The sequence below is a fragment of the Microbacterium aurantiacum genome, from assembly GCF_002872075.1.
GTDB classification, from domain to species: domain Bacteria; phylum Actinomycetota; class Actinomycetes; order Actinomycetales; family Microbacteriaceae; genus Microbacterium; species Microbacterium aurantiacum_A.
This window is the reverse complement of the sequence record NZ_PGGU01000004.1, coordinates 212,856-255,071: the sequence shown is the minus strand read 5'-3', so window position 1 is coordinate 255,071 and position 42,216 is coordinate 212,856. Positions and strand designations below refer to the sequence as shown.

The 42,216-nt window shown below is 69.1% G+C and carries 39 protein-coding genes, 2 tRNA genes and 1 other RNA gene (1 of these 42 cut by a window edge); 11 read left to right on the top strand and 31 right to left on the bottom strand.

From position 1 onward, the window contains the following. Positions 1-458: 458 nt before the first annotated feature. A complete protein-coding gene (locus CUR96_RS02900; protein ID WP_146008116.1) occupies positions 459-1,007 on the top strand; it encodes a hypothetical protein in 549 nt (182 codons plus the stop codon). A gap of 183 nt (positions 1,008-1,190) precedes the next feature. After that, complete coding sequence (locus tag CUR96_RS02895) at positions 1,191-1,739, top strand: type 1 glutamine amidotransferase domain-containing protein (RefSeq protein WP_102191779.1); 549 nt, start codon at positions 1,191-1,193, stop codon at positions 1,737-1,739. A gap of 25 nt (positions 1,740-1,764) precedes the next feature. Here CUR96_RS02895 and CUR96_RS02890 read toward each other — a convergent pair whose 3' ends face one another. Further along, positions 1,765-2,298: a CGNR zinc finger domain-containing protein gene (locus CUR96_RS02890; RefSeq protein WP_102191778.1), complete on the bottom strand. Its 534-nt coding sequence runs from the start codon at positions 2,296-2,298 to the stop codon at positions 1,765-1,767. A 25-nt stretch (positions 2,299-2,323) separates the two neighbouring features. Here CUR96_RS02890 and CUR96_RS02885 point away from each other — a divergent pair, with 25 nt between their 5' ends. After that, on the top strand, positions 2,324-2,533 hold the full coding sequence (locus tag CUR96_RS02885) for a hypothetical protein (RefSeq protein WP_102191777.1): 210 nt from the start codon (positions 2,324-2,326) through the stop codon (positions 2,531-2,533). Here CUR96_RS02885 and CUR96_RS02880 read toward each other — a convergent pair. From CUR96_RS02880 to CUR96_RS02825, 12 genes are all read right to left on the bottom strand, one after another. Continuing rightward, entirely contained in the window at positions 2,530-3,063 is a 534-nt protein-coding gene (locus tag CUR96_RS02880) for a DUF1697 domain-containing protein (RefSeq protein ID WP_102191776.1), read from the bottom strand. The two genes, CUR96_RS02885 and CUR96_RS02880, sit on opposite strands and share 4 nt — an antisense overlap. Further along, positions 3,060-3,641, bottom strand: coding sequence for an isochorismatase family protein (locus CUR96_RS02875; protein ID WP_102191775.1), 582 nt, complete (start codon positions 3,639-3,641; stop codon positions 3,060-3,062). Before CUR96_RS02875 ends, CUR96_RS02880 begins: the two co-directional genes overlap by 4 nt. 66 nt (positions 3,642-3,707) lie before the next feature. After that, positions 3,708-3,780 (bottom strand) — tRNA-Thr (locus CUR96_RS02870). Positions 3,781-3,849: 69 nt separating this feature from the next. Continuing rightward, positions 3,850-5,406 (bottom strand): alpha/beta hydrolase, encoded by a 1,557-nt coding sequence (locus CUR96_RS02865; protein ID WP_180968916.1) that lies wholly within the window; start codon positions 5,404-5,406, stop codon positions 3,850-3,852. Continuing rightward, positions 5,403-6,560 (bottom strand): DNA polymerase III subunit delta', encoded by a 1,158-nt coding sequence (locus tag CUR96_RS02860; protein WP_102191774.1) that lies wholly within the window; start codon positions 6,558-6,560, stop codon positions 5,403-5,405. Before CUR96_RS02860 ends, CUR96_RS02865 begins: the two co-directional genes overlap by 4 nt. Positions 6,561-6,631: 71 nt before the next feature. After that, positions 6,632-7,264 carry a dTMP kinase gene (tmk, locus tag CUR96_RS02855; protein WP_102191773.1) on the bottom strand — a complete coding sequence of 211 codons (633 nt, stop codon included), beginning with the start codon at positions 7,262-7,264 and terminating at the stop codon, positions 6,632-6,634. Continuing rightward, positions 7,261-10,092, bottom strand: a complete 2,832-nt coding sequence (gene topA, locus CUR96_RS02850; protein WP_102191772.1) for a type I DNA topoisomerase — start codon at positions 10,090-10,092, stop codon at positions 7,261-7,263. The genes tmk and topA overlap by 4 nt, the downstream gene beginning before the upstream one ends. Positions 10,093-10,169: 77 nt before the next feature. Next, entirely contained in the window at positions 10,170-10,499 is a 330-nt protein-coding gene (locus CUR96_RS02845; protein WP_102191771.1) for a helicase, read from the bottom strand. Further along, positions 10,499-10,810, bottom strand: a complete 312-nt coding sequence (locus tag CUR96_RS02840) for a TadE family type IV pilus minor pilin (protein ID WP_102191803.1) — start codon at positions 10,808-10,810, stop codon at positions 10,499-10,501. Before CUR96_RS02840 ends, CUR96_RS02845 begins: the two co-directional genes overlap by 1 nt. A 119-nt stretch (positions 10,811-10,929) precedes the next feature. After that, a complete protein-coding gene (locus CUR96_RS02835; RefSeq protein WP_102191770.1) occupies positions 10,930-11,127 on the bottom strand; it encodes a DUF4244 domain-containing protein in 198 nt (65 codons plus the stop codon). 68 nt (positions 11,128-11,195) lie between these two features. Beyond that, positions 11,196-12,089 (bottom strand): type II secretion system F family protein, encoded by an 894-nt coding sequence (locus CUR96_RS02830; protein ID WP_180968915.1) that lies wholly within the window; start codon positions 12,087-12,089, stop codon positions 11,196-11,198. Then, positions 12,083-13,099 carry a TadA family conjugal transfer-associated ATPase gene (locus tag CUR96_RS02825; protein ID WP_102191769.1) on the bottom strand — a complete coding sequence of 339 codons (1,017 nt, stop codon included), beginning with the start codon at positions 13,097-13,099 and terminating at the stop codon, positions 12,083-12,085. The genes CUR96_RS02830 and CUR96_RS02825 overlap by 7 nt, the downstream gene beginning before the upstream one ends. 397 nt (positions 13,100-13,496) lie before the next feature. On the opposite strand from CUR96_RS02825, the gene acs reads away from it, so the two are divergent. After that, positions 13,497-15,464: an acetate--CoA ligase gene (gene acs / locus CUR96_RS02820; RefSeq protein ID WP_102191768.1), complete on the top strand. Its 1,968-nt coding sequence runs from the start codon at positions 13,497-13,499 to the stop codon at positions 15,462-15,464. 93 nt (positions 15,465-15,557) lie between these two features. On the opposite strand, the gene CUR96_RS02815 is transcribed toward acs, so the two are convergent. Together CUR96_RS02815 and CUR96_RS02810 are read right to left on the bottom strand one after the other, a co-directional pair. Then, the gene (locus CUR96_RS02815) at positions 15,558-16,016 is read right to left on the bottom strand and encodes a RidA family protein (protein ID WP_102191767.1); all 459 of its coding nucleotides are present in this window, start codon (positions 16,014-16,016) and stop codon (positions 15,558-15,560) included. Continuing rightward, positions 16,013-16,237: a hypothetical protein gene (locus CUR96_RS02810; protein WP_102191766.1), complete on the bottom strand. Its 225-nt coding sequence runs from the start codon at positions 16,235-16,237 to the stop codon at positions 16,013-16,015. Before CUR96_RS02810 ends, CUR96_RS02815 begins: the two co-directional genes overlap by 4 nt. Before the next feature lie 113 nt (positions 16,238-16,350). Here CUR96_RS02810 and CUR96_RS02805 point away from each other — a divergent pair, with 113 nt between their 5' ends. The 5 genes from CUR96_RS02805 to CUR96_RS02785 all read left to right on the top strand — a co-directional run bounded on the left by CUR96_RS02805 (position 16,351) and on the right by CUR96_RS02785 (position 21,283). Beyond that, positions 16,351-18,927, top strand: coding sequence for a transglycosylase domain-containing protein (locus CUR96_RS02805; RefSeq protein WP_180968914.1), 2,577 nt, complete (start codon positions 16,351-16,353; stop codon positions 18,925-18,927). Continuing rightward, a complete protein-coding gene (locus CUR96_RS02800; protein ID WP_102191765.1) occupies positions 18,918-19,865 on the top strand; it encodes a metallophosphoesterase in 948 nt (315 codons plus the stop codon). The genes CUR96_RS02805 and CUR96_RS02800 overlap by 10 nt, the downstream gene beginning before the upstream one ends. A 29-nt stretch (positions 19,866-19,894) precedes the next feature. Next, positions 19,895-19,971, top strand: a tRNA-Pro gene (locus CUR96_RS02795). 62 nt (positions 19,972-20,033) lie between these two features. Continuing rightward, complete coding sequence (locus CUR96_RS02790; protein WP_102191764.1) at positions 20,034-20,510, top strand: VanZ family protein; 477 nt, start codon at positions 20,034-20,036, stop codon at positions 20,508-20,510. Next, entirely contained in the window at positions 20,507-21,283 is a 777-nt protein-coding gene (locus tag CUR96_RS02785) for an HAD-IIB family hydrolase (protein ID WP_102191763.1), read from the top strand. The genes CUR96_RS02790 and CUR96_RS02785 overlap by 4 nt, the downstream gene beginning before the upstream one ends. A gap of 10 nt (positions 21,284-21,293) precedes the next feature. Here CUR96_RS02785 and CUR96_RS02780 read toward each other — a convergent pair whose 3' ends face one another. The 16 genes from CUR96_RS02780 to ffs form a co-directional block, all read right to left on the bottom strand. Beyond that, on the bottom strand, positions 21,294-22,553 hold the full coding sequence (locus tag CUR96_RS02780) for an alpha-hydroxy acid oxidase (protein WP_102191762.1): 1,260 nt from the start codon (positions 22,551-22,553) through the stop codon (positions 21,294-21,296). 10 nt (positions 22,554-22,563) lie between these two features. Then, positions 22,564-23,316 (bottom strand): FadR/GntR family transcriptional regulator, encoded by a 753-nt coding sequence (locus CUR96_RS02775; protein ID WP_102191761.1) that lies wholly within the window; start codon positions 23,314-23,316, stop codon positions 22,564-22,566. A 90-nt stretch (positions 23,317-23,406) separates the two neighbouring features. Beyond that, on the bottom strand, positions 23,407-24,048 hold the full coding sequence (locus CUR96_RS02770) for a thymidine kinase (RefSeq protein ID WP_102191760.1): 642 nt from the start codon (positions 24,046-24,048) through the stop codon (positions 23,407-23,409). A gap of 7 nt (positions 24,049-24,055) precedes the next feature. Continuing rightward, on the bottom strand, positions 24,056-25,528 hold the full coding sequence (locus tag CUR96_RS02765) for a malate:quinone oxidoreductase (protein ID WP_102191759.1): 1,473 nt from the start codon (positions 25,526-25,528) through the stop codon (positions 24,056-24,058). A 50-nt stretch (positions 25,529-25,578) separates the two neighbouring features. Then, on the bottom strand, positions 25,579-26,655 hold the full coding sequence (locus tag CUR96_RS02760) for an aspartate-semialdehyde dehydrogenase (protein ID WP_102191758.1): 1,077 nt from the start codon (positions 26,653-26,655) through the stop codon (positions 25,579-25,581). Positions 26,656-26,801: 146 nt separating this feature from the next. Continuing rightward, the gene (locus CUR96_RS02755) at positions 26,802-28,091 is read right to left on the bottom strand and encodes an aspartate kinase (RefSeq protein ID WP_102191800.1); all 1,290 of its coding nucleotides are present in this window, start codon (positions 28,089-28,091) and stop codon (positions 26,802-26,804) included. Between the two features lie 106 nt (positions 28,092-28,197). Beyond that, positions 28,198-29,121, bottom strand: coding sequence for a DMT family transporter (locus CUR96_RS02750; protein WP_102191757.1), 924 nt, complete (start codon positions 29,119-29,121; stop codon positions 28,198-28,200). A gap of 46 nt (positions 29,122-29,167) precedes the next feature. After that, positions 29,168-29,761 carry a recombination mediator RecR gene (recR, locus tag CUR96_RS02745; RefSeq protein ID WP_102191756.1) on the bottom strand — a complete coding sequence of 198 codons (594 nt, stop codon included), beginning with the start codon at positions 29,759-29,761 and terminating at the stop codon, positions 29,168-29,170. Next, positions 29,761-32,133: a DNA polymerase III subunit gamma and tau gene (locus tag CUR96_RS02740; protein WP_102191755.1), complete on the bottom strand. Its 2,373-nt coding sequence runs from the start codon at positions 32,131-32,133 to the stop codon at positions 29,761-29,763. Before CUR96_RS02740 ends, recR begins: the two co-directional genes overlap by 1 nt. Before the next feature lie 68 nt (positions 32,134-32,201). Beyond that, the gene (locus CUR96_RS02735) at positions 32,202-34,682 is read right to left on the bottom strand and encodes a glycoside hydrolase family 65 protein (RefSeq protein ID WP_102191754.1); all 2,481 of its coding nucleotides are present in this window, start codon (positions 34,680-34,682) and stop codon (positions 32,202-32,204) included. Continuing rightward, the gene (locus CUR96_RS02730; protein ID WP_102191753.1) at positions 34,679-35,425 is read right to left on the bottom strand and encodes an HAD family hydrolase; all 747 of its coding nucleotides are present in this window, start codon (positions 35,423-35,425) and stop codon (positions 34,679-34,681) included. The genes CUR96_RS02735 and CUR96_RS02730 overlap by 4 nt, the downstream gene beginning before the upstream one ends. Before the next feature lie 134 nt (positions 35,426-35,559). After that, a complete protein-coding gene (locus tag CUR96_RS02725) occupies positions 35,560-36,783 on the bottom strand; it encodes an acetate/propionate family kinase (RefSeq protein ID WP_102191752.1) in 1,224 nt (407 codons plus the stop codon). After that, entirely contained in the window at positions 36,780-38,897 is a 2,118-nt protein-coding gene (pta, locus tag CUR96_RS02720) for a phosphate acetyltransferase (protein ID WP_102191751.1), read from the bottom strand. The genes CUR96_RS02725 and pta overlap by 4 nt, the downstream gene beginning before the upstream one ends. Before the next feature lie 9 nt (positions 38,898-38,906). Beyond that, positions 38,907-39,470, bottom strand: coding sequence for a hypothetical protein (locus CUR96_RS02715; RefSeq protein ID WP_102191750.1), 564 nt, complete (start codon positions 39,468-39,470; stop codon positions 38,907-38,909). Positions 39,471-39,601: 131 nt separating this feature from the next. Further along, positions 39,602-40,198 (bottom strand): rhomboid family intramembrane serine protease, encoded by a 597-nt coding sequence (locus CUR96_RS02710; protein ID WP_245861061.1) that lies wholly within the window; start codon positions 40,196-40,198, stop codon positions 39,602-39,604. A 42-nt stretch (positions 40,199-40,240) separates the two neighbouring features. Next, an RNA gene (gene ffs, locus CUR96_RS02705) (signal recognition particle sRNA small type) lies at positions 40,241-40,337 on the bottom strand. Between the two features lie 113 nt (positions 40,338-40,450). Here ffs and CUR96_RS02700 point away from each other — a divergent pair. Both CUR96_RS02700 and CUR96_RS02695 read left to right on the top strand, forming a co-directional pair. Next, positions 40,451-41,440, top strand: coding sequence for an AAA family ATPase (locus CUR96_RS02700; protein WP_102191749.1), 990 nt, complete (start codon positions 40,451-40,453; stop codon positions 41,438-41,440). A gap of 11 nt (positions 41,441-41,451) precedes the next feature. Next, a protein-coding gene (locus CUR96_RS02695) for a DUF58 domain-containing protein (RefSeq protein WP_102191748.1) crosses the window boundary here: on the top strand, positions 41,452-42,216 show its 5' portion. The gene runs 426 nt beyond the window's last position; only the first 765 of its 1,191 coding nucleotides appear in the window; its start codon is at positions 41,452-41,454; the stop codon falls past the right edge of the window.

Sequence of the window (42,216 nt, the reverse complement as noted above, 5' to 3'; positions counted from 1 at the left end):
GACGACATGTGTCGTCGGCGGCCACGTCTGTGGGCCCTGGATGAAGTGCACCCGCTACCGAGACTGGACGATCAATCGGGCGCACTAGACTGGAACCACACGGGCCTCTAGCTCAGTTGGCAGAGCATCGGACTTCAACAAAATAGGAGCGCCTCGGGGGAAACTCCGGGGATGACACCACTCAAAGTCGGGGAACCCTTACTGGGCAACCAGTTGGCAATCCCGAGCCAAGCCGGACGCGAGTTCGGAAGGTGTAGAGACTGGACGGGTGGCACCTACAGCGAAAGCCATGGTGAAGGGACAGTCCAGACCACGAACGTCCAGCGGGCGGCGGCGAAAGCCGAAGTGGCAAGTTAATCCGCGGGTCGAGGGTTCGAGCCCCTCGGGGCCCACCGTGTTATCCGGATCGAGTACGGGTGCGATTTCGCACCCTGCACTCCCTGTCTCACCCTCCCTGAATGTCGGAGCACGACGATATCGTCGCCGCAACGGCATCGGGGAGAGACATGAGCGATGAACGTCCGACAGCGGTATCGACCGGCGCGCTGAAGCAGTGCGGCACATGCCGGCAGTTCAAGGCCCTGACCGATTTCAATCGGAAGTCTGGGCGCGCAGACGGCCGCCAAGAGGTCTGCCGAGACTGCAATCGGGAGTCCTCACGGCGCTACTACCAACGCAATCGCGAGCATCACATCGCGGTGATCCGCGCACGCACCGTCGCACAGAGAGCCGAGAGTCTCGCCTACATCGCCGAGTATCTGATCGACCACCCGTGCGTGGACTGCGGCGCATCGGACCTCAGAGTTTTGGATTTCGACCACACGCCGGGCACGGACAAGCGAGACGGCGTCATGCAGCTCGTGCGCAACGGTTTCAGCATCCCCTGCATCGCAGAGGAGATCGAGAAATGCGATGTCCGCTGCCGCAATTGCCATGCGATCGTGACGTACGAGCGCATGGGGAGCAACTGGCGTTCCCTGGCGATGACCGAACGGAACTCAGAGTAGCGACATCCCGCGACGCCGAGCGAATCCCAGCGCCGGCCTCCTCAGCCAGGCCCGCGCCCGGTGCTGCCGTGCCGCGTTATCACCTCGCCTTCACCCTGGCCACCCCCTGCACAAGTGCTCGAGCGCGGCCGACCATCGAAGAGTCCCTGAACCGGGACGCCACTCCGACGGAAAGGACGAACAGTGACGAACACGACGGACTCGAAGATCGCCTTCCTGGCGACGGACGGCTACGAGGACAGCGAGCTCACCAGTCCCTGGGATGCCCTCACCGGGGCCGGAGCGACCGCGATCATGGTGTCGCCGGCCGAAGGCGAGATCACCGGCAAGAACGGGCACGTGCAGACTGTGGATCTCCCGGTCGCCGGAGCATCCGCCGACGACTTCGACGCGCTCGTGCTCCCCGGCGGCGTGGTGAACGCGGACCATCTGCGGATGGATGCCGATTCGGTGGCGTTCACGCGCGGTTTCTTCGAGCAGCAGAAGCCTGTGGGCGTCATCTGCCACGGCGCCTGGATACTCATCGAGGCGGGTGTCGTCGACGGACGCACGCTGACCAGCTATCCGAGCCTCGCCACGGATCTCCGCAACGCCGGCGCCGCCTGGGTGGACCAGGAGGTGGTGGTCGATCAGGGCCTCGTGTCGAGCAGGACTCCCGACGACCTCCCCGCGTTCAACGCGAAGGTCCTCGAGGAGGTCGAGGAGGGGCGGCACGCGGCACAGCGCGCATGACCTGCCCTCCGCAGCGGTTCGGCGGCTAAGCTCCGATCCTCGCCCGGTGCCTGCGCACGGCTGCGCGGTTGGCGCAGCGCACCGAGCAGTACCGCTGCCGGCCGTTCCGGGTCACATCGACGACCACGTGGGTGCACGGCTCCGCCGCACAGCGTCCGAGCCGGCTCATCCCCCGCGTTGACACATGCAGCGCCGTGCCGACCGAGATGACCGCACGCAGCATGGCCGGAAGCACTGCGGGTTGCTCCGGGGTGCCGTCGCGGTAATGCAGGTGCCATCCCTCGTCGTCGTGGTCGGTGAGGCGCGGATACGCTGCGGTCGCGGCCATCACGGCGTTCAGCAACTCGGCGCGCTCCGACTCCGAATCCGCGTCGACGACTCCCAGCCATTCGTCGATGACCTCGCGCGTGCGCGCATGATCGCCCGGGGTCTCACGGAATGCGATCGTGACGCCGAACTCCCGGGCTCGCGCCTCGATCCCGGCACGGTCGGACGGCCAGTCATCGGCGAGGGACGCAGCCAGCAGTACCGCATATTCTCCGTAAGGGTTGAGATGCATAAGGCCATTACATCACGCTGGAGTCATGGCTGATCTCGACACTCGACCGGTACCGGTCGCACACCCCGGGAAACAACGGCACGAGCATGCCTGGCTCACCGAATCCCGGCATTCGACGTCCGAGGGCGTGCTGCTGTACGTGCGGTGCTCGAGCTGCGGCATCCGTCGTGTCGATCTGCAGGCGCACCCTCAGGCGCCGCCGAACGCGATCAGCCACGAGATCGAGCGGACCTAGGCGGTCAGTTCGGCCAGCTTGCGGGTCGTGCGCAGATTGCGCGCGGTGCCCGCGACACCCAGCACTCGATCGAGCACCGCCTTCGTCAGCCTGCTCGAGTGGACCCCGCCCTCGGCGTAGTTGATCCAGAGATCGTGGCCGACCAGGGCGACCTCCTCCCCCGGCACCAGCCGCTCGCGGAGCGCCTCCAGCGCGCCCGGCGCCGGCCGGCCCTCGAGGAACATCGCATGCAGCAGCTTCTCCACCGGATCCGCGAACGGCTGGGCGGCAAGAGACGCCACCAGCGCATCGTGCGTGCGCAGGATCACCGGGGTGTCGACGCCGAACTCTTCTGCGATCAGCGTCCGCACCCGTGCGCAGGCCGCCGCAGCATCTGGCGGATGCTCGCAGATGATGTTCCCGCTCGCGATGTACGTGGATGCGTTCTCGACGATCTCCGACGTCATGAGCGCCTCACGCAGGCGCGCCATCGGGACGAGATTCCTGCCGCTGACGTTGACCGCCCGCAGCAGCAGCACACTGCGAGTCACGCGTCGGCGCTCTCCACCAGTTCGGCGCCCGCGTGTGCGAGTTCTGCCAGCGCCGCCTCGCTCGACTCCGGTCCGACGCCGGCGATGAGGTCGGTGAGGATGCGCACGCGCAGTCCATGTGCGATCGCGTCGAGCGCGGACGCGCGCACGCAGTGATCCGTCGCGATGCCGACGATGTCGGCGCCCAGCACGCCGCCGGCCGTGAGCACCGCCCCGACCGTCAGGCCATCTTCGGTGACGCCCTCGAACATCGAGTAGGCGGGCACGCCCTGCCCCTTGCGCACGTGGTGCGTCACCGCATCCGTCACGAACAGAGGGTCGTACTCGGCCCCGGCCGTTCCTGCGACGCAGTGCACCGGCCAGGTGTCCGTGTAGTCCGGAGCCTCCGAGAAATGGCCGCCGTTGTCGCCCGCAGCGTCGTGCCAGTCCCTCGAGGCGATGATGGCGTCGTACTCACCCGCATGCTCCGCGAGGAACGCGGTGATGCCGGACGCCACGGCATCGCCGCCTGTGACGGCGAGCGCGCCGTCCTCTGTGAAATCGTTCTGCACATCGACGATGAGGAGTGCTCTGCTCATACTCCGAGGGTACGCCGCCGGGAAGGGAAAGGCCCCGTGATGTTCGTCGCATCACGGGGCCTTCGGAGCCGCCCAAGGGAATCGAACCCTTGACCTTCTCATTACGAGTGAGATGCTCTGCCGACTGAGCTAGGGCGGCGTGTGCCGCATAAGCGGCACGATCAACGATATTACCCTGTCCGAGACCGTGCCGCGAACCGGCGACGCCTCACTCGCAGCGCAGGCCGTCCTCCGGCACGACATCGTCGAGCAGGAACGCCTCGACGGCGTCGTCCACGCACAGATTGCCCTTGTTGTAGCCGGTGTGCCCCTCGCCGACGCGGGTGATCAGCACGCCCTCTTCGAGCTGGCCGGCGAGCGCCTCCGACCACGCGTACGGGGTGGCCGGGTCGTTCGTGGTGCCGACCACGACGATCGGCCCCGCCCCCTCGGCCGTGATCTCACCGCGGGTGCCGGTCGGCGGGTACGGCCACACCTCGCAGGAATCCGGACCGTTCCAGTACGGCGCGATGGTGGGTGCCCCCTCGCGGATCCTGGCCATGGTCGCCTCCTCGGCGGCCGGGTCGGTCTCCACCGGGTAGTCCATGCAGTTGTACGCGCGGAAGGCCTCGGTGGAGTTGTCGATGTAGGCGCCGTTCTCGCGGCCGTTGTAGAAGTCGGCCAGGTAGAAGGCCGTCGCCGGGTCGCCCTGCAGCGCCTCGGTCAGCGCCTGCGTGAGGATGCCCCAGCTGTCCTGCGAATACAGCGCGGCGATGATCGCGGTCATCATGGCGTCCGCACCCATCATGCGACCGTCGCCGCTCTCGAGCGGCAGGCGATCGGCGCTCGCGAGGAGCGCACCGAGATCGGCCATCGCGTCGTCGACGGTGCCGTTGAACGGGCACTCGCCGGAGTCGAGGCAGTCCTGCATGTACGCCCGCAGCGCCGACTCGAAGCCGAGCGCCTGGGTGGCCCCCACGTCGAGTCCGGGCACGGAGGGATCGATCGCGCCGTCGAGGACGAGACGGCCCGCCTTCTCCGGATAGAGCTTCGCGTAGGTCGCACCGAGGAACGTGCCGTACGAGTACCCGAGGTAGTTCAGCTCCTTGTCGCCCAGCACCGCACGGATCAGGTCCATGTCGTGCGCGGAGTTGATCGTGGTGATGTGCTCGAGGATGCCGCCGCTGTTCGCCTCGCACGCATCGGCGAACGTCTTGTGCGCCTGGAGCAGCTCGGCCTCCCACTCCGGGGTGCCGCGCGGGGCGGCCGGGATGCCGTAGAGGTAGTCGTCCATCCCTGCCGCATCGAGGCAGGTCACAGCCGTGGACTGGCCGACGCCCCGGGGGTCGAAGCCGATCACGTCGTAGCTCTCGATGAGGGCCGCGCCGACGGCGAACTCCAGGCTGCCCTGGATGAGCTCGACGCCGCTCGCGCCGGGGCCGCCGGGGTTGGTCAGCAGCGAGCCCAGCGGGGTTCCCTCTGCCTGGTGGCGGACCACGGAGAGCTGGATCTCGCCGTCGCCCGGGTTCTCCCAGTCCAATGGAGCCGTGACCTCGGTGCAGTCGAAACCGCTGCCGCACGCGCTCCAGTCCAGCGTCTGCCCGTAGTACTGGAGCAGGTTCTCGGCCACTCCCTCGGTGTCCGGAGCGCTCGTGCGCGACGGGCGAGGAGCCGCCTGCTCGGGGATCATCGCGTAGAGGCACCCGGAGAGCGCGACGGATGCGGCAGCGAGGCCGGCGATGAGCGCGGAGAACCGCCGGATTCGGGAAGTCGTACGGTTGGTCACGGTGTCCTCCCGCTCGTGACAGTCACGAGCAAGCTCTCCAGGGCGAGCAGCGGTGCGACGTTGCGCTCCAGCGACTGACGCGTCTCGGCAAGGTGGTCAAGTACGACAAGCGTACGGGTCTCGGGCCATGCGTTCGCGAGACCGCTCAGCTCCGCCCGTAATTCGCTGTTGATGAGTTCGTCTTCGCGCCCGAACTGGAGCATCACGACGTCGCGGAACAGGGACTGCATGTCGGTGAGGACCCGGTCGATGCCATCACGCAGGCTGCGGGTCGCGCGTTTCTTCTGGTCGTCCTCGAGCGCCGACAGCTGCGCGCGCAGCGCGGGAGGCACCGCCTGCCCCTCGGCGATGCCGACGGTGCGCAGCAGCGAAGCACGCTCGGCCGCGTCGCGCTCGGCGGTCAGCGCCTTCGCATCCTCGGTCGCCGCCTGGATGATGCGGCCGGCGACCTCCACGGCATCGCCGACGCCGCGCACGCCGAGGACGGCACGGAGCGTGTCGTCACGACGACGCCGCGCGGTCTCATCGACCGCCAGGCGCTGCGCCATGCCGATGTGGCGCTGAGCATGCCGCGCGGCCTGTTCGGCGACGGCCTCATCGACGCCGGTGCGCAGCACGATCAGCCGTGCGACATCGGCGACGTCCGGTTCGCGCAGGCGCAGCGACCGGACGCGGGAGCGGATCGTCGGCAACAGGTCGGCCTCGCTGGGAGCGCAGAGGATCCACACGGTCTTCTCCGGCGGCTCCTCGAGCGCCTTGAGCAGTACGTTCGAGGTGCGCTCGACCATGCGGTCGGCGTCTTCGACGACGATGACCCGGTAGCGGCCGGCCGAGGGCGCGAAGTACGAGCGTTCGACGAGGGCGCGCGCCTCGGCGATCGTGATGATGACCTTGTCCGTGCGCAGCGCCGTGACATCGGGATGGGTGCCGGCCAGCACCTGGCGCATCGCGGCCTCGTCCCCGGGTTCGTCGGCCACGAGCGCGGCGGCGAACGCGTAAGCCAGCGTCGACCGCCCCGATCCGGGAGGGCCCGTGATCAGCCAGGCGTGCGAGAGCGCGGCGGGATCGGATGCTGCAGCGCGCAGCGTCTCGACGGCGGAGTCCTGCCCCCACACATCGCCCCACGGAAACGGAGCGGCGACGGTCTGGGGCATGGACTCAGCCTAACCGGGAGCGGGGACAGCATCCCTCGACGCGAGTGTCGCCTTTGCGACGCGACGGAGGGCTACGGTGCGAGGAGCGCCGCGACGCGGGTGCGGATGCCGTCGGCGATGTCGTCGCGGTCCGCTGCGGCGTCGACCACGAGGAACCGGTCGGGCTCCGCCGCAGCGAGCGCGAGATAGCCGTCACGGACCCGTCCGTGGAATTCGGCTTTCTCCGCTTCGAGGCGGTCGAACGGCTTGTCCGCCGAATCCAGCCGCGTCCGTGCGGTCGCCGGGTCGAGGTCCAGGAGCACGGTGAGATCTGGCAGGGCGCCCTCGGCCGCCCACAGCGACAGTTCCCGGACCTCGGTGGCATCGAGCACGCGGCCCGCCCCCTGATAGGCGACGGAGGAGTCGAGATAACGGTCCTGCAGGACCACGTCTCCGCGCTGCAACGCCGGACGCACGACCGTCGCGACGTGGTGCGCGCGATCGGCCGCGTAGAGCAGCGCCTCGGCCCGCGGAGCGATGTCGCCGCGATGGTGCAGCACGATCTCGCGGATGAGGTGCCCCACCTCCGACCCGCCGGGTTCGCGGGTCCGCAGCACGGAGTGCCCCGCACCGGTCAGCCAGGACTCGAGCAGATCCGCCTGCGTCGTCTTGCCCGAACCGTCGCCGCCTTCGAGGGTGATCCAGAAGCCGGAGCCTTCGGTCACGCGTCGGCCTTCTTCTTCGCCGCGTTGGCGGCCCGTGTGGCGGCGGCCTTCTTCGCCGCAGCCGAGCGCGCCGCGGCTTTCGCCGCATCCGTCGGAACCTTCTTGGCCGGCACCTTCTTGGCCGGTGCTTTCTTCGCGGGGGCCTTCTTCGCCGGGGCTGCCTTGGCTCCGCGCTTGGGAGCCGGTCCCTTGGCGCGCTTGTCGGCGAGCATCTCCACGGCGCGCTCGAACGTGATGTCCTCGGGCTTCTCACCGCGCGGGATCGTTACGTTCGTCACGCTGTCGGTGACATAAGCCCCGAAACGTCCGTCGCGGATGCGGATCGGCTTGCCGCTGACCGGGTCGGCGTCGAACTCGGCGAGTGCGCTGGAGGCGCGGCGGGAACCCGCCCCGTATTTGGGCTGCGCGTAGATCTCGAGAGCCTGCTCCAGCGTCACCTCGAAGATCTGCGCTTCGCTCTCCAGCGAGCGCGAGTCGGTGCCCTTCTTCAGGTACGGCCCGAATCGGCCGTTCTGGGCCGTGATCTCGTCGCCCGTCTCGGGGTCGGTCCCGACGACGCGCGGCAGGCTGAGCAGCTGCAGAGCGGTCTCCAGGTCGATCGTCTCGACGGACATCGAGCGGAACAGCGAACCGGTCCTCGGCTTGGGCGCCGTCTCCTTCTTCGCGCCGCGCTTCGGCTTCGCCGCGGGCGCTTCGACGACCTCGCCGGTGGCCGCGTCCACGGCATCCGGATCGACGGGGTCGTTCTCCTGCACGTAGGGACCGAAGCGTCCGTCCTTGACGACGATGATCTTGCCGTTCTCCGGGTTCTCGCCGAGGACGCGGTCTCCGGCCACCGGGGCGTCGATGAGCTCCTGCGCCTTCGCCTCGGTGAGCTCGTCCGGTGCGAGATCCTCCGGCACGTTCACGATGCGCGGCTTGGCCTCGGGGTTCGCAGGGTCCACGACCTCGAGGTAAGGACCGTACTTGCCGAAGCGCAGCGTGGCCGTGTCGGTGATGGGCGTGGAGTTCAGCGCTCGCGCGTCGATCTCGCCGAGGTTGTCGACGACCTGACGGAGCCCGACGTGCGAGTCCGAACCGAAGTAGAACGATTTGAGCCATTCCACCCGGTTCTGCTCGCCGCGGGCGATCGTGTCGAGGTCATCCTCGAGGGCTGCGGTGAAGTCGTAGTCGACGAGTTCGGCGAAGTGCTCCTCGAGCAGACGCACGACGCTGAACGCCAGCCAGGTGGGCACCAGCGCCTGGCCCCGCTTGACCGCGTAGCCGCGGTCGAGGATGGTCTCTGGGATCGATGCGAAGGTCGAGGGACGGCCGATGCCCTTCTCCTCGAGCACCTTCACGAGCGAGGCTTCGGTGTAACGCGGCTTGGGCGTCGTGCGGTGCCCCTTGGCCTCGGCATCCGAGACGGCGAGCGCGTCGCCGACCGCGACAGCCGGCAGCGACTGGTTCTCGGCGGCATCGGCATCGCCGCGCTTCTCATCGCGGCCCTCCTCGTACGCCTCCAGGAAGCCCTTGAAGGTGTAGACGGTGCCGGATGCCGTGAACTCGGCGGCCTTCCCCGCAGCGTCGACCGCGATGGTGACCGTGGTGGTCTCGTACTTGGCGTCTGCCATCTGGCTGGCGACGGTGCGCTTCCAGATGAGGTCGTAGAGGCGCTGCTCTTCGCGGTCGAGTTCGCCGGAGAGCGACGCCGGGGTGCGGAACGTCTCACCGGATGGGCGGATCGCCTCGTGCGCCTCCTGGGCGTTCTTGCTCTTCGACTTGTAGACGCGCGGCTTCAGCGGGACGGCGCTGTCGCCGTAGAGCGAGACCGCCTGGCTCCGCGCAGCCTGCACCGCCTGGGTACTCAGCGCGACGGAGTCGGTGCGCATATAGGTGATGTACCCCTTCTCGTACAGACGCTGGGCGACGCTCATCGCCTGCTTCGCACCCATCGAGAGCTTGCGACCGGCCTCCTGCTGCATGGTCGAGGTCGTGAAGGGGGCGTAGGGGCTGCGGGTTCCGGGCTTCGCCTCGACCTTGGTGACCGATCCGGTGCCGGCGGCATCGACCGCTCGGGCGAGGGTGGTGGCCGCGGCCTCGTCGAGGATGACGACGGCCTTCTTGAGCTTCCCGTTGTCGTCGAAGTCGGTGCCGCGGGCCAGCTGACCGCCGTCGACGCGGACGAGGCGGATCTTGAAGGAGGTGCCCGTCGCCGCGGCTGCGGCGTCGACGTCCCAGTACTCGGCGGACGAGAACGCCATGCGCTCGCGCTCCCGATCGACGATCAGGCGGGTGGCGGCGGACTGCACGCGTCCTGCCGAGATGCCGGTCTTCACCTTGTACCAGAGCACCGGCGAGACGTCCCAGCCGTAGAGGCGGTCGAGGATGCGCCGGGTCTCCTGCGCGTCGACGAGGTCGTGGTCGAGTTCGCGGGTGTTGCCGACGGCCGCCTGGATCGCATCCTTGGTGATCTCGTGGAAGACCATGCGCTTGACCGGGACCTTCGGCTTGAGGGTTTCGAGTAGATGCCAGGCGATGGCCTCGCCTTCGCGGTCCTCATCGGTGGCGAGCAGGAGCTCGTCGGCGGTCTTCAGTGCGCGCTTGAGTTCGGCGACCGTCTTGGTCTTTCGGTCGGACACGACGTAGTAGGGGTCGAAGCCGTTCTCGATGTCGATCGAGTACTTGCCGTACGCCTGCTTGTCCTCGGCGGGGATGTCCTTCTTGTCGGCGAGATCACGGATGTGGCCGACAGAGCTGAGCACCTCGTAACCGTCGCCGAGGTATCCCTGAATAGACCGCATCTTCGTCGGGGACTCGACAATGACGAGCTTCTTGCCTTCAGCCAAGGGGGCGTCCTTTCTTCGAAGCACACCATACACACCACTGCGCGGGGTCGTTCACAGTGACGGAAGCATGCGCGCCGTCAGTTTCCCTCGGGTGGCCCGGCACGGGCTCGGGAGACGGCAGCGAGTCCAGCGTACGCCGCCTGCACCTGTACGGTCGCAACGAAGTCCTCCACGGAGCAGGCGGTGAGGGTCGCTCCGGCTGCCGCCGCGACCCGCCCTGCGAGTGCGCACGGGGCCTCCGAGGTGGCGATCGCACCGCTGGCGGCATCGGCGGCGGCGAGCGCCGCAGCATCGGCGGCACCCGCCGCCCGCTGTGCGGTGACGGCCGCTCCGCCGACGGCCGCAAGCCCCAGGGACAGCGCAGCCGCGACAGTCAGGATTCCGGCTCCGAGCGCCGACCCTGCCATCAACGACCGCCGTCGAGTGCGCAGCTGGACGCTTGGAGGGGCACGTGGATCACCGCACCCACCGCCACGTCCAGACGCGCCGTCACGCACACCAGGTCGCCCTGGTGCCAGGGCGACACCGCTGCCCCGGACACCGACGCCGCGACAGCGGCGTCCGCGGCCGCGGCGCTCTCTCCGCGTCCGAGGAGCCGGGCGGCGTCAGCTGCGGCATCCTGCAGCGAGACCTGCCGTGACGCGGCGCCGAGCGCTCCCGCTCCCAGGAGGAGCGTCAGCACCACGGCGGGCAGCGCGAGCGCGAGCTCGGCAGCCACCGAGCCGCGATCGGCGACGGGGTCGTTTGCCGGGCTTCGCCCGCAGTCACTCATCCGGCCGCGGGCACCCCCGAGATCTCGGTCGGGTCGGTGCCGCACGGAGCGCGGTGGCACGCGCATCACGACACCGTGAGCGCACGGCGCACGAGGTCTGTGAGGATGCCGCGCACCTCCTCGGAGCGCATGATGACGACCAGCAGGCCGGCGAAGGCGACCGCCGCCATGGTGGTGATGGCGTATTCGGCCGTCGCGGCGCCACTGTCGTCGCCGAACAGGGCGGCGGCACGACGGCGGTCGAGGGTGGGGATGGTGTTCATGGTGTTCCTCTTTCTTGTGTCTGGAAGCCATTCGGCGTCCGTGGTGATTGGGAGGTGGTTCGGGGCGATCACAGCGGCAGCGGAGTCGAGGCGAGCACGCTGAGCAGCAGCGGCGCGACCCCGAGGAGCAGGAAGGCGGGGAGTGTGCACACTCCGAGCGGAATGAGCAGTCGCGTCGAGAGGCGCGCCGCGGCGAGCTTCCCCCGGACACGGGCGGCATGGCGGTCCTGTGCGGCCGACGCTCGCAGCAGTTCGCCGGCGGGGACCCCGGCCGCGCGGGAGAGCTCGAGGACCGCTCGGGTGCGCTCCTCCCCGCCCCGGCCGGTGGCCGAGCTGTCGCCGACCAGCCTCAGGGAGCGCTCGATGGACGCCCCTCCGGAGAGGGCGACGGCCACCAGTTCGGCCTGGATGCCCGGCGTTCCGGGCTCGGGCTGCGCCTTGAGCAGCATCCGTCTGGTCCACATCCGCGCGGCCAGCACCAGACCGAGACCCGCGACCACGCATGCGCCCCCGACCGGGTTCGAGACGATGACGCTGAGCGTGTCGAATCCGAGCGCGAAGCCAAGCAGGAGCCCTGCCAGCGGCATCCAGAGCAGCAGCCGTGCGGTGCCGGCAGGTTCGGCGAGCGCGATCCTGACGTCGTCCGCGGCGGACGCCGCATCCTGCAGCGTGTCCGCCAGCATCCGCAGCACCTCGGCCAGCGGCGCGCCCACCGTGGTCGCGACGTCCCACGCGGCGGCGAGGTCGACCCATGCACCGCCTTCGGCCTCGACCGCGGCGAGCAGAGGGATGCCGCCCTCGAGCCGATCGACGATCCTGGCGGCGTGCGGATCGCCGCTCTCGGCGAGGTGGCGCCAGGCGACGACGGGCACCGCGCCCGCCTGCAGCAGCACGGCCAGGGTGCGCACGGCGGTGGACGCATCCTCCACGGTGGAGTCGGCGGCGCGAGACGATCTCACCACGGCTGGACCTCCTCGATCCCGAGGCGACCGCCGTTCAGCGTGAAGACGCCCGCCTGCGCGATGCTCCGAGCCCCACCCGGAGCGCGGGCGAGGTGCAGCACCATGGTGAACGCGCTCACCGCCTGCCGGGCTAGTGCCGTGGCATCCATTCCCGCCAGCGCGCCCAGAGCCTCCAGCCGGGCCGGCACGTCGAGCAGCCCGCTGGCGTGAAGAGTGCCCGCACCGCCGTCGTGGCCGGTGTTCAGCGCGGTCAGCAACTCGCGCACCTCCTCACCGCGGCACTCCCCGACCACGAGCCGATCCGGCCGCATCCGCAGCGATTCCCGCACCAGCCGGGCGAGGCTGATCCCGCCGGCGCCCTCGAGGTTGACCTGCCGCGCCTCCAGCGCCACATGATGAGGGTGCCGCGGCTGCAGTTCGGCGACGTCTTCGATCGTGACGATCCGCTCCCCTGGCGGCACCGCACTGAGTAGAGCCGACAAGAGTGTGGTCTTGCCGGTGCCGGTGCCACCGGTGATGAGGATGTTCGCCCGCTCGGCGACGAGTGCGGTCAGCCAGTTCTGCTGGCGTGCGTCGAAGGCGCCGAGAGCGGCGAGGGCGTCGAGATCGGCGGCACGCACCCGCGGCACCCTGATCGACAGTGCCGTCCCGGAGGTCGAGATCGGGGCGAGGACGGCGTGCACGCGGATGCCGGAAGCCAATCGGACGTCGACGCACGGCGCCTGGTCGTCGAGATGCCTGCCGCCGAGACCCACGAGGGCGACGGCGAGATCGCGGACCTCTCGCTCCGACGCGCTCCACCCGGCCACGCGCTCGGCACCGTGTCCGCGATCCACGAAGAGTCCGGCGGCGCCGTTGACGAAGATGTCCGTCACCGCTTCGTCGGCGCAGTGCTCGGCGAGCGCCCCGAACGACGGATCGACGCGCAGCGGTGCAGAGCCGGCGCGCATCGAGGGCGACGGCGCCGGAGCGGTGCCGCCGCGTGGCTGGATGACGAAGGAATCGGCCATTCCCCGACGCTAGGCAAGCGGCCCCGCACCCGGACATCGGATTCACGCGTCCTGTGCAGAACTCTTCCTGCCACTCATCCGTGCAGGGATGTTCCCGCTGCGGGGGATGGACGGATCGCGGAGGCGCTCTGCACAGAGAAGGGCGGCACCTCACGGGGGGAATGAGATGCCGCCCACGGCGGGGCCCGTTCGGGGGAAACGGGCACGCCAAGGCCGGAATGAGATTTCGGCTGTCGTCGAGTGTACGCAAGGCGACCATCCTGACAAAACCCATTCGTATACCGACTTTCGGCAGTAGGCGATGTGGGACCTCGCGATTAGATTCACGGTGACCTGGTCACGCCACCCACCTGACCGAGCCCGCAGGAACAGCAATGCCGCAAAGGAGCGCCTGCCGATGAGCAGCCAGATCGATCACCTTCTCGATGAGACCCGCCGATTCCCGCCGTCGGAGGAATTCGTCGCGCAGACCATCTCGTCGCCCGCTCTGTACGAGCGCGCCGCCTCCGACCGAGAAGGGTTCTGGGGCGAGCAGGCCGGCGAGCTGCTGCACTGGCACAAGCCGTTCACCCGTGTGCTCGACTGGACGAACCCGCCTTTCGCGAAGTGGTTCGACGACGGCGAGCTGAACGTCGCCTACAACTGCCTCGACCGGCACGTCGAGGCGGGCAACGGCGACCGAGTCGCCCTGCTCTGGGAGGGCGAGCCCGGCGACGAGCGCCGCATCACCTACTCGGAGCTGACCGAGGAGGTCAAGCGCGTCGCCAACGTGCTCGAAGGACTCGGCGTCGGTCATGGCGACCGCGTCGCGATCTACCTGCCCATGATCCCCGAGGCCATCGCCTCGATGCTCGCGGTGGCCCGGATCGGCGCCATCCACTCGGTGGTGTTCGGCGGCTTCAGTGCGGACAGCCTGCGCTCGCGCATCGACGACGCCGGCGCCAAGGTGGTCATCACCGCCGACGGCGGCTACCGCAAGGGCAAGGTGTCGGCGCTCAAGCCCGCCGTCGACCAGGCGCTGAGCGACCGCGGCGACGGCGAGCAGCAGACCGTCGAGCACGTGCTCGTCGTGAAGCGCGGCGGCAACGACGTGGACTGGGTCGACGACCGAGACGTGTGGTGGCACGACGCGGTGCCCGCGGCATCCGCCGAGCACATCGCGCAGGCGTTCCCGGCGGAGAACCCGCTGTTCATCCTGTACACGTCCGGCACTACGGGCAAGCCGAAAGGCATCCTGCACACCTCGGGCGGCTATCTCACCCAGGCCGCCTACTCGCACAAGTACGTCTTCGACCTGCATCCGGAGACCGACGTGTTCTGGTGCACGGCGGACATCGGCTGGGTCACCGGGCACTCCTATGTCGCATACGGTCCGCTCGCGAACGGCGCCACTCAGGTGCTCTACGAGGGCACTCCGGATGCTCCGCACCCCGGCCGCTGGTGGGAGATCATCGAGAAGCACAAGGTCTCGATCTTCTACACGGCTCCGACGGCGATCCGCTCGTTCATGAAGATCGGCCGCACGGTCCCCGCGAAGTTCGATCTGTCATCATTGCGGCTGCTCGGATCGGTGGGCGAGCCGATCAATCCCGAAGCGTGGATGTGGTACCGCGACGTCATCGGCGGTGGGAAGACCCCGATCGTGGACACGTGGTGGCAGACCGAGACCGGCGCGATCATGGTCTCCGCGCTCCCCGGCGTCACGGCCACGAAGCCCGGTTCGGCGCAGGTCCCCCTTCCCGGCATCACCCTCGACGTCGTCGATGAGACAGGGGCCGAGGTCGGCAGCGGAAACGGCGGACTTCTCGTGATCACCGAGCCGTGGCCGAGCATGCTGCGTGGCATCTGGGGCGACCCGGAGCGCTACAAGGAGACCTACTGGGAGAAGTTCGAGGACCAGGGGTACTACTTCGCCGGCGACGGCGCCCGCCTCGATGAGGACGGCGACCTGTGGCTGCTCGGACGAGTGGATGACGTCATGAACGTCTCCGGTCACCGGCTCTCCACGGCGGAGATCGAATCCTCCCTGGTGGCGCACGAGGCGACGGCCGAAGCAGCCGTCGTCGGGGCGTCCGACGAGACGACCGGCCAGGCCGTGGTCGCCTTCGTCATCATCAAGGAGAGCTACCTGTCCGAGCACGACCCCGCCGGTCTCGCCCAGCAGCTTCGGCTCTGGGTCGGAGAGCAGATCGGCGCGATCGCCCGACCTCGCGACGTGTACATCGTCGGCGAGCTCCCGAAGACCCGCTCCGGCAAGATCATGCGCCGTCTGCTCCGTGATGTCGCGGAGGGACGCGAGGTCGGCGATACGACGACCCTCGCCGACACCGCGGTGATGAGCATCATCTCGGCGCAGGTCAAGTAGGCCGAAACCCCCTCATATTGTCGAGACCCCCTGTTGCGAACGTCTGCAACAGGGGGTCTCGACAGTGGACGGGGGTCTGGACGAATCGAAGCCCTACGCGAGGATGAAGGTGACCTCGACCTCGACCGGAGCGCCGAGGGGGAGCTCCGAGACGCCGACGGCCGCACGCGCGTGTTTGCCCGCGTCGCCGAAGATCTCGCCGAGCACGTCGCTCGCACCGTTGATCACGCCGGGCTGACCGGTGAAGGCGGCGGCGGACGCGACGAACCCGCCGACGCGCAGCACGCCGCGCAGGCGGTCGACTCCCCCGGCGGCATCCGCGGCGGCGGCGAGGGCGTTCAGGGCACAGGTGCGCGCGTACGCCTTCGCGTCCTCGGCCGTGACCTGGGTGCCGACCTTGCCGATCGCGGGCAGCGCTCCGTCGATGAACGGCAGCTGGCCCGAGGTGTAGACGAGGTCGCCGTGCACGACGGCGGGGACGTAGGCGGCGACCGGCGCCGCAACCGGGGGCAGCTCGATCCCGAGCTCGGTCAGCCGGGCAGCGATGCTCATGCCGCGCCGCCTTCGAACTGGCGCGAGGCCTCGGCCGCAGCGGCGAGGCCGGCGTTGGCCGCGGCATCCGTCGTGATCGGCCGCTTGAGGTAGGCGACGAGCCCGCCCTCGGGGCCCTGCACGACCTGCACGAGCTCCCAGCCCTGCTTTCCCCAATTGTTGAGGATGGCTGCGGTGTTGTGGATGAGCAGCGGCGTGGTGAGGTACTCCCACGTGGTCATGGCACTCCTGTCGATTCGGGCGCTTCTTCATCTTCGGCAGGCTCAGAGAACCCGAAGAAGGCGTGCGCGCCCGTCAAAGGCTGTTTTCAGGGAACTCCCCTACGATCAAGCGTATGCCTCAAACGAATCGCACGGTGAAAGGCGTGCTCGGCGGCCTCCTCGGGCTCGTCGGGCTCAGCGCCGTCGCCGGCCTTCTGGTCACCGCCACCGTCACCCCGGTCCTCGCGATGACCGGCCTCGCCGGCACCCAGGCCCTGACGCTCTTCGACGAGCTCCCCTCGAACCTCGACCCGTCGTCGCCGATGGAGCAGACCACCTTCTACGCGACGGGACCCGACGGCGCCCCGTTCAAGATGGCGTCGGTCTTCGAGCAGAACCGCATCCCCGTCACGTACGAGCAGGTGGCTCCGGTGATGTTCGAGGCGGTGCTCTCCAGTGAGGACAAGAGCTTCTACAGCCACGGCGGCGTCAACCTCGGTGCCACGGTGAAGGCCATCGTCGACAACGTCAGGGGCACCTCGTCCCGCGGTGCGTCGACCATCAGCCAGCAGTACGTGAAGAACGTGCTGATCCAGGAGTGCGAGCAGGACGCCGATCCCGAGTCCGAGACCTACGCGGACGAACTCGAGCAGTGCTGGCTCGACGCCACGAATGCGACCGGCAGCGACGGCATCAAGCGAAAGCTGCAGGAGATGCGCTTCGCGATCCAGATCGAGAAGGAGGTGCCGAAGAACGACATCCTCCTCGGGTATCTGAACATCGCCAACTTCGGCGGAACCGTGTACGGCATCGAGGCCGCCGCGAACTACTACTTCTCCACCAGCGCAGCCAACCTCACGCTCACGCAGGCCGCCACTCTGGCCGGCATGGTGCAGAACCCGAACTACTACCGGATCGATCTGCCCGAGGGCACCGCGACCGTGGGCGAGGTCGCTGTCAACAGCGCGGCAGACGGCTACTCGAAGGCGAAGGATCGCCGTGACTACGTGCTCGATCGCCTGCTCAAGGATGGGAAGATCACCCAGGAGCAGCACGATCAGGCCTTCGCTGAGCCGATCACCCCGGTGATCACCCAGCCCGTTCAGGGCTGCGCCGCTGCAGGAGACAACGCCTACTTCTGCCAGTATGCGAAGTCGATCGTCGAGAACGATCCCGCCTTCGGCGCCACCCCGGAGGAGCGCCGCACGAACCTGCGCCTCGGCGGCATGCAGATCTACACGACTCTCGATATGCGTGTGCAGCAGACGGCCATCGACGCCGTGAGGTCGCAGGTGCCGCAGACGCTGCCCGGCATCCTCGTCGGCGGCACCGGCGTCTCGGTCGAGGCCAGCACCGGCCGCATCCTCGCGATGGCGCAGAACACCGTGTTCAACGAGACCACGAGCGCCAACCTCGCCAACGGCGAGTCCGGCGTGGTTTTCGCAGCCGACCGGGCCCACGGCGGCGGCGGCGGCTTCTCGACCGGTTCCACGTACAAGCTCTTCACCCTGCTCCGCTGGCTGGAGACAGGCCACTCGGTCAACCAGGTGCTCGATGGCCGCGTCAAGACGTTCACCCCCTTCACGATCTGCGGCCAGAAGGTGCCGAACGCGGCGAAGATCGAGAACTTCGGCAGCGGGCGCGGCGGCGTGCAGAGCGTGCGTCAGTTCACCGCCTCCTCGCTGAACACCGGCTTCCTGGCGATGGCGCAGCAGCTCGACCTCTGCGAGATCAACGAGGTCGCCAAGAAGCTCGGCGTGCACTACGGCAACGGTGTCGATGTCACTCAGCCCGAGTTCGACGGCGATGCGCCCAACGCGCCCTTCCCTGCCGTGCTCGGTTCCAAGAGCATCCCTCCCCTGCAGATGGCCGGAGCGTACGCCGCCGTCGCCAACAAGGGCATCTTCTGCGAGCCGAAGGCGATCGACCGGGTCGTCGGACGCGACGGCGCCGACCTCCCGATTCCGGCGACGACATGCACTCAGCAGCTCACCCCTGAGGTGGCCGCCACCGCCGCCTACGCCCTCCGCGGCGTGATGGAGGGCGGCACCGGCTCCGGCGCCAACCCCGACGACGGCATTCCTGTGATCGGCAAGACCGGAACCGCCGAGGCGGAGCACACCATGCTCGTCGAGTCGAGCACCAAGGTCACGACCGCGGTGTGGGTGGGCAACATCCAGGGTCTCGAGCCGCTGAACAGGTATGAGTGGAACGGCACATCGCTGAACAACGTCCGCTATGGCCTCGCGCGGGACATCCAGGGCGCTGCCAACGACGTCTACGGCGGCGACTCGTTCCCGGAGCCCGACGGAAACCTCCTCCGCCAGGTGCTGACCAACGTGCCGAACGTGGTCGACAAGACAGTCGACGAAGCGACCGCGATCCTTGAGGAAGCCGGATTCTCCGTGTCCGTCGGCGCTCCCGTCGACAGCGACAAGCCGGCCAACGTCGTCGCGGCGCAGGATCCGCAGGGACAGGCCCCCAGCGGCGGCACGATCACGATCTCGCCGAGCAACGCGCAGGGTGCGACCGTGCCTGATGTGAAGGGTCAAGCCAAGGCTGCCGCCCAGGCCGCGCTGATCGCCGCCGGATTCAAGTCGATCTCGTTCGACAAGTCCTGCAACCCCCCGGAAGCGGTCGTGAAGGCGACCAGCCCAGCGGCGGGCACGGCGGCGAAGAAGAGCACGCCGATCGCGGTCTCGTGCGAGTAAGCGCGCACCCGGCCCTCGTCGCCCTCGGTGCGGTGGGGGCCCTCGGCGCGGCCGCAGCCGTGTGGGGCATCGGCATCGAGCGATACCTCTTCACGGTGCGCGACGTGACGGCCCCTGCTCTCGCGCCGGGCTCGGCGCCGATCCGGGTGCTGCACATCTCCGACGCCCACATGGCGCCGTGGCAGCACCGCAAGCAGGACTGGCTGGCTTCGCTCGCGCAGCTGAAACCCGACCTGATCGTCAACACGGGCGACAACCTGGGCCATCGTGACGGGCTGGCCGGCATCCGGCGCGCCTTCGCGCCGTTCGCTGGTGTCCCCGGCGTTTTCGTACACGGCTCGAACGACATCCAGGCACCATCTCCGCGCAATCCGCTGCGGTATTTCGCGGGCCCGTCACAGCGTCACCACGAGCCGGAGATGCTCGACACCGACGCGATGGATGCGTACTTCACCGACGAGCTCGGCTGGACCGATCTCAACAACGCCGCCGCGCGCCTCACGATCGCCGGCGACACCATCGACGCCTTCGGCGTCAGCGATGCCCACCGCGACTGGGATCGACTCGAGGACCTGCCCGAGGCTCTCGCTGCTCTGGGACCGCGCGATGCCGGCACCTCGGTTCTCGGAGTCACACATGCTCCGTATCAGCGGGTGCTCAACGGCTTCATCGGCCTGGATGCCGACGCCATCTTCGGCGGTCACACCCATGGCGGTCAGGTCTGCCTTCCCGGATACGGCGCCTTGGTCGCGAACTGCGACATTCCGCTGAAGCAGGCGAAGGGGCTCAGCACCTGGACGCTCGACGGGCGGAGCGTGCCGCTGAACGTCAGTGCCGGATGCGGGCATTCGATCTACGCCCCCGTCCGGTTCGCGTGCCGCCCCGAGGCGACGCTGCTCACCCTGACGGCGCGGGAGCACGATTCGGCGTCACGGTGATTTCACTGTAGACTCGGAGGGTTGCAAAACGGGGTGTGGCGCAGCTTGGTAGCGCGCTTCGTTCGGGACGAAGAGGTCGCAGGTTCAAATCCTGTCACCCCGACCAGTAACACCGGAAGGCCGCCCTCGAGGCGGCCTTCCTCGTATCCGCATCGGCGAGAGGGACGCATGAGAGACCTGCTCCCGCCACCCCGCCGGATCACCCGTGGCGTAGCTGCCATCGTCGGCCTCCTCCTCTTCGCCGCTCTCGCGATGCTCACGCTGACGCCTCCTCGCATCGAGGATCGGATGCCGAACCTCCTCGACCGCGTCGTCGAGGAGGTCCACCAGCTGGGTTGGAACCGGCTGGGTTTCACCGAGCTCGAAGTCCTCGCGAACGTTCTCGTCTTCGTACCCGTCGGCGCCCTCGCCTTCGTGCTCCTCCCCCGACGGGTCTGGGTGCTGTCGCTCCTCACCGGTCCCGCGATATCGGTCATGATCGAAGGAATCCAGCGCGTGGCACTTCCTCATCGCGCAGCGACCGTGAACGACGTCGTCGCCAACTCCATCGGCGCCACCGCCGGTGTCGCTCTCGCCATCGCCTGCACGCTGCTGTTCGCCTCACGATCTTCGCAGCCGCCGTCGCCTAATCTGGAAGCATCATGACCGCGCCCGCCCTCGTCGCCTTCGACCTCGATGACACTCTCGCTCCGTCCAAGGGAGCGATCAGCCCCCGCATCGCCGACCTCCTGCGCGCGTTGCTGCGCTCGGTGGACGTCGCCATCATCTCCGGTGGCAACGAGGAGCAGTTCCGCTCGCAGGTGATCGCCCAGCTCGGCGAGGCGGATGCCGCGTCCCTGGCCCGCCTGCACCTGCTGCCGACCTGCGGCACCCGCTACCTCCGCCACGACGGGTCCGGCTTCGACCTCGTCTATGCGCACGACCTCTCCGACGACGAGAAGTCCGGCGCCCTCACCGCCCTGCGTGAGGAGGCCGAACGGCTCGGCTACTGGGAGACGTCACCCTGGGGCGAGATCCTCGAGGACCGTGGCTCGCAGATCACCTTCTCCGCTCTCGGTCAACAGGCCCCTCGCGATGCGAAGCACGCATGGGACCCGACCGAGGTCAAGCGCGCAGCGCTGCGCGACGCCGTAGCCGCCCGCCTCCCAGGGCTCGAGGTGCGCTCCGGCGGATCGACGTCGATCGACATCACCCGCGCCGGTATCGACAAGGCGTACGGGATGCAGCAACTCACCGAGCACACCGGCATCCCGCTGTCCAGCATGCTGTTCTACGGCGACCGCCTCGACGAGGGCGGCAACGACTACCCCGTACTCGCCCTCGGCGTGCCCTCCGTGGCCGTGGACGGCTGGGAGGACACCGCCGAGAAGCTCGACGAGCTGCTGGCGACGCTGGACCCCGCAGAGCGGGTCCGCTGACCGACGGGCCTCAGCGCGCAGGCACCTGAGCGGTGGGCCGGGCCACCGGCACCAACCGCTGCAGCTGGGTGACGTGGCCGGGCTCCAGCTCGGCCAGCGTGGAGACGCCGAGCAGCCGCATCGTGCGCACGATCTCGCCACGCAGGATGTCGATCGTGCGGTCGACGCCCGCGCGCCCGCCGGCCATCAGGCCGTACAGGTAGGCGCGGCCGATCAGGGTGAAGTCGGCGCCGAGTGCGACCGAGGCCACGATGTCGGCCCCGTTCATGATGCCGGTGTCGATCATCACCGTGAAGTCGTCTCCCACCGCCGAACGCACCGAGGGCAGCAGGTGGAACGGGATCGGAGCACGATCGAGCTGCCGGCCGCCGTGATTGGACAGCACGATGCCGTCGACTCCCTCATCGCGCAGCTTCAGCGCATCCTCCACGGTCTGCACGCCTTTGATGACGATCTTGCCGGGCCAGATGTCGCGGATCACCGCGAGATCGGCGTAACTGATGGTCGGGTCCATCGCGGCATCCAGCAGTTCGCCGACGGTACCTCCGGTGGTGCTCAACGAGGCGAACTCGAGCTTGGGCGTGGTGAGGAAGTCGTACCACCACCACGGCCGAGGCATCGCATCGATGATGGTGCCGAGCGTCAACTGCGGCGGGATCGAGAATCCGTTGCGCTTGTCACGGAGGCGGGCACCGGCGACCGGGGTGTCCACCGTGAACTGCAGGGTATCGAACCCGGCGGCGGCAGCCCGGCGGGTGAGCTCGTAGGAGATCTCGCGATCGCGCATGACATACAGCTGGAACCAGTTGCGCCCGTGCGGATTCACCGCCTTCACGCCTTCGATCGATGTGGTGCCGAGGGTGGACAGGGTGAACGGGATGCCTGCGGCAGCTGCCGCACCGGCGCCGGCCGACTCGCCTTCGGTCTGCATGAGACGCGTGAACCCGGTCGGTGCGATGCCGAACGGCAGCGCACTCGGGCCCCCGAGGATCTCCACCGATGTGTCGACGTCCGGCGCGGGCCGCAGGATGCCGGGGTGGAACTCGATGTCCTGGAACGCCTGACGCGCGCGCGTCAGCGAGAGTTCGCCTTCGGCGGCGCCGTCGGTGTAGTCGAAGGCGGCCTTCGGAGTGCGGCGCTTGGCGATGAGGCGCAGATCGCCGATCGTCAACGCCGCATCGAGGCGGCGCTTCCGGCCGTTCAGCTCCGGCTTCTTGAACTTCATCAGCTCGAAGAGCTCGGCGGGATTGGGAACCTGGCGCGTGACCATGGTGTTCCTCTCAGTCGGTGGTCGTGGTGTTGCGCGGATCGGCGCGTCGGGTGAGGCCCGTGGCCGTGTAATAGCCGGCGATGTGGTCGCGGACGAGGGCGCGCGCGGCATCCGTCTCGCCCGCATCGATCGCAGCGACGAGGGCGCGGTGCTCGCTGCGCAGCCGACCGGACATCGCTTCCCAGTCGGATATCGCCGCCGCCCCCTCCTGTACGTACGACTCGATGGCCGAACGCAGACCGCCCATCATCGCGGCGATCACGGTGTTGCCGCTGGACTCCGCGAGAGCGAGGTGCAGCTGCGCGTCGAGGGCCAGGAACTCCGAGGCGCTGAGATCGCGGGCATCCATCGCTTCGAGCATCCGGTGCGCGATGGACAGATCGCGATCCTGCGCCCCTGCAAGAGCCGTGACGACGGCGTCCTCGAGGACGAGGCGTGTGCGGACGACATCCGCCAGCGGGAAGCCTTGAGCGGCCACCTGAAGCCGCAGCAGCGTGGACAGGCCGCCGGTGGGCGTGGCGATGACGATCGCGCCGGACTGCGGCCCGGAACCGGTGGCCGTGCGGATCAGGCCCATCACCTCGAGCACCCGCAGCGCTTCACGGACGCTGGACCGCCCGACACCCAGGTCGGCCGCGAGGTCGCGCTCCGATGCGAGGCGATCGCCGGGGCCGAGACGCCCGTCGAGGAGGTCGCGTTCGACGCTCTCCAGCACGAGTCTCCAGGCGCGCGGCGCCGACTCGGGCTCGCTGCGCTCCGACATCCGTCCTCCTGTGGTCTGACCACAGGTTAGCCTGTGTGGTCAGACCACGCAAGAGCGCGCGTGACAGCCCCCGCAGTCGAAGCCCGGAGCTCAGCTCAAGCGGCCGCCGGACTCTTCCAGGTAGCAGGCGCCGCACAGCGATTCGTAGGTCGTGACCAGCTGGTCCCCTCCGCCGTCGATCGCGACCTGATCACCGTCGAAGACGAAGCGTCCGCCGATGACGCGGCCGTTGAAGACCGCCTTGCGCCCGCAGCGGCAGATGGTCTTCAGCTCCTCCAGAGAGTGCGCGATCGCGAGCAGCCGCGCAGAGCCCGGGAACGCCTGCGTGCGGAAGTCGTTGCGGATGCCGTAGGCCATCACCGGGATGCCGTCGTCGACGGCGATCCGGAACAGGTCGTCGACCTGCGCGGCGGTCAGGAATTGGGCTTCGTCGACGAGCAGGCAGGCGACGTCGACCGAGCCGCCCGGAAGCAGCTCATCGTCGGCGGAATGCCGCATCCGCTCCCGGTGGGCGGAGAACAGGGCCCGCGCATCGTCTTCCGGCCCGATCAGGAAGTCGACCTCGCGGGTCATCCCGAGGCGGCTCTCGATCTGGGTCGCGCCCTTGGTGTCGATCGCGGGCTTCGCCAGGAGCACATGCTGGCCGCGCTCTTCATAGTTGTACGCGGCTTGGAGGAGAGACGTGGACTTGCCCGAGTTCATCGCGCCGTAGCGGAAGTAGAGCTTCGCCACCGAGGCCTCAGCCGTTGATGCCGAGCGTCGCCGCCGTCGCCGCCGTGGACTTCTCGGCGAGAGCGGCGTCCGTGTTGAGCTGCTCCCCGAACGTCGGGATCAGCTCACGCAGCGCCGGCTCCCAGCTCGGGTACTGCTCGGGGAAGCACGACTTCAGCAGGCCCAGCATGATCGGCACCGCGGTCGACGCACCGGGAGATGCACCGAGGAGACCGGCGATGCTGCCGTCGGACGAGGAGATCACCTCGGTCCCGAACTGCAGGATGCCGCCCTTCTCGGGGTCCTTCTTCATCACCTGGGCCCGCTGACCCGCGTCGATGAGGGTCCAGTCCTCATCCTTCGCGGTCGGCATGAAGATGCGCAGGCTGTCGACCTTCTTGCGATGGTTCTTCATCAGCTCACCGACGAGGTACGTGATGAGATCGGGGTTCTTGACCGCGACCTGGAGCATCGGCACCAGATTGTGCGGGCGCACCTGCGTGACGATGTCGAGCATCGAGCCCTTCTTGAGGAACTTCGGGCTGAAGGTCGCGAACGGGCCGAACATCAGCGACGACTCCCCGTCGACGACCCGGGTGTCCAGGTGCGGCACGGACATGGGCGGAGCACCGACGGAGGCCTGCGAGTACACCTTCGCCTTGTGCTGGGCGACGACCTTCGGGTTCGTGGTCTTGAGGAACTGACCGCCGATCGGGAAGACGCCGTAGCCTCTGATCTCCGGGATGCCCGAGTTCTGCAGCAGCTTGAGCGCCCATCCACCCGCGCCGACGAAGACGAAGCGGGCCTTCACCTCGTTCGGGGTGCGTCCGATGGAGTTGCGGTACTTGACCAGCCAGCCGCCGTCCTTCTGCTTCTTCAGGCTGCGCACCTCGTGGTTGACCCGCAGATCGACTCCGTCGGCGGTGAGGTGGTCGAAGAGCTGGTGGGTGAGGGCTCCGAAGTCGACGTCGGTTCCGGCGGGGACGCGGGTGGCCGCGAACGGCTCGCCCTTGCGGCGATGCTGCATGAGAAGCGGCGCCCATTTGTTGATGACGCGGGAGTCCTCGCTGTACTCGATGCCGGCGAACAGCGGCTGCTCCTTGAGCACCTCGTAGCGCTCCTTGAGGTAGGCGACATCCTTCTCGCCGCGCACGAAGGTCATGTGCGGGGTGGCGTTGATGAAGGTCGACGGCTCGTCGAGCACGCCCTTCTCCACCAGTGACGACCAGAACTGGCGGCTCTGCTGGAACTGCTCGTTGATGTTCACCGCCTTGGCGGGGTCGAGCGGGCCGCTCGCGTTCTGCGGCATGTAGTTCAGCTCGCAGAGGGCGGCGTGGCCGGTACCCGCGTTGTTCCACGGGTTCGAGCTCTCCTGGGCGACATCGGAGAGTCGCTCGAAGGCGACGATCTTCCACTCCGGCTGCAGCTCGTGCAGCAGAGTACCCAGGGTGGCGCTCATGATGCCACCACCGATCAGGACGACATCGACGGTTTCAGTCACCGAACCAGTCTAGTTCCCGGGCACGATGCCGCCGAACCACTGCCGAAGGGTCAGACGGCGGATGCTGCGCCGATACGCGCGGCGACGAGTTCGGCGATCTGCACCGCGTTCAGTGCGGCGCCCTTGCGCAGGTTGTCGTTGCTGATGAACAGCACGAGGCCCTTGCCCTCGGGGGCGGACTGGTCGGCGCGGATGCGGCCGACGAAGCTCGGGTCCTTGCCCGCGGCGTGCAGCGGCGTCGGCACCTCCTGCAGGACGACGCCGGGAGCAGCGGACAGCACCTCACGAGCCCGCTCCGGTGTGATGTCGCGTGCGAACTCGACGTTGATCGACAGCGAGTGGCCGGTGAACACCGGCACGCGCACGCAGGTGCCCGCGACGCGGAGGCCGGGGAGCTCGAGGATCTTGCGGCTCTCGTTGCGGAGCTTCTTCTCCTCGTCGGTCTCGTTCTGCCCGTCGTCGACGATGGAGCCGGCGAGCGGGATGACGTCGAAGGCGATCGGCGCGACGTACTTCTCCGGCTTCGGGAAGTCGACGGACGAGCCGTCATGCACCAGGCGCAGCGTGTCGCCCTGGGCGATGACGCCCTCGATCTGGCCCAGCAGTTCCTGCGCTCCGGCGAGACCGGAGCCGGAGACGGCCTGGTAGGTCGAGACGATGAGACGCTCGAGACCGGCCTCGGCGTGCAGCGCCTTCAGAGCCGGCATCGCTGCCATCGTGGTGCAGTTCGGGTTCGCGATGATGCCCTTGGGGCGCTCGTCGATCGCGTGCGGGTTGACCTCGCTCACCACGAGCGGCACCTCGGGGTCGTTGCGCCAGGCGCTGGAGTTGTCGATGACGACCGCTCCGGCAGCCGCGAAGCGCGGCGCATACGCGCGGCTCGCGGTCGCGCCGGCCGAGAACAGGGCCACGTCTATGCCCGCGGCATCCGCCGTCTCGACATCCTCGACGATCACGGAGACGCCGCCGAAATCGATGGAGGTGCCGGCGGAGCGCGAAGACGAGAAGAGCCGCAGATCGCGGATCGGGAACGACCGCTCGGCGAGAATCTCGCGCATCACGGTGCCGACCTGGCCGGTGGCGCCGACGATGGCGACGGAGAGTCCTGAATCGGAGATGCGGGTCATGATGTTCCTTGGCGTCGTGCAGTGCTGCGTACGAGGCGGAAGGCACGGCGTCGGGATGCGGATGCCGCGCCTGGCGCCGATGTCAGGGTTCCGGCGAGTCTACCGCGCCGTGACGATGCTCCGGGCCGTGCGAGGCACGGCCTCCGTCAGCGTCCGGAACCGGCGTGCACCGTGGCCTCGGCGTCGCCGTCGAGACCGTAGGCGGTGTGCACCGTGCGGGCGGCCTCGGCGAGGTCGTCGGCGCGGAGCACCACGGAGATGCGGATCTCGGAGGTCGAGATCATCTCGATGTTGATCCCGCCGGCGGACAGCGCCTCGAACAGGGTCGCCGAGACGCCGGAGTGCGTGCGCATGCCGGCTCCGACGACGGAGAGCTTGCCGATCTGGTCGTCGTGCACGAGGTTCTGGAACCCGACCTCGGTCTGCTCGGCGGCCAGGGCCTTCAGCGCGGCAGCCGCATCGGCCTTCGGGACCGTGAAGGAGATGTCGGTGCGCCGGGTGGATGCCGCTGACACGTTCTGCACGATCATGTCGACGTTCGCGCCGGACTTCGCGACGATCTTGAAGATCTCAGCGGCCTTGCCCGGAACATCCGGCACGCCGGCGACCGTGATCTTGGCGTGGCTGAAGTCGGTCGCGACGCCGGCGACGATCGGTTCTTCCATGGCTGCTGCTCCCTCGGCTTCGCGAGGATTCTTCATTCCCTCGCCCAGAACGTACGTGCCCTCGGCCGACGAGAAGGTCGACCGGGCGTGGATGAGAACGCCGTGACGGCGGGCGTACTCGACGGCGCGGATGTAGAGCACCTTGGCGCCGTTGGCGGCGAGCTCGAGCATCTCCTCGCTGCTGACATGATCGAGCTTCTGCGCCCGCGGGATGACCCGGGGGTCGGCGGTGAAGATGCCGTCGACGTCGCTGTAGATCTCGCAGACATCGGCGTCGAGCGCCGCCGCCAGGGCCACCGCGGTCGTGTCGGAGCCGCCGCGGCCGAGCGTGGTGATGTCGCGGGTGTCGCGATTGAACCCCTGGAAGCCGGCGACGATGACGATGGCGCCCTCATCGAGCGCCTCGCGGAGCCGGATCGGGGTGACGTCGACGATCCGGGCCGATCCGTGCTTGGAGTCGGTGATCATGCCGGCCTGGCTGCCGGTGAACGAACGCGCCTCGAACCCCATCGAGTGGATCGCCATCGCGAGGAGGGCCATCGAGATGCGCTCACCGCTGGAGAGCAGCATGTCGAGCTCGCGCGGGGCCGGAATCGGCGCGACCTCGTTCGCGAGGTCGAGCAGCTCGTCGGTGGTGTCGCCCATCGCACTGACCGCGACGACGACATCATGGCCGGCACGGCGCGTGTCGACGATGCGCTTGGCGACGCGCTTGATGCTCGCCGCATCGGCGACGGACGAGCCGCCGTACTTCTGCACGATGAGGGCCACGTTCACTCCCGGGGGTGTCGGGCGGATCCGCCCACGCACATTCTACGTTCGCCGCATATGCCGTGCTGTGCATGTGACGGCTGCACACGCTCCTCGATTTGCCCCTTCAGGGCGCAGGAACCGCGGGCGGGGCAGGGGATGCGGCCGAGCGGAGGCGCCCGCCGGTGCCGGCGAACCAGCAGCCGATGATGATCAGCGGGAAGCCGACGAGCAGACCGGGCGTCAGCGGCTCGGCGAGGACGACCGCGCCGAGGAGGATCGCGACCACCGGGTTCACGTAGGTGAACAGCGGTGCGCGCACCGGACCGACTTCGCGGATGAGGGCGAAGAAAGCGAGGAACGCGACGGCGGTGCAGATGACGGCCAGCGCCAGGAGCGCCAGAGCCGAGGGAACGGTCGGCACGCGGTGCTGGGTGACGAGACCGATCGGCAGGTAGAGGATGCCGATCATCAGCAGCGACAACGTGATCGTCCCCAGGGACGGAACGTCGGCGAGCTTGCGCGCCACGACGAACGGCGCGATCGCGTAGAGCACCGCGACCAGCAGAACCTCCCCCGCTGCGAGCAGGTTCATCTCGCCACCGAACAGTCCAGGGCCGGCGACGACGACGGCGACCCCGATGAATCCGACGACCAGGCCGATCGCGCGCGCCGGGCGGAGCACGCCTCGATCGCCGCCGCCCAGCGCGATGAGCGCCGCGAACAGCGGCACGGTGGCGACGAGCAGGCCGGTCAAGCCGGACGGCAGTGTCATCTCGGCATGGCCGAGCAGCACGAAGGGACCGGCCATCTCGATCAGCCCGAAGGCGAGCACCCAGGGCCAGTGCTTCAGTGCGGCGCGCAGCGACCCGTTGCGGATCGCGAACGGCAGCAGCAGCAGCGCGGCGATGAGGGTGCGGCCTGCGACGATCGCCGGAGGCGAGATCGACTCGACGGCGATGCTGATGAACAGATAGGGCACGCCCCACAGCAATGCCATCGCCCCGAACAGGAGCCAGCCTCGCCGCGTGAACCCGGAGTGGGCGTTCACCGCGCCACCGCGCCGTGCTGCACCGGGTTCCGCGATCCGACCGGAGTCACAGCACCCGCCGTCCCTCGAACGCGCGTCCGAGGGTGACCTCGTCTGCGTACTCGAGGTCACCGCCGACGGGAAGGCCCGAAGCCAGCCGCGAGACGGTGATCTGCATGGTCGTGAGCAGACGGCTGAGATAGCTCGCGGTCGCCTCGCCCTCGAGGTTCGGGTTGGTGGCGAGGATGACCTCCTGCACCGTGCCGTCGGCGAGGCGCGTCATCAGCTGGGCGATGCGCAGATCGTCGGGGCCGATGCCTGCGATCGGGCTGATCACACCGCCGAGCACGTGGTACAGCCCGCGGAACTCGCGGGTGCGCTCGATCGCCGCGACGTCCTTCGCGTCCTCCACGACGCAGATCAGCGCCGGGTTTCGACGCGGGTCACGGCAGATCGCGCAGCGCTCCTGCTCGGCGACGTTTCCGCAGATCTCGCAGAAGCGCACCCGGATGCGCACCTCGGTGAGGAGTTCGGACAACCGGGCGACGTCGAACGTCGGCGTCTGCAGGATGTGGAACGCAATGCGCTGCGCCGACTTCGGACCGATGCCGGGAAGGCGGCCGAACTCGTCGATGAGTTCCTGAACGATGCCGTCGTACATCAGGCGAACCTCGTCGGCGGCTCGTAGGGCTCTTCGCGCACGAACGTCGCGCCGAGCACCTGGCGGATCACGGCCTCGCCGTATCGCTGCACTCCCCCGGTGACCGGGCTGCGATCGGAGACGACGGGCGCCGGCCTCGTGGACGGCACGGACGGGGCCGGCTGAGCATCCTGCACCGGGGCAGACCGCGGAGCGGCGGCGGAGCGAGCCGTCGTGACACTCGAAGACGCCGGCGGCTCGTAGGACGGGTCGTAGGGCGGCTCGTCGTCGAAGTAGGGCACGTCGTCGTCGCCGGGCAGCGGCGGCTCGTCGGAATCGATCGCGCCGTCGACGGGCGTCTGCGGGATGGATGCCGCGGACTCGACCTCGGCCGGCTCGTCGTCGACCGGGAGCTGCGGGGCCGGCGGCGCCACGGTGACCGGGGATTCCACTGCCGTGGGAATCGGCGCGACAGCCCACTCGGTGACCGTCGGCGCGGACGAGGCACGGGACTGCGGACGGGTCGAAGAACCGGACGCCGGAGCAGGAGCGCCGCCGGAACCGGCATCGCCCGATCCGGATGCACCTGCCGGGCCGGCGCCGACTGCAGCGGGCGCACTCGATGTACGGGTCGCTGCGGGCGCGGGTGCATCGGCCGGACGCGTACTCGCAGGCTCCGCGGAATCGGCGGAATCCGCGCCACTCTGCGACCGTCCACCGGGCGCATCCGTCGAGATCTGACGCGTCGCCGCTCCCGTCGGAAGAGGCGCCGGGAGGTACTTCACGCGCACGCCGACCTCGTGTTCGATCGCTGTCCGAAGGTGATCGGACGGACCCGAGCCCGGGGTCGAGCCCTTGAACTTCGCGACGTCGTGCTGGCTGGTGAACCCCAGCGTGAGGACTTCGGAATCGGTGCCGTACGCGAGCGGCTGCACGGCCGTGGCCAGCAACCACGACGTGCGACTGATGCCTTCCAACCGCGTGAGGACGGCGGGCCAGACGGCGATGATGCGCTCGAAGGTCACCGGGCCTGCCGGGGCGGGATCCGCGGCGGCGGCAGTCGGGGTGGATTGCGCCGACGCGGAGGCACCGACCGGCGTAGCGCCGGTGTCGGGCGCAGACGCGGCTACGGGGGCGGCGACCGCCGGAGAAGCGGAGGCCGGTGCCGCGGTCTCGGCCGGAACCGAGGACCGGTCGGCGCGCTTGGCCTCGCTCGTGGGGCTCGTTCGCTCCACCACCGAGGGGGCAGAAGTCGTCGGCGCAGCATCCGCCGTTCCCGCGCTGGCGAGCACGCGAGCGACCATGAGCTCGAGGTGCAGTCGCGGCGAGGTCGCACCGGACATGTCGTCGAGTGCGGCGCTGACGAGGTCGGCGGTGCGGGAGAGGCGCGCCGAGCCGAACGACGACGCCTGGGCGCGCATGCGCTCGAGGTCGTCCTCGGCGATGCCGCGGAGCACGGCGGATGCACCGGCGCCGACAGCGGCGATGACGATGAGGTCGCGCAGGCGCTCGAGCAGATCGTCGACGAAACGCCGCGGGTCCTGCCCCGTCTGCACCACCCGGTCGATCGCCGGGAAGGCCGTGGCCGCATCCGCCGCGGCGAGCGCATCGACGATCTCGTCGAGCAGGGCCGCATGCGTGTAGCCGAGCAGGGCGACCGCGCGTGCGTAGGCGACCGTGACGGTCTCGGAGCCTGCGGGAGCGTCGGAGCCGGCGATGAGCTGATCGAGCAGCGACAGCGTGTCTCGCGGCGAGCCGCCACCGGCGCGGACGACGAGCGGCAGCACGCCCTGCTCGACGATCACGCCTTCCTCGCCGCAGAGCTTCGCGACGTACTCGAGCATCGCCGCCGGGGGGACGAGCCGGAACGGGTAATGGTGGGTGCGCGAGCGGATGGTGCCGAGGACCTTCTCGGGCTCGGTCGTCGCGAAGATGAATTTCACGTGCGGCGGAGGCTCTTCGACGAGCTTGAGCAGCGCGTTGAACCCCTGCGGCGTCACCATGTGCGCCTCGTCGAGGATGAAGATCTTGAAGCGGTCGCGGCTGGGGGCGAAGGTCGCGCGCTCGCGGAGGTCACGCGCGTCGTCGACGCCGTTGTGGCTGGCCGCGTCGATCTCGACCACGTCGAGCGAGCCGCCGCCGGCGCGGGACAGCTCGACGCAGCTCGGACAGGTGCCGCACGGGGTGTCGGTCGGACCCTCCGCGCAGTTCAGGCAGCGCGCGAGGATGCGGGCGGACGTGGTCTTGCCGCATCCGCGGGGTCCGGAGAAGAGGTAGGCGTGGCCGACGCGGTCGCCGCGCAATGCGGTCATCAGCGGCTCGGTCACCTGGGACTGCCCGATCATCTCGCCGAAGGACTCGGGCCGGTAGCGGCGGTAGAGGGCTGTGGTCACCTCAACAGCCTACGGCGTGCCGGCGACACTCGGCGGGCGCAGTTCCCTGCGCCCGCCGGGAGCGATCCTCAGTCGACCGTCTCGATGATCGGGATCGCCGTCGTGATCACCGGGACGGATGCCGAGAGCTGCGTTCCGTCGTCACGGCGCGCACCCGCGAAACGGCGCAGCGTCGGCCGACCGGGGATGAGCGGCCCCTGATCGGCGAGTGCGACGACCGCATCCGCCTCGACCGTCGCCGTGTACGACGCACCGCGCACTGTGAACTCGACCGGCTCCCCCGCGCGCACCTCGACGCGCAGCTCTCCGCGCGTCACGGTGATCTGCAGCGAGGATCCCTGCCACTGCATCGGGAACGACAGCGAGGGCCAGTCAGCCGGGAGCCGCGGGTCGAAGCTGAGCTCGCCCGCGTGGTCCCGCATCCCGCCGAATCCGGACACCAGCGCAGTCCACACCCCGCCGGCCGACGCCACGTGCACACCGTCGGCCGCATTGTGGTGCAGGTCTCCGAGGTCGACGAAGATCGACTGCGCGAAGTACTCCTTGGCGAGGTCCTGATACCCCACCTCGGCGGCGAGGATCGACTGCACGACCGCCGACAGCGTGGAGTCGCCGGTAGTCAGCGGGTCGTAGTACTCGAAGTCGGCGAGTTTCTCCTCCGGAGTGAAGTGGTTGCCCTGCAGGAACAGCGCGAGCACGACATCCGCCTGCTTGAGCACCTGGAACCGGTAGATCACCAGGGGGTGGAAGTGCAGCAGCAGCGGACGCTGCTCCTTCGGGGTGTGGGCGAGGTCCCACAGTTCGCGTTCCAGGAACAGCGAGTCCTGCGGATGGATGCCGAGGCTCTCGCTGAACGGGATGAACATCGCCTCGGCCGCGCGGTCCCAGGCATCCGGCTCCCCGAGCGTGAGATCGGTGCGATCGACCAGTGCGGCGTACGCCGCGGGGTCGTCCTCCGCGATCTCCCGCACCACCCTGGCCGCATAACGGAGGTTGTAGCGTGCCATGACGTTCGTGAAGAGGTTGTCGTTGACGACCGTCGTGTACTCGTCGGGGCCGGTGACACCGTGGATGTGGAAGGTCTCGATGCCTTCGTTGGTGCGCCAGAATCCGAGCGTCGCCCACAGTCGCGCCGTCTCCACGGCGATGTCGACGCCTTCGCGCCGGAGGAACTCCTCGTCTCCGGTCGCGCGGACGTACTTGCCGAGGGCGAAGCTGACGTCGGCGTTGATGTGGTACTGCGCCGTGCCCGCCGCGTAGTAGGCGGAGGCCTCTTCTCCGTTGATCGTGCGCCAGGGGAAGAGCGCGCCGGCCTCGTTCAGCTGCGTGGCGCGACGGCGCGCCGCCGGGAGCATCAGGACGCGGGCGCGCAGGGCGTTGCGGGCCCACTGCGGCGAGGTGTACGTGAGGAACGGGAGCACGTAGATCTCGGTGTCCCAGAAGTAGTGGCCGCTGTAGCCGGAGCCGGACAGACCCTTCGCGGGCACCCCGCTGCCGTCGGCGCGCGCCGAGGCCTGGGCGAGCTGCAGGAGGCACCAGCGCGTGGCCTGCTGCAGGTCGTCGTGACCGCCGATCTGCACATCGCTGCGCTCCCAGAACGCCGCCAGCCAGTCGGCCTGCTTGCGGAACTGCGCCTCGACGCCCTCGACCGCCGCGCGGTCCAGCGTCCGACGGCAGCGGTCGACGAGTTCCCGCGCCGGCACTCCACGTGAGGTGTGGTAGCTGACGAGCTTCGTGAGCCGGATCGGGACGCCCGCCTTCGCCTGGATCCGGAACACGTTCTTGGCGGTGTCCGGCTCGCTGAGCTGGCGGGCGCTGTAGTCGTTCTCCGTCTCCATCACGTGGTCGGCGATGACCGCGACGGTCATCCCGGAGTCCGCGACCTCATAGGAGAGGACGGAGCGCAGGCCGTCCTGCCAGAATTCCTCCGGCTCCAGCACCCGCTTGGCGATCTTCTCGGCTCTGCGCGGGTCGAACCCGGTCTTCTGCGCCGCGGCCGGGGTGCCCGAGTACACGCCGGCGCCGTCCTGGCGGTTCAGCAGCTGGCAGCTGATGGTGACCGGCGCGTCGGAGTTCTCCACGACGACCTCGACACGCAGGACCGCCAGGTGCCGCTCCTCGAAGCTGACGAGACGCTCGTCCTTGATGCGCACGCGCTTGCCGGACGGGGTTTCCCAGACGACGAGCCGCTCCAGGACGCCAGTGCGCATGTCGAGAGTGCGGCGGTACTCGCGCACATCCGCCTCGTCGAACGAGATCGGCTCATCATCGACATAGACGCGCATGATCTTGGCGTCCGGCGCGTTCACGATGGTCTGGCCGACCTCGGCGAAGCCGTAGGCCTGCTCAGCGTGCCGGATGGGCCAGGTCTCGTGGAGCCCGTTGATGAACGTCCCGTGCTCGTGCGCTCCGCGACCCTCGATATGGTTGCCGCGCAGACCGAGATAGCCGTTGCCGACGGTGAACAGCGTCTCGCCGACGCCGTCCTCGGAATAGCGCGTCTCGATGAGACGCCACGGGTCGACGGGGAAATGGTCGCGGTCGATCATGCGGTCTCCGTGGGGTCGGTGGTGAACTCGGCGAGGTCGTCGACGATATGGGTGGCACCCGAGGCGCGCAGTGCATCGGCGCCCGCGCCGCGGTCGACGCCGACGACGGTGGCGAAGCCGGCAGCCGCTGCGGATGCCGCTCCTGAGGTCGCGTCCTCGACGGCGACGCTCGATGCCGGGTCGACCCCGAGAGCGCGCGCCCCCTCGCGGAACATGTCCGGTGCGGGCTTGGATGCCAGGCCGTCACGCTCTGCGACGACGCCGTCGACGACGACCGTGAAGAAGTCGCGGATGCCGGCGGCGGCCAGCACCTCTTCGGCGTTCTTCGAGCTCGAGACGACGCCGAGGGGGACGCCTGCGGCGCGGAGGTTCTCGATCAGGGCGAGCGAGCCGGGGAAGGGCGCGATGCCGGTGCTGCGGAGGGAGGCGGCGAAGGCGGCGTTCTTGCGATTGCCGATGCCGCAGACGGTCTCCTCCGCCGGGTCGTCGTCGACGTCGCCCCAGGGCACTTCGACGTTGCGGCTCTGCAGGAGGCTCGCGACGCCGTCATAGCGCTTCTTGCCGTCGACGAAGTCGAAGTAATCGGCATCGCTGTACGGCGGCTCGATGCCCCACCGCGCGAAGACGTCGTCGAAGACGGTCTTCCAGGCGCTCATGTGGACTTCGGCTGTGGGCGTCAGCACTCCGTCGAGATCGAAGAGAACGCCCTCCGCATGGAACAGATCGGGCAGGGTGTCGGGCACGGGAACCTCCGGAAGAAAGGACGAGGGGTTCGGCACTGCTCCGTGCCACTGTGCAAGCGTAGTCCGGGCTCGGGGCCGAGGTAACCCCGGACCCGGCGTGCGCTGCCCCGCGTGTCGCCGGGCCGGTCGGTTCGTCAGAGCATCTCGGCGGTCTGACGGGCGATCTGAAGCTCTTCGTTCGTGGGCACGACGAGCACCACGACCCGCGAGGCGTCGGTGGAGATGCGACGGATGCCCCGCTCGCGCGACTCGTTGCGAACAGGGTCGATCTCGACGCCGGCGAAGCCGAGCGTCGACATCGACTCGGCGCGCACGCGCGCGGCGTTCTCGCCCACGCCCGCGGTGAAGGAGATGACGTCGACGCCGCCGAGCTGGGCGATGTAGGCGCCGGCGTAGGCGCGCAGCCGGTGGATGTAGACGTCGAACGCGAGGATCGACGCTTCCTCCCCCGCATCCGCACCGGCGAGGATGTCGCGCATGTCGCTGCGACCGGCGAGCCCGAGCAGACCGCTGCGCTTGTTGAGCAGCGTGTCGAGATCGTCGATCGTGAGGCCTGCGGTCCTGGCCAGGTGCAGGAGCGCTGCCGCATCGATGTCGCCGGAACGCGTGCCCATGACGAGCCCCTCCAGCGGCGTCAGCCCCATCGACGTCTCCACCGAGCGACCGCGGTCGACCGCTGTCACCGAGGCGCCGTTCCCGAGGTGGAACACGATCTGCTTCAGCGATCCGAGATCGCGGTCCATGTATGCCGCGGCCGCTGCGCTCACGTACTGATGGCTCGTGCCGTGGAACCCGTAGCGGCGCACCTGATGCTCGGCGGCGAGCGCGGCATCGATCGCGTACGTGTAGGCCGCGGGTTCCAGCGTCTGGTGGAACGCGGTGTCGAACACCGCCACGTGCGGCACGGTGTCGAACACGGCTCGCGCCGCGACGATCCCGGCGAGATTGGCGGGGTTGTGCAGCGGCGCGAGCACCGAGAGCTCCTCGATCGCCTCCTCGACGTCTTCCGTGATCGGCGTGGGGGCGATGAAGCGCGATCCGCCGTGCACGACACGGTGGCCCACAGCGGCGGGCGGATGCTCTGCGAGCGACGGTCCGTGCGCGGCGAACTGCTCGAGCATCACCCGGAACGCCTGGTCGTGATCGATGATCGGCAGCTCGCTCGTGTAGGTGCCGTCGAGCATCGTGGGCGCGGGCTCGCCCGGCGACGCCGTCTGTCGCACGGTGTGCGAGATCGCGCTGACCGGCTGTCCGATGCGCTCGATGAGCCCGCCGGCGATTTCGCTCTCGCGTCCGAGATCGATGAGGCTGTACTTCAGCGACGAGGAGCCGCTGTTGATGACGAGGATGACGCTCATGCCGCCCCTCCCTGCGCCTGGATCGCCGTGATCGCGACCGTGTTGACGATGTCGTCGACCAGGGCGCCGCGGGACAGGTCGTTGATCGGCTTGTTCAGCCCCTGCAGCACCGGTCCGATCGCCACCGCGCCGGCGGAGCGCTGCACCGCCTTGTAGGTGTTGTTCCCGGTGTTGAGGTCGGGAAACACGAACACCGTCGCGCGTCCGGCCACGGCGGAACCAGGGAGCTTCGCCGCTGCGACCGCGGCATCCGCCGCCGCGTCGTACTGGATCGGCCCTTCGACGAGGAGTTCCGGCGCGCGCTCCCGCACGAGAGCGGTCGCTTCGCGGACCTTGTCGACGTCCGCACCGGTGCCGGACTCGCCGGTCGAATAGGACAGCATGGCCACGCGGGGCTCGATGCCGAACTGGCGGGCGGTGGCGGCAGACGAGATCGCGATGTCGGCGAGCTGCGCACTGGTCGGATCGGGGATCACCGCGCAGTCGCCGTAGACGAGCACCCGGTCTGCGAGCGCCATGAGGAACACGCTGGAGACGACGTTCACCCCCGGCTTCGTCTTGATGATCTCGAACGACGGGCGGATGGTGTGCGCGGTCGTGTGCGCGGCTCCCGAGACCATGCCGTCGGCGAGCCCGAGGTGCACCATCATCGTTCCGAAGTACGACACATCGGTGACGGTGTCCGCCGCCTGCGCGAGTGTGATGCCCTTGTGAGCGCGCAGCCGCGCGTACTCCGTCGCGAAGCGTTCGACGAGCTCGGGGTCGAACGGGCTGAGCACCTGGGCCGCGGCCAGGTCGAGACCGAGCGCGGTGGCACGGGCGCGGATCTCGGACTCATCCCCCAGGATCGTGAGATCGGCGACCTCTCTGGCCAGCAGTGTGGCAGCGGCCTTGAGGATACGGTCGTCGCCGCCCTCCGGCAGCACGATGCGCTTGCGGTCGGCGCGGGCGCGTTCGATGAGCCCGTACTCGAACATCAGCGGAGTGACCACGCGGGATTCCGCGAGCCCGAGCTGCGTGGCGAGCTCGGTGATGTCGACATGCGTCTGGAAGAGCCCCAGCGCCGTGTCGTAGCGACGGCGGGAGTCGGCGCTTACACGCCCGCGTGTGCCCATCACCCGCAGTGTCGTCTCATAGGTGCCGAGGTCTGTGGCGATGATCGGGACGGTGGAGGTGAAGCCGTCGATGAGACGGTCGATGGGCTCGGGCAACGGGAAGGGGCCGTTCAGGATGATTCCGGACACGCGGGGAAAGGTGCCGGATGCGTTCGCGAGCAGTGTCGCGAGGAGCACCTCTGTGCGGTCTGCCGGGATCACGACGACGGCGTCCTCGGTGAGTCGCGGCAGCACGTTGACCATCGACATCCCGGCGACGACGACGCTGAGCACTTCGCGCCCGAGCAGCTCGGGGTCGCCCTTGACGAGTCGGCCGTCGACGGATGCGAGGATGCCGCGCATCGACGGGGCGATGAGACTGCGATCCTCCGGGATCGCCCAGACCGGTGTCGCCGCAGCCGTCAGCGCGGATCGCACGGACTCGATCGTCTGATCCAGCACGTCGGGGTCGGCCCGGTTGACGACCACCGCGAAGAGCTCGGCGCGTTCCTCGCCGAGTTCGGCGACGGCGAGCGCCGCGATCTGGCCGACCGCCGACGGGACGCGGGCGGTGGTGGTGCCCAGCTGGTCGCCCTGGCGCTGCTGATCGCGACCGCTGAGCACGAGCAGCACCGGGGCGCCGAGGTTGGCCGCGATGCGCGCGTTGTATCCGAGTTCGGCGGGGCTGGCGACATCGGTGTAGTCGCTGCCGACGATGACGACCGCATCGCACCTGGCCTCGACCGCTTTGAATCTCGACACGATCGTGGAGAGGGCGCGGTCGGGATCGTCGCGCACATCGTCGTAGGTGACGCCGACGCAGTCCTCGTAGTCGAGGTGCACGCCGTCGTGCGCGAGCAGGAGCTCCAGCACGTAGTCGCGTTCGTCGGCCGACCGTGCGATCGGGCGGAACACCCCCACCCGCGGGGTCACGCGCATCAGCGCGTCCAGCGCGCCGAGCGCGACCGTCGACTTGCCGCTGTGTCCTTCGGCCGAGGTGATGTAGATGCTCCGCGCCACGGCTTCAGCTTAGGCGGCGCAGGGGCCGGACAGCGCGTCGACGACCGCCGTCGCATCCGCGGCGTACTGGGAGTAGTAGTCGGGGTCGGTGTTGATCTGCACACGGTGGATCGCGTGCGACGGCGTCATCTGCTGCCATCCCTCGAGTCCGCCGAGACGGGTGTAGAAGAGCGTGGCGGAGGATGCCGGATCCATCCGGGTCTCGACGCTCCCCCACCAGTCCTGCTGCTGGAAGAGCCCGATGCTCGAGGTCCGCGTGCCGTCGGGGTTGCGGAATCCGATCGTCTCCCAGTCGCCGTAGTCGATGTTGCGCAGCCCGCTCTCGCCCATGGCGGTCATCACCCCGATGATCTGCCCGTCGCGACCGAAACCGAGTCCGGATGCCGTCTGCATGATCGTCGCGGCGTTCTCGAGCTGCTCGCCCCGCCAGCCCTCGACTCCGGCGTCCGGGAAGGCGCCCGCGTCGGCCGCGCAGACCGGTGCGGGTTCCCGCCCGAGGCTGAACGGCAGGAGCACGGCGAGCCCGACGACCGCCACGACGACGGCCGCTGAGATCAGGATGCGCCGGAGCATCCGCAGTCGCTGCAACCGGAGAGCCGCCTGCCGGCGTGCACCGGGCCTCCGCGCCCCGCGGCGCGTCGTCCGTCTCCTCCGGCTGCGCGCTGCTTTTCCGCTCCGGTTGCGCGCCGGGGTGGGCCGGGCGCTCATCCGGACCGTGTCCCGCGTCTGCCGGTGAGGGCCGCCAGCCCGCCGCCGATCGCTCCGAACAGATGCGCCTGCCAGGAGACGCCGTCGCGTACGCCGACGACGCCGGCCAGCATCGAGCCTCCGTAGAGCACGATGACGATCAGCGCGATCGCGGCGTACAGCACCCGGTGCGGAACCCGGCCCGGCGCGAACACCCGCATCACGACATAGCCGAAGTAGCCGAACACGAGCCCAGACGCCCCCACCGTCAGCGCTCCCGGTGCGTTCAGCAGCCAGGTGCCGGCGCCCCCGATGATCGCGACGATCGCGGTCACGGCCCAGAATCGGCGAGCGCCCTCCACCGCGACCAGGCAGCCGAGCACGAGCAACGGCACCGAGTTGGCGATCAGGTGTGCCCAGTCGGCATGGAGCAACGGCCCCAGCGCGATACCGACGAGACCGGAGAGATCCCACGAGCGCAGGCCGAAGCCGGTGAACGAGCCGGGCAGTAAGGCATCCGCGAACTGGATGATCCACATGGCGGCGAGGAGCACGACCGGCGAGGCGAACCGGCCGATCGGGTTCGAGCGCGGGGAGACGGCTGGGCTGGTCACGTCACGATCCTGGCAAAGCCGCCCCGGAGGACGCTGAAAGAAAGAAGTGACCCTCCGCGCACCCGGCAGAGCCCGGTTACCCTTGCTGCGTTTCCGCCCTGGGGGAATTGGCCTGGATGCCGCCACGCGGAGAGCCGTCAATCATCTTACCTGAACGTTCGGACTGCCCGCGTCCGGGAGACCGGACGACCACGCCCCCGCGGGGTTACGATCGATTCACGCGCATCGCAGCGCTCACGCGAGAGGGAACGCATGCCAGACACCGCCCCCATGATCCCGGCCGAGATCGGCGCCGAGCAGTTCGCCGCGCAGACATCCGCGATCCTCGGCTCCGTCGGAGCGGTGATCGACGGAAAGCCGGACGCCGTGCGCAGCGCGCTCATCTGCCTGCTGGCCGAGGGGCACCTCCTCATCGAGGATGTACCGGGGGTCGGCAAGACCATGCTGGCGCGAGCGCTGGCCGCCAGCGTCGACGCGACCGTGCGCCGCATCCAGTTCACTCCCGACCTGCTGCCGGGCGACGTCACCGGCGTCTCCGTGTACAACCCGGTCGACCGCGAGTTCGAGTTCAAGCGCGGCGCCATCTTCGCGCACATCGTGATCGCCGACGAGATCAACCGCTCCTCCCCCAAGACCCAGTCGGCGCTGCTCGAGGCGATGGAGGAGGGGCAGGTCACCGTCGACGGTGACACCCATCCGCTGCCGCGCCCGTTCCTCGTCGTCGCGACGCAGAACCCTCTCGAGATGGAGGGGACCTACGCGCTGCCGGAGGCGCAGCGCGACCGCTTCATGATGCGGATCTCGATGGGCTACCCGGATGCCGCGGCCGAGGCGCTCATGCTGCGCCAGCGCGACGTCGTGAACCCGCTCGCCGCCGTCGCCGCCGTGGTGGACGCCACGGACATCAGCCGGCTCGTCGCGTGGGCGCGATCCGTGCACGTCGCACCGGCGCTGGAGGAGTACGCGGTCGCCCTCGCCCAGGCCACCCGAGTCGACCCGAGCCTGCATCTCGGAGCGAGCCCGCGTGCCACGCTGCAGCTCGTCCGCGCCGCCAAGGTCTGGGCGGCGCTCGACGGGCGCGAGTTCGTGATCCCGGATGACCTCACTGCACTCCTCGTCCCGGTGTTCGCGCACCGACTGCTGCCCGCGCGGGGCGCGCACCGCGCCGGCGCGCAGCCGGTCGAGGCCGCACTCGCGCAGATCGCGGATCGAGTGCGCGTCCCGGTCGCCGCCCGATCCTGAGGACCCGACACATGCGACGACGGCGATCCCTCACCGGGCGAGGAGCAGCGGCTCTTCTCGCCGGCCTCGTCTGCGTGCTCCTCGCGAACGCCGTCGCCGCGCCGATCCTGCTCTACATCGGGATCCTGCTCTTCGTGCTCACCGTGCTCGCGGTTCTCGTCGTGCGGCTCCCTCGGCGCACCGGCACCGTGACCCGGCAGATCTCGACCGACCTGATCACGGTCTCCGAGCTGTCCAGGGTGACGCTGCGGTTCAACCTGCGCGCCATCCGCATCCCGCACGGCCTGTGGCGCGACGTGCTCCCCGCTGCCGTCGTCGGCGATTCGGGCGGCGAGTACCCGCCGCGCAGCGGGCAGCTGGACTACGTCATCACCGGAGTGCGTCGCGGTATCTGGCAGATCGGCCCGCTCATGCTGCGCACCGTCGACCCCTTCGGCCTCGCCCAGCGGGAGCAGGAGTTCGGCGAGACCCGCACCGTGACCGTGGTTCCCGAGGTCTTCACTCTCGCACCTCTCACCGTCCGCGTCGGCGCGGCGGGGGGCACCGCGCACACGTCCTCCAGCAGGCTCGGGCAGGGCAGCGACAATCTCTCCCCCCGCCACTACATCTCCGGGGACTCGATGCGCCGCATCCACTGGCGGGCCACCGCGCACCGCGGCCAGTTGATGGTGCGGCAGGAAGAGGAGGAGTCCAGCCCCGACGCGCTCGTCGTGCTCGATCGCAGCGCCGCCCACTGGGATCGCCCGGGCGACACCGCCGACCCCCGATTCGAGACC

Coding starts and splice junctions, on each gene's coding strand:
- CUR96_RS02885 (WP_102191777.1), top strand. CDS start 2,324: ATGGCTGATCTCGACACTCGACCGGTACCGGTCGCACACCCCGGGAAA.
- CUR96_RS02890 (WP_102191778.1), bottom strand. CDS start 2,298: ATGCATCTCAACCCTTACGGAGAATATGCGGTACTGCTGGCTGCGTCC.
- CUR96_RS02825 (WP_102191769.1), bottom strand. CDS start 13,099: ATGGCCGATTCCTTCGTCATCCAGCCACGCGGCGGCACCGCTCCGGCG.
- CUR96_RS02815 (WP_102191767.1), bottom strand. CDS start 16,016: ATGAGCATCGCTGCCCGGCTGACCGAGCTCGGGATCGAGCTGCCCCCG.
- CUR96_RS02860 (WP_102191774.1), bottom strand. CDS start 6,560: ATGCCCCAGACCGTCGCCGCTCCGTTTCCGTGGGGCGATGTGTGGGGG.
- CUR96_RS02725 (WP_102191752.1), bottom strand. CDS start 36,783: ATGAGCGTCATCCTCGTCATCAACAGCGGCTCCTCGTCGCTGAAGTAC.
- CUR96_RS02875 (WP_102191775.1), bottom strand. CDS start 3,641: ATGAGCAGAGCACTCCTCATCGTCGATGTGCAGAACGATTTCACAGAG.
- CUR96_RS02780 (WP_102191762.1), bottom strand. CDS start 22,553: ATGGTCACGCGCCAGGTTCCCAATCCCGCCGAGCTCTTCGAGCTGATG.
- recR (WP_102191756.1), bottom strand. CDS start 29,761: ATGTACGACGGCATCGTTCAGGAACTCATCGACGAGTTCGGCCGCCTT.
- CUR96_RS02760 (WP_102191758.1), bottom strand. CDS start 26,655: ATGACCCGCATCTCCGATTCAGGACTCTCCGTCGCCATCGTCGGCGCC.
- CUR96_RS02845 (WP_102191771.1), bottom strand. CDS start 10,499: ATGGCAGGGTCGGCGCTCGGAGCCGGAATCCTGACTGTCGCGGCTGCG.
- CUR96_RS02790 (WP_102191764.1), top strand. CDS start 20,034: ATGAGAGACCTGCTCCCGCCACCCCGCCGGATCACCCGTGGCGTAGCT.
- CUR96_RS02900 (WP_146008116.1), top strand. CDS start 459: ATGTCGGAGCACGACGATATCGTCGCCGCAACGGCATCGGGGAGAGAC.
- CUR96_RS02700 (WP_102191749.1), top strand. CDS start 40,451: ATGCCAGACACCGCCCCCATGATCCCGGCCGAGATCGGCGCCGAGCAG.
- CUR96_RS02805 (WP_180968914.1), top strand. CDS start 16,351: ATGCCTCAAACGAATCGCACGGTGAAAGGCGTGCTCGGCGGCCTCCTC.
- CUR96_RS02775 (WP_102191761.1), bottom strand. CDS start 23,316: ATGTCGGAGCGCAGCGAGCCCGAGTCGGCGCCGCGCGCCTGGAGACTC.
- CUR96_RS02785 (WP_102191763.1), top strand. CDS start 20,507: ATGACCGCGCCCGCCCTCGTCGCCTTCGACCTCGATGACACTCTCGCT.
- CUR96_RS02735 (WP_102191754.1), bottom strand. CDS start 34,682: ATGATCGACCGCGACCATTTCCCCGTCGACCCGTGGCGTCTCATCGAG.
- CUR96_RS02715 (WP_102191750.1), bottom strand. CDS start 39,470: ATGCTCCGGCGCATCCTGATCTCAGCGGCCGTCGTCGTGGCGGTCGTC.
- CUR96_RS02835 (WP_102191770.1), bottom strand. CDS start 11,127: ATGAACACCATCCCCACCCTCGACCGCCGTCGTGCCGCCGCCCTGTTC.
- CUR96_RS02810 (WP_102191766.1), bottom strand. CDS start 16,237: ATGACCACGTGGGAGTACCTCACCACGCCGCTGCTCATCCACAACACC.
- acs (WP_102191768.1), top strand. CDS start 13,497: ATGAGCAGCCAGATCGATCACCTTCTCGATGAGACCCGCCGATTCCCG.